The sequence below is a fragment of the Grimontia sp. SpTr1 genome (genome assembly GCF_947387585.1).
Classification (GTDB): Bacteria; Pseudomonadota; Gammaproteobacteria; order Enterobacterales; family Vibrionaceae; genus Enterovibrio; species Enterovibrio indicus.
Genome location: NZ_CANDOD010000015.1, coordinates 1 through 57,671, shown reverse-complemented (window position 1 = coordinate 57,671; position 57,671 = coordinate 1). Strand labels below are relative to the sequence as shown.

Annotated in this window: 35 protein-coding genes and 1 rRNA gene (1 of these 36 running past the window's edge); 27 read left to right on the top strand and 9 right to left on the bottom strand. The window is 50.3% G+C overall.

Translation table 11 applies throughout. The features are described 5' to 3' along the window. The 3 genes from arcB to QL223_RS18995 form a co-directional block, all read right to left on the bottom strand. On the bottom strand, nt 1-1,722 hold the 5' portion of the coding sequence (gene arcB / locus QL223_RS19005) for an aerobic respiration two-component sensor histidine kinase ArcB (protein WP_281545641.1). Its footprint begins 630 nt before the window's first position; 1,722 of the gene's 2,352 nt are visible here — the first part of the coding sequence; its start codon is at nt 1,720-1,722; the stop codon falls past the left edge of the window. 139 nt (nt 1,723-1,861) lie between these two features. Next, nucleotides 1,862-3,622: a GGDEF domain-containing protein gene (locus tag QL223_RS19000; RefSeq protein ID WP_281545640.1), complete on the bottom strand. Its 1,761-nt coding sequence runs from the start codon at nt 3,620-3,622 to the stop codon at nt 1,862-1,864. A gap of 131 nt (nt 3,623-3,753) precedes the next feature. Next, nucleotides 3,754-4,680, bottom strand: a complete 927-nt coding sequence (locus tag QL223_RS18995; protein WP_281545639.1) for a TIGR01212 family radical SAM protein — start codon at nt 4,678-4,680, stop codon at nt 3,754-3,756. Nucleotides 4,681-5,253: 573 nt separating this feature from the next. Here QL223_RS18995 and gltB (QL223_RS18990) point away from each other — a divergent pair. The 11 genes from gltB (QL223_RS18990) (at nt 5,254) to QL223_RS18940 (ending at nt 23,451) form a co-directional block, all read left to right on the top strand. Further along, nucleotides 5,254-9,801: a glutamate synthase large subunit gene (gene gltB / locus QL223_RS18990; RefSeq protein ID WP_281545638.1), complete on the top strand. Its 4,548-nt coding sequence runs from the start codon at nt 5,254-5,256 to the stop codon at nt 9,799-9,801. Continuing rightward, complete coding sequence (locus QL223_RS18985; RefSeq protein WP_281545637.1) at nt 9,794-11,263, top strand: glutamate synthase subunit beta; 1,470 nt, start codon at nt 9,794-9,796, stop codon at nt 11,261-11,263. The genes gltB (QL223_RS18990) and QL223_RS18985 overlap by 8 nt, the downstream gene beginning before the upstream one ends. Nucleotides 11,264-11,711: 448 nt before the next feature. After that, the gene (gene gltB / locus QL223_RS18980) at nt 11,712-16,178 is read left to right on the top strand and encodes a glutamate synthase large subunit (protein WP_281545636.1); all 4,467 of its coding nucleotides are present in this window, start codon (nt 11,712-11,714) and stop codon (nt 16,176-16,178) included. An 11-nt stretch (nt 16,179-16,189) separates the two neighbouring features. Continuing rightward, complete coding sequence (locus QL223_RS18975) at nt 16,190-17,605, top strand: FAD-dependent oxidoreductase (protein ID WP_281545635.1); 1,416 nt, start codon at nt 16,190-16,192, stop codon at nt 17,603-17,605. 108 nt (nt 17,606-17,713) lie between these two features. Further along, nucleotides 17,714-18,415: a 5'-methylthioadenosine/S-adenosylhomocysteine nucleosidase gene (gene mtnN / locus QL223_RS18970; RefSeq protein WP_281545634.1), complete on the top strand. Its 702-nt coding sequence runs from the start codon at nt 17,714-17,716 to the stop codon at nt 18,413-18,415. Next, nucleotides 18,415-19,380 (top strand): cobalamin biosynthesis family protein, encoded by a 966-nt coding sequence (locus QL223_RS18965; protein ID WP_281545633.1) that lies wholly within the window; start codon nt 18,415-18,417, stop codon nt 19,378-19,380. Before mtnN ends, QL223_RS18965 begins: the two co-directional genes overlap by 1 nt. After that, complete coding sequence (gene btuF, locus QL223_RS18960) at nt 19,380-20,201, top strand: vitamin B12 ABC transporter substrate-binding protein BtuF (protein WP_281545679.1); 822 nt, start codon at nt 19,380-19,382, stop codon at nt 20,199-20,201. Before QL223_RS18965 ends, btuF begins: the two co-directional genes overlap by 1 nt. Nucleotides 20,202-20,387: 186 nt before the next feature. After that, nucleotides 20,388-20,999, top strand: coding sequence for a TRIC cation channel family protein (locus tag QL223_RS18955; protein ID WP_039850273.1), 612 nt, complete (start codon nt 20,388-20,390; stop codon nt 20,997-20,999). A 218-nt stretch (nt 21,000-21,217) separates the two neighbouring features. Continuing rightward, nucleotides 21,218-21,634: a VOC family protein gene (locus QL223_RS18950; protein ID WP_281545632.1), complete on the top strand. Its 417-nt coding sequence runs from the start codon at nt 21,218-21,220 to the stop codon at nt 21,632-21,634. A 28-nt stretch (nt 21,635-21,662) separates the two neighbouring features. Further along, nucleotides 21,663-22,643 carry a questin oxidase family protein gene (locus tag QL223_RS18945; protein ID WP_281545631.1) on the top strand — a complete coding sequence of 327 codons (981 nt, stop codon included), beginning with the start codon at nt 21,663-21,665 and terminating at the stop codon, nt 22,641-22,643. A 256-nt stretch (nt 22,644-22,899) separates the two neighbouring features. Continuing rightward, on the top strand, nt 22,900-23,451 hold the full coding sequence (locus tag QL223_RS18940) for a flavodoxin family protein (protein ID WP_281545630.1): 552 nt from the start codon (nt 22,900-22,902) through the stop codon (nt 23,449-23,451). A gap of 49 nt (nt 23,452-23,500) precedes the next feature. Here QL223_RS18940 and tyrS read toward each other — a convergent pair whose 3' ends face one another. Next, a complete protein-coding gene (tyrS, locus tag QL223_RS18935) occupies nt 23,501-24,688 on the bottom strand; it encodes a tyrosine--tRNA ligase (RefSeq protein ID WP_281545629.1) in 1,188 nt (395 codons plus the stop codon). A 189-nt stretch (nt 24,689-24,877) separates the two neighbouring features. On the opposite strand from tyrS, the gene QL223_RS18930 reads away from it, so the two are divergent. After that, complete coding sequence (locus tag QL223_RS18930) at nt 24,878-26,197, top strand: peptidoglycan DD-metalloendopeptidase family protein (RefSeq protein ID WP_281545628.1); 1,320 nt, start codon at nt 24,878-24,880, stop codon at nt 26,195-26,197. A 77-nt stretch (nt 26,198-26,274) separates the two neighbouring features. Here QL223_RS18930 and QL223_RS18925 read toward each other — a convergent pair whose 3' ends face one another. From QL223_RS18925 to erpA, 3 genes are all read right to left on the bottom strand, one after another. Next, complete coding sequence (locus QL223_RS18925) at nt 26,275-29,445, bottom strand: efflux RND transporter permease subunit (RefSeq protein WP_281545627.1); 3,171 nt, start codon at nt 29,443-29,445, stop codon at nt 26,275-26,277. A gap of 12 nt (nt 29,446-29,457) precedes the next feature. Beyond that, nucleotides 29,458-30,549, bottom strand: a complete 1,092-nt coding sequence (locus QL223_RS18920) for an efflux RND transporter periplasmic adaptor subunit (RefSeq protein ID WP_281545626.1) — start codon at nt 30,547-30,549, stop codon at nt 29,458-29,460. Between the two features lie 123 nt (nt 30,550-30,672). Continuing rightward, nucleotides 30,673-31,014, bottom strand: a complete 342-nt coding sequence (erpA, locus tag QL223_RS18915) for an iron-sulfur cluster insertion protein ErpA (RefSeq protein ID WP_165017150.1) — start codon at nt 31,012-31,014, stop codon at nt 30,673-30,675. A 482-nt stretch (nt 31,015-31,496) separates the two neighbouring features. Here erpA and hemL point away from each other — a divergent pair, with 482 nt between their 5' ends. The 14 genes from hemL (at nt 31,497) to QL223_RS18845 (ending at nt 53,907) form a co-directional block, all read left to right on the top strand. Further along, a complete protein-coding gene (hemL, locus tag QL223_RS18910) occupies nt 31,497-32,786 on the top strand; it encodes a glutamate-1-semialdehyde 2,1-aminomutase (protein ID WP_281545625.1) in 1,290 nt (429 codons plus the stop codon). A gap of 243 nt (nt 32,787-33,029) precedes the next feature. Beyond that, nucleotides 33,030-34,112, top strand: coding sequence for an AI-2E family transporter (locus tag QL223_RS18905; RefSeq protein WP_281545624.1), 1,083 nt, complete (start codon nt 33,030-33,032; stop codon nt 34,110-34,112). Between the two features lie 93 nt (nt 34,113-34,205). Then, the gene (rsmC, locus tag QL223_RS18900; RefSeq protein WP_281545623.1) at nt 34,206-35,231 is read left to right on the top strand and encodes a 16S rRNA (guanine(1207)-N(2))-methyltransferase RsmC; all 1,026 of its coding nucleotides are present in this window, start codon (nt 34,206-34,208) and stop codon (nt 35,229-35,231) included. A gap of 237 nt (nt 35,232-35,468) precedes the next feature. Next, a complete protein-coding gene (locus QL223_RS18895) occupies nt 35,469-38,846 on the top strand; it encodes a response regulator (protein WP_281545622.1) in 3,378 nt (1,125 codons plus the stop codon). A gap of 821 nt (nt 38,847-39,667) precedes the next feature. After that, on the top strand, nt 39,668-41,350 hold the full coding sequence (locus QL223_RS18890; RefSeq protein WP_281545621.1) for an ABC transporter substrate-binding protein: 1,683 nt from the start codon (nt 39,668-39,670) through the stop codon (nt 41,348-41,350). A gap of 119 nt (nt 41,351-41,469) precedes the next feature. Then, a complete protein-coding gene (locus QL223_RS18885; RefSeq protein ID WP_002540447.1) occupies nt 41,470-42,456 on the top strand; it encodes an ABC transporter permease in 987 nt (328 codons plus the stop codon). A 2-nt stretch (nt 42,457-42,458) separates the two neighbouring features. Then, on the top strand, nt 42,459-43,484 hold the full coding sequence (locus QL223_RS18880; protein ID WP_002540448.1) for an ABC transporter permease: 1,026 nt from the start codon (nt 42,459-42,461) through the stop codon (nt 43,482-43,484). Then, nucleotides 43,484-44,449 (top strand): ABC transporter ATP-binding protein, encoded by a 966-nt coding sequence (locus QL223_RS18875; RefSeq protein ID WP_002540449.1) that lies wholly within the window; start codon nt 43,484-43,486, stop codon nt 44,447-44,449. The genes QL223_RS18880 and QL223_RS18875 overlap by 1 nt, the downstream gene beginning before the upstream one ends. A 29-nt stretch (nt 44,450-44,478) precedes the next feature. Then, a complete protein-coding gene (locus QL223_RS18870; RefSeq protein WP_002540450.1) occupies nt 44,479-45,468 on the top strand; it encodes an ABC transporter ATP-binding protein in 990 nt (329 codons plus the stop codon). 28 nt (nt 45,469-45,496) lie between these two features. After that, nucleotides 45,497-47,200, top strand: coding sequence for a glycoside hydrolase family 9 protein (locus tag QL223_RS18865; protein WP_281545620.1), 1,704 nt, complete (start codon nt 45,497-45,499; stop codon nt 47,198-47,200). Then, nucleotides 47,193-48,071, top strand: a complete 879-nt coding sequence (locus QL223_RS18860) for an N-acetylglucosamine kinase (RefSeq protein WP_281545619.1) — start codon at nt 47,193-47,195, stop codon at nt 48,069-48,071. Before QL223_RS18865 ends, QL223_RS18860 begins: the two co-directional genes overlap by 8 nt. 3 nt (nt 48,072-48,074) lie before the next feature. Then, entirely contained in the window at nt 48,075-49,991 is a 1,917-nt protein-coding gene (locus QL223_RS18855) for a beta-N-acetylhexosaminidase (protein WP_281545618.1), read from the top strand. A 39-nt stretch (nt 49,992-50,030) separates the two neighbouring features. After that, the gene (locus QL223_RS18850) at nt 50,031-52,436 is read left to right on the top strand and encodes a N,N'-diacetylchitobiose phosphorylase (RefSeq protein WP_281545617.1); all 2,406 of its coding nucleotides are present in this window, start codon (nt 50,031-50,033) and stop codon (nt 52,434-52,436) included. 58 nt (nt 52,437-52,494) lie between these two features. Then, entirely contained in the window at nt 52,495-53,907 is a 1,413-nt protein-coding gene (locus QL223_RS18845; protein ID WP_281545616.1) for a phosphoglucomutase/phosphomannomutase family protein, read from the top strand. Between the two features lie 102 nt (nt 53,908-54,009). Here QL223_RS18845 and QL223_RS18840 read toward each other — a convergent pair whose 3' ends face one another. Next, on the bottom strand, nt 54,010-54,303 hold the full coding sequence (locus tag QL223_RS18840; protein ID WP_231590966.1) for an MliC family protein: 294 nt from the start codon (nt 54,301-54,303) through the stop codon (nt 54,010-54,012). A 371-nt stretch (nt 54,304-54,674) separates the two neighbouring features. Between QL223_RS18840 and QL223_RS18835 the strand changes: the two genes are divergently transcribed. After that, nucleotides 54,675-57,248 carry a family 20 glycosylhydrolase gene (locus tag QL223_RS18835; protein ID WP_281545615.1) on the top strand — a complete coding sequence of 858 codons (2,574 nt, stop codon included), beginning with the start codon at nt 54,675-54,677 and terminating at the stop codon, nt 57,246-57,248. A 156-nt stretch (nt 57,249-57,404) separates the two neighbouring features. On the opposite strand, the gene rrf is transcribed toward QL223_RS18835, so the two are convergent. Beyond that, nucleotides 57,405-57,520 (bottom strand): 5S ribosomal RNA (gene rrf / locus QL223_RS18830). Nucleotides 57,521-57,671 lie beyond the last annotated feature (151 nt).

The following is a 57,671-nucleotide window of genomic DNA, read 5'->3' as shown; positions in this document are numbered from 1 at the left end:
CAGGAGATCGTACTCAGATTGCGGGTACATGTTCAGTGCTTCCTGCCCACTCCTTGCAACATCCACCGAATGGCCCAGACTTTCCAGCAGATTGGTGGCTACCGTGATATTAAGTTCAATGTCTTCCACCAACAGAATGTGCAATGGACTTTGCTCTGCGTTCACCTTCTCTTTATTCGACACCGGTGCGCACACAGGTACAGACAATGTCACGGTGAAGTTACTGCCTTCCCCAACCTCACTGTCGACAGTAATATCGCCATTCATCAGTCGGGCTAATTTACGGGAAACCGCCAAACCAATCCCGGTACCCACTGCATGAAGATTGTCTTCTCCTTGCTTCACCTGATAATACATGGCGAAGATCTTGTCTTGTTCTTCCTGCGGTATACCGACGCCGCTGTCTTCCACATCAAACTGCAAGTGCGCCATATCGTCTTCAATGTCGCAACTGACTGTGACATTCACAGCCCCCTGCTTGGTAAACTTCACCGCATTGCCGACAAGGTTCCAAAGGATCTGACGAAGACGTGTGGCATCCACTTTCACTGCAGGTGGTAAATCCGTCAGCCTGTCCAGTGTAAAGCGAAGGCCATTTTGCTGTGCCATCAGTGCACTGATGTTTTCAATCTCAGAGACAAAGTCTGGGAAGTCCAAAGGCTGTGGCATCAACTCAAGACGGCTTCGGTCAGACTTATCCATATCAATGATGTCGTTAAAGATATTGCCCAACGTAATCGCACTGACATGAATGGTTCTGAGGTACCCCAACTGCTCTTCAGACAAGCGGGTTTCAAGCAGCATTCGGCTGAGACCGACAATACCGTTCAGCGGCGTACGAAGTTCGTGACTGATGGTAGAGATAAACGCGGTCTTGTCCCGGCTCGCCTTTTCGAGCGCATCCTGATAACGCTTACGTTCAGTGATCTCACGACCAAAACCGACAAGACCAAGGCGTCTGCCATCGCGTGAGTAGAAAGGTAACTTGCGCAGTTCAAAGTAAGCCTTGCGGCCGTCTTTGTATTCCAGCCACTGCTCGTAAGTCAGAGACACATTGTTATCAAACACTTGTTGGTCAGTTTCCACCACCTTGCTGGCGATGTCTTCACGGTAAACATCCCAAGGTGTCAGACCCACCAGATCTTTTTCTTTCTTACCGGTTAAATCTTCCATCGCGCGGTTACAACCGGAGAACTGGCCTTTTTCATTACGGTAGTAAATCAAATCCGGTGAAGCATCAATAAACGAGCGCAGCAGCGCAGTTTGCTCTGCCAATTCCACCTGCGCCTTTTCGCGCTGATAGACCTCGTTTTCCAAATCTTGCATCGCTTCTTCGCGTGCTTCCTCTGCGCGTTTACGCTCCTCTATTTCCAAGTTTAGCTGGGTGATATTTTCGGTTAGCTGGCGGTTGAGCTCCATATCACGGGCGCGCATTTCTTCGAGCTTGGAAACCAGTTTGGATAATCGCTGCCGGGACTCTTCAAGCTGATCGACGACGACAGAAAGGAAATACACCGCCCAAGGAGTGATAAGCAAGCCAAAGAAAACGGAGCGAACGATATCGGTGTCATGCACCGTGCCGTTCAAAACAAGGGTAATACCGACTTGCACAATCACCGCGAGGGCAACAAGAGCCAGCGCCAGCAACATACTGAACCTGACCAGCCCAAGCTTGACCAGCAGATCCACGTAGTACTGTGCTAAGAGTTTAATTTGCTTCATTGAACATCCAGATCAACAGAAATAAGGAGTGGCTGAATCGGCCTTGAATCAGCTTGGGAAAATAATAACGCTGAGGACGGAGAAGCTAAAGAAAAAGGGACGGATTACTCCGCCCCTTCGACAAATTAAGTATCAAGAATTATGCATTGGCCGATAATGGCGCTTCTTGCAGTGACGGACTGGATGCCACTTGGTTTCTTCCGGCATTTTTCGCACTGTACAGTGCTCGGTCGGCCAAAGAGACTAAGTCGCCATAGTCCTGTCCGGTAACCGGGTATAGCGTCGCAATCCCCTGGCTGAGGGTGATCTTGTCGGCCACTTTGGAAAACTCGTGAGGAAGTCCTGCGGCTTTCAGTTCGTCGGCGATATTTTGAGCCACCACCAGCGCGCCATGCTCAGTGGTGTTGGGAAGAAGAATCGCGAATTCTTCCCCACCATACCTGGCCACCGCATCCAATGGACGACGGATAACACGCTGGAAAACATCAGCCACCCGTCGTAGCGCTTCATCCCCCTGCTGATGACCATAGTTATCGTTGTACGGCTTAAAGTAGTCGATATCACAGAGGATCAGCGAAAGCGGCTCTTGTTCACGGATGTGCGAGTGCCACATCTTCACCAGTTGCTCGTCAAAGCTGCGTCGGTTTGCCACCTTGGTCAGGCCATCGACAAAGCTCAGCTCTTCCAGCTCCATGATGGCGTCCGCAAGCTGTTGCTGAGTGGCTTTACGCTCAGTGACGTCACGGGCAATCACCAGCACACCAATGGTGTCATCTGTCGGGTCGCAGAACTGGGTTTTGGTGAGTTCATACCACACCATGGTGCCATCACGCTTCATCACCAAATCTTCGTATTTCACTGTGTCGCCATTTTCGAGCACAGGAGCGTCAATCTTACGGTGTTGCGCAAGCACTTCCGGTTCCATCAGATCTTCAGCATTCTCGCCTTCAAGATCATCATGCGGGGCGCTCATTGCTTCTGCAAAGGCTGCATTCCCCCCCAGAAACTCATAGTTTTTGTTGTAGATGCCAATCGGGTCAAGACTGGCCTTAAAGATGGAGGTCAGCACATTACTGTGTTTTTTGAGCTGCTGCTCAACTTCCTGACGAGCTTCAATCTCTTGCTCCAGCGACTGTCGCATCATGTGCCAGTTGGTCACATCGTGGCTGATGCTCAGCGTACCGAATATGCTGTTTTCGTCATCAAGCAGCACGGTCTGGTTAGATTCCAGCAGACAACTGTCACCATTAGGATTCGTCGTCCAGCTTTGCTGTGTGCGTCTTCCTCGGGTGCTGCCGTCAGCAGAGAAAATCAGGCCTTCCTGTTCCCGCCCTTTCCAGAACCTGTCGTAAGCCAGGTTTGAGCCAACAATCCTCCCTTCTTTATCCTGAAAACAGATCAATTCAGACAGAGAGTTAATGACACTTCGGAATATCTGGCTATCGTTTTCGGCAAACGGCTCGCTGTACACGGCTTCAGATTTAGGCTCAAGCGAAACAATCCAGATCCTCTGCCCGCCACACCAAACAGGTAGACCAGAGAAACGGGCATGACGCGGAGTACGATGATCAGAAACGGCGCGAAAATCTGCCGTCATTTCAACAAAAGGATGGGGCCAGCGGCGCGATGCCAATAGCGCGTTAATGGTTTCTTGTTCGCGCTCTCCACGAATGCGGAACTTGTATCCACGCAATTCGACATTAAACAGACGCACAAAGCTACGGTTCGCATACAAGATGCTTCCGTCTTTATGGTTGATGATTGCTTTTGGAGAATGGAGATTGGCTAGATAGAGTTGCCAGGTTTTCATCGACATCACGCGTCGATGGGAAACCCAGACCATTCCTAATAAAAAACCTACCAATAGCAATAACGAGGCTACCGGTAACCACTCAATCATCCTTCCACCTCTTGCCCGTCATCCCTGAAGAAGCATTTTTTGAATAAAAATCACGCTTCATCTTGCCACACGGTTATGAAAGAAAACGAATAGCCCTCATTGATTTTGCGAGGTATCAAACGTTGGTCACATTATTGAGGAAAATGAAATGGCTGACTCGTCAAGCTACCCTGAACGCCTTTCACATTCAGCGCTCGAGCAATACCTGTCATCGCGAGCCAGCGGTTTTCACACCATTCTGGCGCCAGCAAGGTAGGCTTGCGAGCATTAGCAGAAACGCGGTGATAAACCACCTCTGCCGGTGTGCGCAAAATCATTTCAGATGCACTCTCGACATAATCGTCAAGTGAAATTGCATCAAGTCGCCCTGCCCGCCAAGCCTTTGCCATCACCGCCCCCTCTACTATATGTAGTGGGTGAAGTTTAATACCATCGGTTCCCGTCTCTATCACCCTATCAATCGTATTGATGTGATCGGCTCTGGTATCTCCGGGCAAACCGACGATCAGATGCGTACAAACATTTAACCCTAATGCACGCGCCTTTCGGGTTACCCCATCGTAACAGGTAAAATCGTGACCTCTATTGATGCGTTTTAACGTGTTGTCGTTGGCTGTTTGCAGACCAAGTTCCAACCAAATCTCGAATCCCTGTTCTTTATAGTGGGCAAGAAGATCAAGCACGGCATCTGGCACACAGTCAGGTCGGGTTCCTACACAAAGGCCAACGATGTCTGCGCTTTTCAACGCCTCCTCATACATGGCTTTGAGCTTTTCCACTTCCGCATAAGTACTGGTGTAAGCCTGAAAGTAAGCCAGATAACGCTTAGCTCTGTTTACTTCCGTTGCTCGCTGAGCAAGCTGCGTGGTGACAGACAACTGTTGTGCCGTTTCATCGGCAAACGAGGCCACATTACAGAAGGTACATCCGCCCCTTCCTAACGTACCGTCCCGATTAGGACAACTGAAACCGCCATGCAGAGTGAGTTTGTGAACTTTTTCGCCATACCTGCGTTGTAAATCCTGACCAAAGGTATTCACCAGTTGATGAAGTTCCATCGTCGACCGCCCGAAAAGTTGGATAGAGGTAAAAAGCGCGCGATCCTAACATCCGACAAAAAGAGAAAACCTCGATCAAATCAATATTGGATTAAGTTTTCATCAACAAACTGAAAGTTTATTACATTTATTTTACACATTGAAAAGTCACACTTCTCACCCACTTCCTACATATTCATCGAATTACCCTTATGGCGAATTTTTATTCATTTGAAATAAAAATTCAGTCTAACGGAACCGTTTGCATAGCAATCAAAGTGCAACTTTTTATGGTAATTAATTTTCCGAAAATGTAGGATAGCTACAGCTGCGTCCAAATTGTGAGCAATAAAATTCGCCAAATAGCGCCATGTTTTAGTGTGTTATATGGGTAATTACAAAAAACGCAGCATTTCTGCATAGAATTGCAAAAGGAGATGGTTACTGCTTTTAGGCAGTGATCGGGCTTGGTTGCCGCGAATAAACACATTTTGTGGATTCAAACTTGGCGACCGCTCAGCTGTGCCCGCAACAGGTACAGCAAGGGAAGACAAATGCTCCCCCTGCATTTGTGTCAACTGGAAGGACGTAAACATGACTGATTCAGTGCTACGCACCGAGGGACTTTATGTGCCCGAAATGGAACACGACGCCTGTGGTATCGGCTTCGTTGCCCACCTGAAGAACAGAAAGTCTCATGCGATTGTTACTCAGGCACTTGATATGCTGGCGCGCATGGAACACCGTGGCGGCCAGGGCTGTGACCCATGTAGTGGTGACGGTGCAGGTATTCTTTTACAAAAACCCCATGAATTCTTACTCGAAGAAACCCGCAAGCTAGGTATTCAACTGCCTTCATCGGACAAATACGGTGTAGGTGTGATGCTGTTCCCGAAAGACGAGAACAAACGCCAGCAATGCCGTGAAATCTTCGAGCGTAATGCCAAACGTCTCGATCTCGAAGTGATTGGCTACCGTGTTCTGCCAACCGACAACTCAATGATCGGCGCAGACCCTCTGAGCACAGAACCTCAGTTTGAGCATGCTTTTGTTACAGGCGGTGTCGGCCTGTCTCTGGACGAGCTTGAGCGCAAATTGTTCGTATTGCGTAATTACACCGTGCGCGTGTGTCTGGAGAGCGTCTCAAACATTGGCGACGACTTCTATATCAACTCTTTCTCTGCGAAGACACTGGTTTACAAAGGCCAGCTGACCACCGAGCAGGTACCTCAGTACTTCCTCGATCTGCAGAACCCGTCAATGGTGACGGCGCTGGCACTGGTTCACTCGCGCTTCTCGACCAACACCTTCCCTCGCTGGCGTTTGGCACAGCCTTTCCGCTATATCGCACACAATGGTGAAATCAACACCGTTCGCGGTAACCTTAACTGGATGAAAGCGCGTGAAGCTCTGTTGGAATCAGAGCTGTTCACTGACCAAGAGCTGAAAATGCTGCTGCCAGTGTGTCAGGAAGGCGCATCGGATTCTGCAAACTTCGATATGGCGCTGGAACTGCTGGTTCTAAGTGGTCGAAGCCTGCCACACGTGCTGATGATGATGGTACCGGAAGCGTGGCAAGAGAATGCGAACCTGGATCCAAAGCTGCGTGCTTTCTATCAGTACCACGCAAACATCATGGAACCGTGGGATGGCCCGGCGTCTGTTTGTTTCACTGATGGTGTGAAAGTAGGTGCGACTCTCGACCGTAACGGTCTGCGTCCAAGCCGCTATACAGTCACTAAAGACGATTACCTCATCATGGCATCTGAGTCAGGTGTGGTAGAGATTGAGCCGGAAAACATTCACTTCCGTGGTCGCCTGCAGCCTGGCCGTATCTTCGTAGCGGACCTTGAGCAAGGCCGCATCATTTCTGATGAAGAAGTGAAGAACGAAATCGCTTCGGCACAGCCATATCAGGAGTGGGTTGAGAAGAACCTGCTGCACATTGATAAGCTGCCAGAAGCTGACACCAAACATCATCAGCCGTCTCCTGAGCGTCTTCTGCATCATCAACAAGCATTCGGTGTGACCTCTGAAGAAGTGAACGAAATCATCGTTCCTATGGCAAAAGACGGCAAAGAAGCACTAGGCGCTATGGGTGCTGACTGGCCACTGGCAGTACTGTCACACCAGTCACAGCATCTATCTAACTACTTCAAGCAGCTGTTTGCGCAGGTCACGAACCCGCCAATCGACCCAATTCGTGAGCGCATGGTGATGTCGCTGAAAACGTATCTGGGTAAAGATCAGAACCTGCTGACCGAATCGCCTATTCACTGCCGCAAAGTTGAGCTGGAATCGCCAGTACTGAGCAATGCTGAGTTGGAAAAACTGCGTGCGGTTGACAACGATCACCTGCAAGCAAAAACACTGGATATCGTATTCCGTGCCAGCGGTGAGCCAGGCAAGCTTGAGCGTGCGTTGAAGCGCATCTGTCAATACGCGGAAGATGCCGTGGTTGATGGCTACTCCATCATCCTGTTGACTGACCGTGCAGTGAACTCTAACCACGCTGCTATCCCAGCGATGCTGGCTGTCGGTGCGGTTCACCACCACCTGATCCGCAAAGGTCTGCGTGCGAAAGCCGACATCGTGATTGAAACCGGTGACGCGCGTGAAACCCATCACTTCGCCACACTCGTTGGCTACGGTGCGAATGCTGTTAACCCGTACCTCGTCTACGAAACGCTGGTGGATTTGCAGCGTAAGAAGAAGCTGGATCCGGAAGCGGATGTGGATGTGCTGTTTGAACAGTACCGCAAAGCGATCAACGCTGGCCTTTTGAAAATCTTCTCGAAGATGGGTATCTCAACCCTGCAGTCTTACCATGGTGCGCAAATTTTTGAAGCGCTGGGTATCAGCAAAGCAGTAGTCGACAAATACTTCACCGGCACCGTCTCCCGAATTCAGGGTCTGTCGATTGACGATATCGCGAAAGAAGTATTGGTTCGTCACCGTCTGGGCTACCCAACACGTGAAATCCCTGTCCAAATGCTGGACGTAGGTGGTGTTTATCAGTGGAAGCAACGTGGTGAGAAGCACCTGTTCAACCCTGAAACTATCCACTTGCTGCAAAACTCCACCCGTAACAAGGACAAAAAGCAGTTTAAAGAATACTGCCATGCAGTAGACAGCCAAGGCGATGATGCTGCAACTCTGCGTAGCCAGTTTGATTTCGTGAAGAACCCTGCTGGCAGCATTCCTCTGGACGAAGTTGAGCCAGTTGAGAACATCCTGAAGCGTTTCGCGACAGGTGCGATGAGCTTTGGTTCTATCTCTCATGAGGCGCACTCTACGCTGGCGATTGCCATGAACCGTATCGGCGCTAAGTCGAACTCCGGTGAAGGTGGTGAAGACCCAGTCCGTTTTGACAAGAAAGAAAACGGTGATTGGGAACGCTCTGCCATCAAGCAGGTGGCTTCTGGCCGCTTCGGTGTCACTTCTTACTACCTTGCCAATGCTGATGAAATTCAGATCAAGATGGCGCAAGGCGCGAAGCCAGGTGAAGGTGGTCAACTTCCAGGTCACAAAGTTGATGACTGGATTGGTCGCACCCGTCACTCCACCCCAGGGGTTGGTCTGATTTCGCCACCGCCACACCACGATATCTACTCTATCGAGGACTTGGCACAGCTGATTTACGACCTGAAGAATGCAAACCGTAAAGCACGTGTGAACGTGAAGCTGGTTTCTGAAGCGGGTGTCGGCACCATCGCTTCAGGCGTAGCGAAAGCAAAAGCAGACGTGGTTCTGATTGCTGGCTTCGACGGCGGTACCGGTGCATCGCCACTGTCTTCAATCAAGCACGCAGGTCTGCCATGGGAACTGGGTCTGGCTGAAACGCACCAGACACTGCTGAAAAATGGTCTGCGTAACCGCATCGTGGTGCAATCTGATGGTCAGATGAAAACCCCTCGTGACCTTGCTGTAGCTACCCTGTTGGGTGCTGAAGAGTGGGGTGTAGCAACCGCAGCGCTGGTTGTTGAAGGCTGTATCATGATGCGTAAGTGTCACCTCAACACCTGTCCAGTTGGTATCGCGACCCAGAACAAGACACTGCGTGAGCGCTTCGATGGCCGCGTAGAAGACATCGTCACCTTCTTCACCTATATGGCTGAAGGTCTGCGCGAAATCATGGCTGAGCTGGGTTACCGCTCTATCAACGAGATGGTGGGTCAGTCACAGCACCTGAAAGTCCGCTCTGATATCGGTCACTGGAAATACCAGAATCTGGACCTCAACGTTGTTCTTTACAAAGAAGAGCCACGTGAAGGCGACGCAATGTACTGCCAGCGCGAGCAAAACCATGGTCTGGAAACCGTGCTTGACCGCCGCCTGATTGAAGCCGCATCCAGCGCGCTGAAAGAAGGTCGTAAAGTTGATGCCGAGTTCGCGATTGTGAACACCGACCGCAGTGCCGGTACCATGCTGTCGAACGAAATTTCGAAAGTGTACAAAGATCAGGGACTGCCGGAAGCAATGAGCGTGAAGTTCAAAGGTTCTGCTGGTCAAAGCTTCGGTGCCTTCCTCGCGAAAGGCGTGAACTTCACCGTTGAAGGTGATGCGAACGACTACTGGGGTAAAGGTTTGTCTGGCGGTACGCTGGTACTTTACCCAGACGCGAAGAGCGACATCATTGCCGAAGACAACATCGTTGTCGGTAACGTCTGTTTCTACGGTGCAACCTCGGGCGAATCTTTCATCCGCGGTGTAGCCGGTGAGCGTTTCTGTGTACGTAACTCAGGCGCGAAAGTGGTTGTCGAAGGCATCGGTGACCACGGCTGTGAATACATGACCGGCGGTATTGCCATTATTCTGGGTCAAACTGGCCGTAACTTCGCTGCGGGTATGAGTGGTGGTGTAGCTTACGTTTGGGATCAGTTCAATGACTTCGAATCCAAACTCAACCCTGAGCTGGTGGATCTGGATCCGCTGGATGAAGAAGACATCGCACTGCTGAAAGAAATGATCAGCAAGCACCATGCGCTGACAGGCAGTACGGTTGCAGAAACATTCCTTGCGAATGTTGAAGAGAACCTTAAGTCTATCGTCAAAGTCATGCCACGCGACTACAAAGCTGTGTTGCAAAAACGCAAAGAAGAAGCCGCTAACAAGGAAGAAGTGGAGGCTGTAAATGGGTAAGCCAACCGGATTTCTAGAATTTGGCCGTGAACTGCCGGCCAAAAAAGACCCTGCCGTTCGTATTCAGGACAATAAGGAATTTGTACTGAACGACGAGTTTGGCGAAAAAATTAATGAGCAATCTTCCCGCTGTATGGACTGTGGTGTGCCTTTCTGTCACAACGGTTGTCCTATCGGGAACATTATTCCTGAGTTTAATGACGCGGTTTACCGCGACAGCTGGGAAGAAGCTTGGAACATTCTGAGCTCAACGAACAACTTCCCAGAGTTCACTGGCCGGGTTTGCCCGGCTCCATGTGAAAGCGCTTGTGTCCTGGGGATTAACCAGGACCCAATCACCATCTGTAACATTGAAAAAACCATCGTGGAAACCGCATACCGCGAAGGTTATGCCAAACCGAAAACCCCGACTGCCCGCACGGGCAAGAAAGTGGCGATCATCGGTTCAGGTCCTGCAGGTCTTGCAGCGGCTGAGCAGCTCAACAGTGCTGGTCACTCGGTGACTGTGTTTGAGCGTGATGAAAAAGTCGGTGGCCTACTGCGTTTTGGTATCCCAGACTTCAAGCTGGGTATGGACGTGATTGACCGTAAAATCAGCCTGATGGCAGAAGCGGGTATCGAGTTTAAAGTTAACGCTCATGTTGGCGTTGACGTTAATGCTCAGCAAATCCGTCAGGATTACGATGTCGTACTGCTGACTGGTGGTTCTACCGTGCCGCGCAACCTGCCAATCCCGGGCCGTGAGCTCAAAGGCGTGCACTTTGCAATGGAATTTCTGGGTCAGAACAACCGCCGTGCAAACGGCATGGATCTGAAAACCGAAGAAATCCACGCCAAAGGCAAACACGTTGTGGTTATCGGTGGTGGTGATACAGGCTCTGACTGTGTGGGCACATCAAACCGTCATGGTGCGGCAAGCATTACTCAGGTGGAAATCATGCCGATCCCACCAGAGAAGCGCCCTGCAAATATGCCTTGGCCTCAGTACCCGATGATCTTGCGCACGTCGACTTCTCACGAAGAAGGCTGTGAACGTCACTGGAATATTCTGACCAAAGAGTTTATCAGCGACGAAAACGGCAACGTGAAAGCACTGCGCATGGCTGACATCGTATGGAAAGACGCAGCACCTGGCGAACGTCCAACCTTCGAAGAAGTAGCAGGCTCTGAGCGTGAAATCCCATGTGATCTGGCATTCCTGGCGATGGGTTTCTTACACCCAGAACCACACGGTGTGCTGGCACAACTTGATGTGGCACTGGATGACCGCGGCAATGTTGCAACACAGGACTTCCAGACCAACCAGAAAGGTGTATTCGCTGCAGGCGATATGCGTACAGGCCAGTCATTGGTCGTACGTTGTATCAATGAAGGCCGTGAATGTGCCCGCTCTATCGATGCATATCTGATGGGCGGCACCAACCTCGAGGCCAAAGCGGACTCACTGATGCTCTCCGCATAAAAATAACGAGTGTTATCTTCCAGTTTTGCCAGCCCTCTGCGGCTGGCTTTTTTCGTTTTGAGCCCACATAAAAGCTTCACCGACCAAAAATTGAAAGCTTTTCATAAATAAGCCCCCAGATAGACCAAGTTAATCTCTGCGACAGACTTAAAAAAACCGCCATAAAATGCTGCATGTAGGCAGTGCTTTCGACATATATAGCTGTTAATCGCCAAAGTTAATGTAATGTGACGAAATTTGACCTCTTCATCATTAACGGATAAGTTGATTGGCTCGCATACCCATGTGACCTGACGCAACAAAGTTCAGGCCATATGGGTATACGTAAAATCGAAACTGATTTTTCGGTAAAACACACTCCCAGGAAGGGAGGCCACTGAAAATCAGATGCCAGGACGGCATGAAAAACTGCAGTCGCTGCGTAACGCAGTCGCAAGGGAGAATTGCAATGTCGCTGTATGACCCAATGCTGGAGAAAGACAACTGCGGCTTTGGCCTGATCGCTCATACCGAGGGTGAAGCCAGCCACAAACTTGTCCGAACCGCAATTTCCGCACTGGACCGGATGACCCACCGAGGCGCAATTAACGCTGATGGGAAAACCGGTGACGGTTGCGGCTTATTACTTCAAAAGCCCGATAACTTTTTCCGAATCATCGCTGAAGAGAACAACTGGACCCTCAGTAAGCTCTACGGTGTAGGCATGATTTTTCTGAGCAAAGATCCTGCTAAAGCGAAGCGCGCTAAAGAGATCTTTGAACAGGAAATTGCAGCCGAAACCCTTTCTATCGTGGGCTGGCGTGAAGTGCCAACCAACGAAGACGTGCTGGGTGAAATCGCCGCCAGTTCTGTACCGAACATCGAGCAAGTGTTCATCAATGGCCCAGCAGGTTGGCGTGCCCGCGATTTGGAGCGTCGTCTCTACATCGCCCGTCGTCGCGCTGAGAAAGCGCTCGCAGACGACCCGGATTTCTACATCACCAGTCTGTCTACGCGCACCATTGTTTACAAAGGTTTATGCATGCCAGCAGACCTGCCGAGATTCTATTTAGACTTGGCAGACTTACGTCTTGAGGCGTCTATCTGTCTGTTCCACCAGCGTTTTTCAACCAATACCACCCCGAAGTGGCCGCTGGCACAGCCTTTCCGTTATCTCGCCCACAACGGCGAAATCAATACCATTGAAGGTAACCGTCAATGGGCGCGCGCCCGTGCATACAAGTTCAATTCACCATTGCTGCCTGATCTGAAACAGGCCGCCCCATTTGTGAATGAAACCGGCTCTGACAGCTCCAGCCTCGACAACATGTTGGAAGTTTTCCTCGCCGGCGGTATGGATCTCTTCCGCGCGATGCGAATGCTGGTGCCACCTGCATGGCAGAACCACCCAGACATGGACCCGGATCTGCGCGCATTTTACGATTTTAATTCCATGCACATGGAGCCGTGGGATGGCCCTGCTGGCATCGTAATGTCCGACGGACGTTATGCCGCTTGTAACCTCGATCGTAATGGTCTTCGCCCTGCCCGCTATGTGGTGACAAAAGACAAACTCATTACGCTGGCATCCGAAGTCGGTATCTGGGATTACGCCCCGGATGAAGTAGCGGAAAAAGGTCGTGTTGGACCGGGCGAACTGCTGGTTATTGACACCTTCGAAGGTGAGATCTGGCATTCTGCCGATATCGATAACGATCTGAAAAGCCGCCACCCTTACAAAGAATGGCTGGACAAAAATGTTAAGCGCCTGACACCGTTTGAAGAACTGCAAGCAGAAGACTCTTCCGGCCAGCGCGGCATGGATGACGATGAGCTGCATGTATTCCAGAAACTGTTTGGCGTTTCGAGCGAGGAGCAGGATCAGGTACTTCGCGTACTAGGTGACATCGGTCAGGAAGCCACAGGCTCCATGGGTGACGATACCCCAATGGCAGTGCTTTCTTCGAAAGAACGCCATGTCGCTGATTACTTCCGTCAGAAGTTCGCTCAGGTCACCAACCCACCAATCGATCCACTACGCGAAAATCACGTGATGTCGCTGGCGACCTGTATCGGCCGTGAAATGAACGTGTTCTCAGAAACCGATGGCCACGCCCAACGTGTTGCGTTCAAGAGCCCGGTGCTTCTGTATTCCGATATGGTTCAGCTGTTGGAGCTGGATGATGAGCATTATCGCAACAGCATCATCGACATCAACTTCGACCCAAATGAGAAAGATCTCAAGCAAGCGATTGTCGATCTGTGCGATCAGGTTGAGCGCGTAGTACGCGACGGCACTGTACTTGTTGTTCTGTCCGACCGCGGTATTTCGAAAGACAAATTGCCGATTCCTGCGGCAATGGCAGTGGGCGCAGCTCAGAAACGTCTGGTGGACGCGCAGCTTCGCTGTGATGCCAACATCGTGATTGAAACCGCCTCTGCCCGCGACCCACACCAGTTTGCAGTGCTGCTTGGTTTCGGTGCGACAGCGGTATATCCGTACCTCGCTTACGAATCCATTGGCAAGATGGTCGAGAAAGGTGTCATCCAGAAATCCATGGGTGATGCGATGCTGAACTTCAGAAACGGCATCAACAAAGGCCTGTTCAAGATCATGTCGAAGATGGGTATTTCGACCATGGCCTCTTACCGCTGTGCACAGCTGTTTGAAGCTGTTGGCCTGAACAACAATGTGGTTGAGCTTTGCTTCAAAGGCGTCGCCAGCCGCATCCAAGGCGCAGATTTTTCTGACTTCCAGCAGGACTTACACAACCTTGCGCGCAGAGCATGGCTGAAACGTAAGCCCGTCGAGCACGGCGGTTTGCTGAAATATGTCCACGGCGGTGAATACCACGCCTACAACCCGGATGTGGTCAACACGCTTCAATCTGCGGTTCGCTCCGGCGAAGCGATGGATTACAAAACCTACGCGGAAACTGTCAACAGCCGTCCAGTCTCGTCACTGCGCGACTTGATGACGTTGAAACCTGCCGACAAACCAATTTCTCTTGAGAAAGTGGAAGCAGCAACAGAGCTCTTCAAACGTTTTGACTCGGCTGCCATGTCAATCGGTGCATTGAGTCCAGAAGCGCACGAAGCCCTGGCGATTGCGATGAACCGTCTGGGTGGTAATTCCAACTCCGGTGAAGGTGGTGAAGATCCACGTCGCTTCAACTCAGAGCGTAATTCACGCATCAAGCAAATCGCTTCAGGTCGTTTCGGTGTGACACCACACTACCTCACTAACGCTGATGTGCTGCAAATAAAAGTGGCACAAGGCGCAAAGCCGGGTGAAGGTGGACAACTACCTGGTCACAAAGTCACAGCTGAAATCGCACGTCTTCGCCACTCGGTGCAAGGTGTGACCCTGATTTCACCACCGCCGCACCATGATATCTATTCGATTGAAGACTTGGCGCAGCTGATTTTCGATTTGAAGCAGGTAAACCCTGACGCACTGGTTTCCGTGAAGCTGGTTTCTGAACCAGGCGTGGGCACCATCGCAGTGGGTGTCGCGAAAGCGTATGCGGACCTTATCACTATCTCAGGTTACGACGGTGGTACCGGCGCAAGCCCGCTGACTTCCGTGAAATACGCTGGTAGCCCTTGGGAACTTGGCCTTGCTGAAACCCAGCAGGCATTGGTCACCAATGGCCTTCGCCACAAGATCCGTCTTCAGGTTGATGGCGGCCTGAAAACCGGTCTGGATATCATCAAAGCGACTATTCTGGGGGCTGAAAGCTTCGGCTTTGGTACCGCGCCAATGGTTGCGCTGGGTTGTAAATACCTGCGTATCTGTCACCTCAACAACTGTGCGACCGGTGTAGCAACGCAGGACGATACCCTTCGCCGTGAATACTTCAAAGGCTTGCCAGAGCAGGTGATGAACTTCTTCAAAGGCCTCGGCGAAGAAGTGCGTGAACTGATGGCAGAGCTTGGCGTTGAGAAGCTCACTGACCTGATTGGCCGTACCGATTTGCTCGAAGCAGTCGATGGTTTCACCGCCAAACAGCTCAAACTGGATCTTTCAGACATTCTGGAAAGCCCGCAGCCTAAGCCGGGTAAATCCGTGTTCTGGAGTGAGCCAAACGCACCGTTTGATAAAGCGGAGCTTAACCAGAAGCTGCTGGAGACCTTTGAAAAGGCGATTGAGGAGCGCCGCTCAGCCAGCGCGTATCTCGACATCCGAAACACCGACCGCTCGGTGGGCGCATCACTCTCCGGTGCCATTGCTAAACGTTATGGCAACCAGGGCATGGCGGCATCACCACTTGAAATCAACCTTCAGGGTACAGCTGGTCAGTCCTTCGGTGTCTGGAACGCCGGTGGCGTTAACCTTACCCTGACCGGCGATGCCAACGACTATGTCGGCAAAGGTATGGCTGGCGGTAATATCGTGATCAAGCCGCCAGTTGGTTCAGCCTTCGATTGCCACGCATCTACCATCGTCGGCAACACCTGTCTTTACGGCGCAACGGGCGGCAAGCTCTTTGCAGCAGGTAAAGCCGGTGAGCGTTTTGCGGTGCGTAACTCTGGCGCCCAAGCCGTCGTTGAAGGTGCAGGCGATAACGCCTGTGAATACATGACAGGCGGTATTGTGGCGATTCTTGGCCATACCGGCGTGAACTTTGGCGCAGGCATGACAGGTGGTTTTGCTTATGTGCTTGATGAAGCTGGAGACTTTGCAGGTCGCGTTAACCCTGAACTGGTCGAAGCCTTGTCACTCGACAATTTGGCTATTCATCAGGAACACCTCCGTGGTCTGATTGATCAACACCTCGAACTGACCGGCTCCAGCCGCGCTCAGGAAATTATCGCGGACTTTGAACAATGGATCAGTAAATTCTATCTGGTGAAACCGAAATCAGCGGACGTGCGTTCCCTGCTGGGTCACCAAAGCCGAAGCGCAGCTGAGCTGCGTGTTCAGGCGCAGTAACGGAGGACCCTATGAGCCAGAACGTATACCAGTTTATAGACGTGCAACGTATCGACCCTCGAAAGAAGGCGATCAAAACACGTAAAACCCAGTTCGTTGAAATCTACGAACCTTTCACCCACAAGCAGGCTTCGGCGCAAGCCGACCGCTGTCTGGACTGTGGCAATCCTTACTGTGAGTGGAAGTGCCCGGTGCACAACTACATTCCGCAGTGGCTGAAGCTTGCCCAGGAAGGACGCATTATTGAAGCGGTTGAGCTATCGCACCAGACCAACAGTCTGCCGGAAGTCTGTGGTCGCGTGTGTCCACAGGACAGACTGTGTGAAGGCTCCTGTACCCTCAACGACGACTTTGGCGCCGTCACCATCGGTAATGTTGAAAAGTACATTACGGACAAAGCGTTCGAAATGGGCTGGAAACCAGACATGTCAGGCGTCACTTTGACTGACAAGAAAGTTGCCATTATAGGCGCGGGGCCTGCTGGCCTTGCCTGTGCGGATGTCTTGGTCCGTAACGGCGTTAAGCCTGTGGTATTTGACCGCTATCCGGAAATCGGTGGCCTGCTGACCTTCGGTATTCCGTCATTCAAACTCGAAAAAGACGTGATGCGAAACCGCCAGCGCGTCTTTACCGAAATGGGTGTCGAGTTCCGACTCAACACTGAAGTGGGTAAAGATGTCGAGCTGCAGTCTTTGGTTGATGAGTATGATGCCGTGTTCCTTGGCGTTGGCACCTACAAATCCATGCGTGCAGGTTTGGAAAACGAAGATGCGCCGGGTGTATTTGATGCCCTGCCGTTTTTGATTGCCAATACCTACCGCGTAATGGATTTAACGGAAAATCCGCCGGAATACATTGATATGGCTGGTAAGAAAGTCGTTGTTCTTGGTGGTGGTGATACCGCGATGGACTGTGTCCGTACTTCGATTCGCCAGAATGCCAAAAACGTTATCTGTGCTTACCGTCGTGATGAAGCCAATATGCCGGGTAGCCGCCGCGAAGTGAAAAACGCGCGCGAAGAAGGGGTGAACTTTATGTTCAACCTGCAACCGCTGGGTATTGAGCTCGACGCCAGTGGCAATGTGAGCGGCGTGAAAGTGGTGAAAACCGAGTTGGGCGAGCCAGATGAAGCGGGCCGTCGCCGTCCTCAACCTGTTGAAGGCAGCGAGCACGTGCTGGACGCGGATGCTGTGATCATGGCCTTTGGTTTCCAACCACACAAAATGGCATGGCTGGAACCGTTTGGTGTCGACCTCGACCAATGGGGACGCATCAAAGCACCCGAGCAATCTGATTACGCTTATCAAACGTCTAACAAGAAGATCTTCGCGGGTGGCGATGCCGTGCGTGGCTCTGATCTCGTGGTCACCGCTATCGATGAAGGCCGTAAAGCGGCAGAAGGCATTCTCGATTATCTCGAGGTATAAGCCGACTTCAAAACCGACAGAAAAGTGCCTGCAAAGGCACTTTTTTTTCGCCCCAATTTTCGCCCGTGATACACTCTCGCTATTCCCTGATTATCAAAGAGCAACAAGATGAAAATCGGTATTATTGGTGCCATGGAGCAGGAAGTAACCCTGCTAAAAAGCAAGATCAACAACTGCCAACTGCAAGAGATTGGTGGCAGCAAGTTTTATACGGGTGACTTGAATGGTGTAGACGTGGTGCTGCTGCAATCAGGCATTGGTAAAGTGGCGGCGGCAGTGGGTACATCCATCCTGCTTGAGCGTTTCAAACCAACAGCTGTGATCAACACAGGTTCTGCGGGCGGCTTCGATACCAGCCTGAATCTGGGTGACGTTGTGATTTCTACGGATGTGGCTTACCACGATGCTGACGTGACCGCATTTGGTTACACCATGGGTCAAATGGCTGGCCAGCCAGCGACTTTTACCTCTGACGCAAAGCTGATGGATGTGGCAGAGCAAGCACTGGCTGCGATGGAGCCAGCGCCACACGCAGTTCGCGGTCTGATTTGTACCGGTGATGCGTTTGTGTGTACCTCTGAGCGTCAAAACTACATCCGTGAACACTTCCCAACTGTGATTGCAGTAGAGATGGAAGCAGCTGCAATTGCTCAGGCGTGTCACCAATTCAAAGTCCCGTTTGTGGTAGTTCGCGCTATCTCTGACGTTGCTGATAAAGAGTCGCCAATGACGTTTGATGAATTCCTGCCGCTGGCAGCGAAAAGCTCAAGCGCCATGGTTGAAAAAATGGTCGAGTTGCTGAAAGCGTGATGACCGAGCTCTCCACACCGTTTGAAGCACTGTTAAACCACACCACATTGCTTGCGATGTGGGGAGCCCTTATTTTGCATTGGTTCTTCCCAGTGCCTGCCTATATCAGCCCTGTTACCATATGGCGTCGCGTTGCCGAAGCCATCTCCAACAAGGTCAATCACGAAGAAGACTCTCCGGAGCAGCAACGCCTTTCCGGCGGTTTAGCGCTCGCTGTGATGTGGCTGACCCTAGCAATGCTTTTAGTCGCCTTAAAGCAAATTGTCTGGATTGGCTGGTTATTCGACCTTCTGTTGCTTTGGCTGGCATTAAGTTGGAAGCCCCTGACTGAGCTCGCGATGCAGGTCGAGCAAGCGCTCATTCGTGACGACAAGCCTGCAGCTCGAACCCTGCTGTCACAAACATTGAACCGCGAAACCCATTCACTCTCTCCAGTTGGTATTGCCAAAGCCAGTTGTGAAACCCTGTTGGTTGGATATGCACGAGGTCTAGTCTGCGTGCTGTTCTGGTATGCCGTATTCGGTGGTATTGGCGCATTTCTTTACACGCTGGCAGCGCAGCTTGCCCGTGTCTGGCCTCCCCGCCGACAGGAGTTCTCCCAGTTTGGATTGGCAGCGTCTGGCTTTCTTGCTTTGCTCGATTGGATGCCATCACGCTTATTTGCGCTTTTAATTGCCGCAGGACATCGCTTTGAGCCTGCACTCACGGCAATCCGTGAACATGGACAAAGCTGGTCAGTGAACGGCGCGGGCTGGCTCCTTGCCGCCTCCGGCGCCAAACTGCAGCTTTCCCTGGGTGGACCCGCTATCTATGACAGTGAAAAGTGCACACGTCCCAGTATTGGTGGAAGCGTTGCTGCTTCTTCTATGCACCTAGCACTGCTGAATCAACAACTGAGGCAAAAGGCCTTGCTCTGGATCCTCATCCAAAGTTTCCTGATGTGGTTTGCCCACGGATTATTATGATGTTCCGTTTTTTACTGGTTTTACTTTTTCTTCCATCCTTCACCTTTGCCGAACCGCTGCGAGTTATCAGCCTTTCTCCCCATACCACAGAGCTCGCGTATGAAGCAGGGCTGGGAGATAACCTGATTGCAGTCAGTGCTCACAGCGATTACCCACCAGCAGCATTGGAACTTGAGCAGGTAGCCAACTACCGCGGGATCAATATTGAACGCGTGGTGACGCTTAAACCGGATTTGGTGCTGGCGTGGAAAGGCGGAAATCCAGATAAAGAGCTCGCCAAGCTCGAAAGGCTTGGCATTAAGGTGTTCTACTCAAATCCACACTCTCTTTACGACGCTGCCGATAACATTGAAAAGCTGGGTGAGTGGTCAGAAAACCCGACTTTAGCCAAAGCTCGCGCTGATGGCGTTCGTGAAGAGCTGGCAAGCATTGAAGCAGCGCAAGCGGGAAAGTCCAAGGTATCCTATTTTTACCAACTCAGTGAATCACCGTTGCTCACAAACAACGGCGATCATTGGCCACAGCCTCTGTTTTCTCTCTGTGGCGGCGAAAACATCTTCGCAGAAAGCGCCGCTCCTTATCCTCAGGTCAGCATGGAGCAGATTGTAGTGAGAAAACCACTAGCGATTTTTTACCCTGCGGATCGTGAGAAACCTATGGCTGGTTGGCAAAAATGGCAGGACTTTATCCCCGCAGTAAAAAACAGCGCTATCTTTGCAATAACCGGAGACTGGCTGAATCGTCCAACACCAAGAGCACTAAAAGCAGTAAGACAGATATGCCTCGCGATGGATAAGGTAAGAGGCGATCTCGATCACTAATTCAAATAGTGGCTTGCAGAAGCTCTGTCTGTTGGATTGCCCGCCACCAAGTTTCACGTAAAATCGCGCGCGCTCAACCAATCCGTGTTACTGGAACTCCGTGTCACAATAAAAAAACAAGACCCAGAGTAATACCAGTAGTAGGCGTCAGATTGGATGTTTGATTAAGGGATGAAATAGCGCTTTATGCTTCTGTATATTTTAGACATGTTTGGTACGGCAGTCTTCGCCATATCAGGCGTATTACTTGCCAGTAAGTTAAGAATGGATCCCTTTGGGATGATCGTTCTTGCTATGGTCACCGCAATCGGCGGCGGTACCATTCGTGATATGGCATTAGGCGCAACACCGGTCTTTTGGGTGAACCAGCCGGAGTACCTTTGGATGATCCTTGTCACCTGTATTCTTTCCATGTTGCTGATCCGTCAACCGCGTCGCCTGCCGTGGTACTTTTTGCCCGTGGCAGATGCCATCGGTCTGGCCGTTTTTGTTGCTATCGGTGTTGATAAAGCGCTGAGCTATGGTGCTTCCCCCATGGTGGCGGTGATCATGGGTGTGATTACTGGTTGTGGCGGTGGCATCATCCGCGACGTACTCGCTCGGGAAATCCCGATGCTTTTCAGAACCGAAGTCTACGCAACTGCCTGTATTGCAGGTGGAATCATCCATACAGTGGCTTTGGCAGCCAACGTGGATGTCGAAATAGCTTCCATTGCCGGCATGATCACTACCTTGCTGATCAGGCTTGCCGCGATACGCTGGCACCTTTCTCTACCTGTATTTGGCTCAGGAAAGTAACTGCAGTTTCAAGCATTTAGAACGCGCCTCTCGGGCGCGTTTTTTTCTGATCCAGCAACACCCTTCTCTCATTCTGTTTCATCGTTTCCGCGCAACAGATCCCGATCTGGTGATCATCTCATTCATCCAAAGCCATTAAATAAACTTTTTACTTTATTTAATGGCAATCCGATCTATTATGTAAACATATAGCTTTACTTAATAACGAGGAGCATCCCATGAGCAGCTATGTCGAACACGCCAATATCACTGTGACCAATCTAGATAACGCTATCCAGTTTTTGCAGACAGCCATGCCGGAGTTCTCCATTCGTGGCTCAGGCCAAAATGATGATTACGGCTGGTGCCATCTAGGTACTGACACCTCTTACATCGCCCTTCAGGAAGTGGTTATCGACAAAGCTGTCGAACGAGTCCCTTACCGCCAACTTGGCGTCAATCACATTGGCTTTGTGGTGGACGATGCGGAAGGTACGGCGGAACGTCTGCGTGAAGCGGGCTATCAAGAGGCCTCTTTTGACAAGAGCCATCCAGCCCGCAAACGTGCATATTTTTTCGATAGCGATGGTATGGAGTGGGAATTCATCGAATACCTGACCGATTCCATCGAAAGCCGGAACGATTACCTGCTTTAAGAACGAATAAAAATAGAGAGAAGCAGTCATGTTTAAACCAATAACGTCAGAAGCAATATCACTCATCAGGCATGGACATCGATATTCTCCAGTCTTTGGGCCAAGGCTTTCCAACCACTTGCCCATGGCGCTGATTGCCATGTCCCGGCTAGGTGCCTCATCAAAGGACTTACATGAGGAGTTCCAACGGGCAACCCCTCATCTGGAAGCAGAGCAAGCTCCTGTTGCCCCTCAAGCATTAAAGCTTGGGGAGAAAACACACAATGCGGATTTCGTGCTCTATTACAGCAAGGAGCTGGAAACCAAAGGCATTGAAGCAACATTAAATGAGGCTTTGCCAACCTTACTGCCCGGTATCGCGGCAGGTTCTTTCCATGCCTTGATTCGCCTCGCCTATGCGGTGGAAAGTGAAGACTTCACAGAGATCAGTCACGCACTTGCCTACTGGTCATCCGGGTTTACGCCATTAGGAAACCTGCAATATGCCACGGACAAAGACGCCGTTTCCCATCTCAATGAAGCACTTGGAGTCATGCGGGATCACACCTATCGAGAAGGGATCATCATCGATCATGTAGAAGAATTACGGGAACTTGCTAAGTACCGCGCTGTTTCCACACAGCCTGCTTCATTGACCAAAGAGTCCGTTGCCATTGTGGTGCTCTCGCAATATGCCGCCAGTAATGATTTCACCTTGCTCCATGGCGTAACCGGCTTTCAGGCTCTGCTATCACTCGCGCCGTTTATCGACAATTTTGATTTCGCTCTCGACTGTTTCTGGCAGGCCTATGTCGGTGCAGCATGCACTGCGGAATACCGAGATCCTGTTGCTCCTGAACGCAGAAATATCCGACCAGATTGGGGCCTTTGGTTCAAACAGGCACTGGCAACACAAGACGATCACACCATCAAACTTATCTACAGCTGCGCCCAGATTTATAACGAATTACAACTGGACGAAGCGCTATTCGCAATCAACGTCAGGCTAGGGTCTGTTGACCTTTGGTGATGATTTTTGCAGCTGTTTGTGGGGGCTTTATGCAAGGCGGAGGCTTCGATGTGTAGCTTGTCTACATGAGAAGCCGATAACGCAGGAGAAAGTCCCCACAAACGCTGCCCAGAGGGTTCTGCCATAAGCGTTTTATGCTTTGTTGAGGTGTATTTGCTTAGAGTGACTAGGCGGCACACACCTCGCCGCGCCTAAAACGCTTATGGCCAGAACAAAATTTAACCACCAAAGGTCAACAGACCCTGTGGGGATCTTTATGAAAAAAATCGCGATTGTTTATTTCTCACAAACCGGTACTACGGATGCACTGGCTAAAGCCGTGGCATGCGGCGCAGAAACGCAAGGGGCACAGGTTTTTGCTTACCGCATATTAGGTTCAGACATCGTTGAAGGACGCTTCAAAAACGACGCGTTGTTCGAAGAGCTCAGTGACATGGATGCCATCATCTTCGGCTCACCAACATACATGGGCGGTCCGACAGCACAGTTCAAAGCTTTTGCTGATGCGAGCAGTGAAAGTTGGTCCAAGCAGCGATGGAAGAACAAGCTCGCCGCTGGGTTTACCATTGGCGGCAGCCCTTGTGGCGAAGTACAAAGCACGGTGGAATATTTCAATGTACTGGCTACTCAGCACAGTATGCTTTGGGTGGGCATTGATGCGCCAGAAGGCGCACTCAGCAAAGACTTTAACCGCCTAAATGCTTCTCTTGGCGTAATTGCACTGGCTGATACAGAGAGTGGTCTTCATCCGGTGGATGCAAAAACGGCGGTGCGATTAGGTGAGCGGGTGGTGGAGCTGATTCGATAGTAGCTATCTAAAGTTAGCAAAAAGGCGCCATTTGGCGCCTTTTCCGTGATTATGCCAGCGTGATACGGGCAAATTTGCGTTTACCAACCTGGTAAACAGCAGTACCGGCTGCTGGTACCAGCTTGGTATCGTCCAACTTCTCGCCGTCGATTTTCACCGCGCCCTGGCGAATCATACGCATTGCGTCTGAGGTTGAACCAACCAGTGCTGCATCTTTCAGCAGGTTAGCGATAGCGACACCTTGCTCAAAAGAAAACTCTGGCATTTCGTCAGGCATTGCGCCCTTCTGGAAACGGTTGATGAACTCAGCCTCTGCCGCTTCTGCATCCGCTTCTGAGTGGAAACGAGCGATGATTTCTTTCGCCAGCAGGATCTTCACATCACGTGGGTTGCGGCCATTAGCAATTTCTTCTTTAAGGCCCGCAATCTCTTCCAATGGACGGAACGACAACAGTTCGTAGTAGTTCCACATCAGATCGTCAGAGATAGACATGATTTTGCCGAACATCTCAGTCGGTACATCGCTGATACCGATGTAGTTGTTCGCTGACTTCGACATTTTCTTCACGCCATCCAGACCCACCAGCAGAGGCATGGTGATCACGACTTGCTGTGATTGGCCGTTTTGCTTTTGCAGCTCACGCCCCATCAGCAGGTTGAACTTCTGGTCAGTACCACCCAGTTCAACATCAGCTTCCAGCGCCACAGAGTCATAACCTTGCAGGAGCGGATAAATGAACTCATGGATCGCGATTGGCTGGTTGTTGCTATAACGCTTTTTGAAATCGTCACGCTCAAGCATACGCGCAACGGTAGAACTCGCAGCCAGACGAATCATGCCATCCGTACCCAGCTCACTCAGCCAGCTTGAGTTGAACTCAATGCGGGTTTTCTCTGGATCCAGAATTTTGAAGATCTGCTCTTTGTAAGTCTCAGCATTGCTCAGAACCTGCTCACGCGTCAGCGGTGGACGCGTTGTGTTCTTACCGCTTGGGTCACCTACCATCGCGGTATAATCACCGATCAGGAAGATAACTTCATGGCCCAGCTCCTGGAAGGCACGCAATTTATTCATGATCACAGTGTGACCAAGGTGAATATCCGGTGCAGTTGGATCCGCGCCCAACTTGATACGAAGAGGACGGTTCTCTTTCAGTTTTGCAATGAGTCCCTCTTCAGGAATCAACTCCTCAACACCACGCTTAATTTCAGCTAGCGCGGCTTCAATGCTCGCCATATTTTATCGCTCCCACAGAATCGGCATTTTTTCGTAAGCCGACATACTACTTGAATAGCGATGGTTTTTGAAACCAGTTAGACTTGTTAGTAGAGAAAAGGAATGCTTAAGCCGATCGGTTTTTTCGAGAAAGTTGGCACAAACAAGCAGCTCCCTGTTTAATTCACTTTCCTTAACGACTGTTTTTTAATGCCTGTTAAACATATTGCTGCGCTACCTAGACTTCACCAAGTCTTGATCATGGCTCTCAGTGCCCTTGTTGTGGTGCTGATTTTGCTCCCCACCGAAACACCAGCTTCACATCCGGATGCCAAGTTCGAGGTGGGAAAACAATACCCAATTCCTCTCGATACCGTTTCCTTACTTCCACCTGAAAATGAGCAACAGCCCGTGCAGGCTTACGCCCCCTTGGAGTGGCATAAGTTCAAGGTGAAAGCCGGTGACAGTCTGGCGGTTATTTTTAACCGAGTAGGGATAAGCCCCACCACCCTTTACCGGCTGATCAACAGTGATAAAGGCACCAAATCGTTAGCCTCGTTGAAAGTGGGGGATGAAATTCACCTTGGCTTTGACGAAAACGGCTTATTCACTCAGCTCGTGCAGCCGAAAAATGCCAATGAGAAACTTGTCGTCACCCGCATTGGTGATGAGTTCTTCTCCAAAACAGAATCCAAGCAAATTGATACTCAGGTGAACTTTGCCTCGGCAACCATCACCTCCAGTTTCTGGAATGCTGGCGTCGCAGCAGGACTCAACGCCAATCAAATCATGGAGCTGGCGGGCATTTTCGGTTGGGACATCGACTTCGCTCTCGACATCCGTCAGGGCGACAAATTTTCGGTGCTGTTTGAAGAGCAGTTGGTTGAAGGTGAAATGATTGGCCGAGGTAATATTCTTGCCGCGACATTTACCAACCAGGGCGAAACCTTCACTGCAATCCGCTCTGAAACCGGTAAGTATTACGATGAGAAAGGCCGCGCAATGAGAAAAGCCTTCCTGCGCTCACCCGTTAACTTCCGGTACGTCAGTTCGAACTTCAACCCACGCCGACTGCACCCTGTGACGGGTCGCGTTAAAGCACACCGCGGCACAGATTATGTCGCACCTGTTGGTACACCGATTTGGGCGGCAGGCGATGGTGTCGTGATGAAGTCTGCCTACAACAAGTTCAATGGCCACTACGTTTTCATCCGTCATAGCTCAACCTACATCACCAAGTACCTCCACCTGACCAAGCGTAAAGTGAAAACAGGTCAGCGCGTCAAACAAGGACAAACCATTGGTACACTCGGTGGTACCGGCCGCGTGACAGGCCCTCACCTTCACTACGAATTTCTGGTAAACGGTGTTCATAAGAACCCAAGAACCGTCAAATTGCCGCAATCAAAGTCACTGGCGGGTAAGGAAAAGACCGCTTTTATCGAACTGGCTAAAGACCGCATGGCGCAGCTTAATAAGTTCGAGCAACTGTTAGCGTCCATCGGCACCCTTGAACGCGTTTCTTCATAGGGTCTGTTGACCTTTGGTTTGATACCAAATAAAAAGCAGCGCTTGTGCGCTGCTTTTTTGTGCATGGAAATTCCGCCTCAAAGCTGAGGCTCAGCTTCTCGTTGTGGCTTTGGGAGCGTCGACTCCTTCTCTTCGGTTTGCCAAATCATATTGGTTTCTTTCTTCACCCTTTTTGGCTCACGGGCCAGCATCAGAAGACATGGGGTGAGCACCAAAGTCAGTACTGTAGAGAACGCCAAACCACCGGCTACGGCTGTAGCAAGTTGAGACCACCACTGAGTACTCGGTGCGCCGAATTCAATACCGCGGTTCACCAAGTCAACGTTCATTTCCAGCACCATTGGCAGTAGACCCAGAATCGTCGTTACGGTAGTTAATAGTACTGGACGTAAACGCTGAGCACCGGTGCGTAAGATGGCATCAACTTTTTCAAGGCCACGGCGACGCATTACATTGTAGGTATCAATCAATACAATGTTGTTGTTCACCACAATCCCCGCAAGCGTAATCACACCAACGCCAGACATGATGACCCCAAACGGACGCTGGAATACCAGAAGGCCAAGGAAAACACCCACTGTCGAGAACAAGACTGCACTCAAAATCAGGAACGCCTGATAGAAGCTGTTGAATTGGGTAATGAGGATCAAAGCCATTGCCGCCAATGCTGCCAAAAAGGCTGTCATCAGGAAGGCTGAACTTTCATCCTGCTCTTCATTTTGTCCACGCAGTGTGACTTTGACTTCTGGAGATAGCCCCAAACGTTCGATATGCTCGTTCAATCCGGGCAACGCCAAGCTGAGGTTATATCCTTCCGTCATATCGGCCATGACCTTCACCACACGCTTGCCATCAACACGGTCGATATTGCCTTGTTTCGGCTCTGGCTTAATTTGGGCGAAGTTAGTGATGGGCACCAACCCATAAGGCGTCATCACCCGGAGTTCATCAAAGCGTCCAATATCGCGCTTCTCTTCAGGATAACGCACCAGAATATCCACTTCTTCACTGGCATCATCTGGCAAGTAATCACCAATCTTGAGGCCATTGGTGACGAACTGTACCGTGTTACCTACCAGCAGGGCGTCTGCACCAAAGCGGGCAGCATCTTCACGGTTGATATCAATCGACCAATCAATGCCTGGTTTGGTCAAGGTGTCGCTGTAGTTGGTGAATGCCGGGTCCTGTTCAAGCAGACTGCGAATTTGCTTGGCAGCAGGCGCGATCAGCGCAGGGTTTGCCGCACTGACCTCAATCGATAAATCGTGATCGCTCGGCGGGCCAGCATCAGGTTTTTTGAACTCCAGTTCCAAACCCGATAAATCCGCCGTTTTCTCGCGAAGCTCTTCGATGATCTCTTTTACCTTACGGCGCTCTTGCCAATCGACAGGCTTCATTTGGATCACGCCAATCTCATCCTGACCTCCGGTTTTGGTGTAAACGGATTCAATCTCGTCCATGCCCATGACACGCTCTTCAACTTCGGCCATCAAGGCGTCTTTTTCGAAGATAGAAAGATCACCATGCGAGCGCACTTTGATGTTGAAGAATGCCGGATCGACGTCAGGGAAGAATTCTGAGCCAAGGCCTGATTTCCCGTAAGCGAAGAACACACCACCAGCCACAATCAAAGCGGCAATCAAAATTTTAATCGGGTGCTTGATCGCAATGGAAAGCGTATTGATATAAGCAAGCGTGATACCGCGGGCTTGAGAGAAATCACCTTGCTCAAGCGCATGGGTTCGGGCCTGTTGCTCTGCTGTTAGAGGAAGCGGTTTACCGACCATGCTGCCCAGCACTGGCACAAACAACAGTGCCATCGCCAGAGAAGCAGCAAGCGTTGCTATCAGGGTTAATGGCATGTATCCCATGAACTCACCCGTGATACCCGGCCAGAACAGAAGCGGAGCAAAGGCCGCCAGAGTAGTGGCTGTCGACGCGATAATCGGCCATGCCATGCGGTGCGCAGCCTCCCGGAAGGCCATTTTACGATCCACACCTTCACGCATCCGGCGATCGGCATATTCCGTCACCACAATCGCACCATCAACCAACAAGCCAACCGCCATGATGAGAGAAAACAGCACGACGATATTGACCGTCAGTCCGGCTAATGACAGCACCACCAAGCCCGTTAAAAAGGAGCCAGGAATCGAAACGCCCACCAGCAGCGCAGTGCGCGCCCCCAGAATGGCGATAATGACAATCACCACCAGCAAGATAGCGGAGAGGATGTTGTTTTGAAGATCCGTCAGCATCGAACGTACATCTTCAGAGCCGTCCCAAGTGTATTTCACTTGAAGAGCTCCCGGCCAAAGCGGAGATTTCTGCGCTTCATTCATCACCGCCTTGGCTAGCTCGACGGTCTCGATGATGTTCTCGCCGGCGCGCTTTTTGACATCCAGCACGACCGCTGGCTTACCATCCAGACGGGCAAAGCTTTCCGGATCTTTAAACGCGCGGCGAACGGTTGCAACATCGCCAACTGTGACGACTTGATTGCCTTCAATCTTGATGGGCAAAGTCAGAACATCGTTTGCAGTTTCAAAGACTGAAGGCACTTTGACGGAAAAGCGGCCGTACCCGGTATCCACATACCCTGCCGCGACAACGCGGTTGTTACGGGAAACCAGATTAAAGATGTCTTGCTGATCCAGCCCATAGCTTTCCAACAACAAAGGTTCGACGATAATTTCCACCACGTCGTCACGATCGCCGGCAATATCCACTTCGAGGATTTGTTTAAAGCCTTCCAGTTCTTCCTGAAGCTGTCGGGCGATTTTTACAATCGCACGCTCAGAAACATCGCCATACAAAGCAATCGACAATACGGGCTGCATGTTGGCGAAAGTGACTTCGTTGACGGTTGGTTCGTCGCTGTCGTCCGGCAAACGCGGCTTCACCAGATCTACAGCTTCACGCACATCCGCCATGGCTTCATTGAGATCAACACCGACGTTAAACTCAAGCGTCACAGAAGCGTGGCCTTCCGTCGCCGTTGCCGTCATTTCTTTGATGCCTTCAATCGAGCGAAGTTCTTGCTCAACCGGACGCACCAAAAGACGCTCCGCATCTTCTGGGGAAATGCCTTCGTGGCTGACAGAGACATAAATCACCGGAATGGTGATGTCAGGATCAGATTCTTTTGGAATGGTTTGATAGGTGTAAAAGCCCGCGACCAAAAGCACCAATAACAGGGTAACCATGGTACGGGTGCGAGCCAGTGACGCATCAATCAATGTTCTCATGAGATGCTCCCCTTATTGTGCCGACGCTTGACGCACCGCCTCGACGGCATCACCGTCACGCACAAAGCCCTGTCCTTTGGTGATGACGTCCACCGTATCACCAAGGCCTGCCAGCCAAACGCCATTTTGCTCAGCTTTAACGACTTTGGCAGAGACAAAGGCAACCTTGTCACCTTTTAAGGTTTTCACTCCCAAGTTACCTTTTTCATCCAATGCCAACATTGAGGGGCTCAGCTTCACAGCGCTTTGCTGCTCAAGTGCCAGATCCACTTCCGCACTGATACCTGCAGGTAACTTTTGCTCTGGATTTGTGATTTCCAGCTCAATGGTGAAGGTATTGGTTGCCGGAGAGGAGATGCTGGATTGGTAGCGCAGACGCCCTTCTTTCATCGCGCCATTAACCAGCAAAATATTGGCTGGCAAATCCTCATCAATATCGCTGATGTGTTTTTCGCTTACATCAGCAGTCACGATTAGAGGATCGAGATCGATCAAAGTCGCCATAGGATCGCCGATGCCAAGATAGTCACCAACTTCCACATTTAGGTCATCAACAATGCCATCAAACGGTGCTTTTACCTCGGTGTGAGAAAGTGCCAGTTTGAGGTTCTTCACTGTCGCACGGGCTTCCACCAAATTGGCTTGGGCCAGCGAGAACGCCACCTCGCCTTGAAGCCCTTTTTTCTTCAATGATTGGGCTGCGTTATATTCTTTTTCACGCACCAAAAGTAGTGCCTCAGCGCGTTCGAGTTGCGCCTGACGGTCGGCTTTGTCGATATAAAGCAGTAAATCACCCTGCTTAACCGAAGCCCCTTTGCGGACAGACACTTTGGTGACCCGACCTGCTGCTTCCGCCGAAATGGTGGCTGAGCGATCAGGTGCCGTGCGTCCATATAACGAAATAGAGCGGGTAACCGGCTCTGCATGGAATGTTTCAACGCCGACTTTCGTTAATGGTGCTGCCGCTGGTTCTTTTTTGTCAGCGACAGACTGCTCATTGCTATGACCGCTGCCAACCCAAAAGACCAAACCACAAAGTAATACAAGAGAAATGACCCAGGGACGCTGGGAGAGGAAAGACGTTTTCGCGCCTGCATTCGTCATAATCGTTCCATCCTGACGTAGTTACTGCAGTGAAAGAAAATGGACGCTGATCCTGCTGGTCCATTGAAAAAACGCGGCAGCTCCGCTAAGAACTGCCGCGCCTTAAAAAGAGTGTCTCATAGTTTATACACTGAAAGAGGCACCACAACCACAGGTAGTCGTTGCGTTAGGGTTATTAACGAAGAAACGTGAGCCTTCTAACCCTTCTGTGTAATCGACGACACCGCCGATCAAATATTGCAGGCTCATTGGGTCAACAACCAAGGTGACACCACTTTTTTCGATGGTCATATCGCCATCGTTGACGCTTTCATCAAACGTGAAGCCGTACTGGAACCCACTACAGCCACCACCAGTGATATACACACGTAGCTTCAGGTTCGGATTTTCCTCTTCCTGAATCAGCGTTTTTACCTTATTCGCTGCGGTTTCAGAAAACTGCAGTGGCAAAGCGGCATCACTCATTGTTACCTCACATTAACTCTTTATATTCTGACCGCATTATCTAATACCTGACTAATTCGTTCAAGTATTGCTCTTCGCACGGAAACTTACTCAGCAATATACACCAAGTTTAAGCCGGATGTGATGCTTACCTCATCATCCATCTCGCACCCTTTCAACGTATCCCGTACAATACGCACCGACAGTGAATTAATGATCAAATAGTCCAGGGTCTGTTGACCTTTGGTGATGATTTTTGCGGCGCTTGTGGGGACTTTATACAAGGCAGAGGTTTCGACATGTAGCTGGCCTACTTGAGAAGCCGATAACGTGGTAGAAAGCCCCCACAAGCGCCGCCCGAAGGGTTCAGCTAAAAGCGCTTTATGCTTTGTTGAGCTGTATTTACTTAGAATGCTAAGCGTTATAAAGCTCGCCGCGCCTAAAACGCTTTTCGCAAGAACAAAATTTAACCACCAAAGGCCAACAGACCCTAGGAAAGAACCATGACAAAATCAGCCGAGCTATTTCAGCAAGCCCGCAAAACCATCCCTGGCGGTGTGAACTCTCCCGTTCGCGCTTTCGCAGGTGTAGGCGGCGATCCTATTTTTATCGAACGTGCTGATGGCGCGTACATTTATGATGCAGATGGAAAAGCCTACATCGACTACGTTGGTTCTTGGGGCCCTATGATCCTGGGTCACAACCACCCAAGCATTCGTGATGCAGTAATCACCGCAGCGCAAAATGGCCTGAGCTTCGGTGCACCAACTGCCCGCGAAATCACGCTGGCTGAGCTAGTTAGCAAGCTGGTTCCTTCCATGGAAATGGTACGTATGGTGAGCTCTGGTACCGAAGCGACTATGAGTGCTATTCGTCTGGCACGTGGTTTTACCCGCCGCGACAAATTCATTAAGTTTGAAGGCTGCTACCACGGCCATGCAGACTGCCTGCTGGTGAGGGCGGGTTCCGGTGCTTTGACACTGGGCGAGCCAACCTCTCCAGGTGTGCCTGCAGATTTTGCCAAACACACGCTCACTTGTACCTTCAACGATCTGGACTCAGTGCGTGCTGCTTTCGAGCAATACCCAGAAGAGATCTCCTGTATCATTGTTGAGCCGGTTGCAGGCAACATGAACTGTATTCCACCACAGGAAGGTTTCCTTGAAGGGCTTCGAGCACTGTGTGACGAATTCGGCGCACTGTTGATTTTCGATGAAGTAATGACAGGTTTCCGTGTTGCTCTAGGCGGCGCGCAGGCCCATTACAACATCAAGCCAGATATGACGACTCTGGGTAAAGTTATCGGTGGCGGCATGCCAGTAGGTGCATTCGGTGGCCGTCGTGACGTGATGGAATACATCGCACCAACAGGTCCTGTTTATCAAGCGGGTACGCTTTCCGGTAACCCTGTCGCCATGGCAGCCGGTGAAGCGGCGCTGACCGAGTTGTCAAAAGAAGGCAATGAAGCGCATCTTGCAGAGCTGACCAAGCGTTTGGCTGAAGGTTTCAAAACCGCTGCTGATAAACACGGCGTTGCTCTGGCGGTAAACCAAGTTGGCGGTATGTTCGGTTTCTTCTTTACCGACAAAGACACCATCAGCTGTTTTGCTGACGTTCAACAATGTGACATTGAGAAATTCAAACGCTTCTTCCATCTAATGCTCGAAGAAGGCGTGTATTTAGCGCCATCTGCATTTGAAGCGAGCTTCACCTCTCTCGCACACGGTGAGAAAGAACTTCAAGCCACACTGGCAGCCGCCGACCGCGCGTTTGCAAAGCTGGCCGCAGAGTAAACGTCTTTATGATAAAAAACGGAGCTTAGGCTCCGTTTTTATTGCCAGTTGATCACGACAAGTACCACAAGGGCGACAACACAAAGTAACGGCAGACTCAGTTTGCGTCGTTTTTTGGACTCGCAGTTGCCTTCGCAACACGCCATCATTTTTGTCCTTTCTCGTTGAATTATCACAACGTATCATAGCTTCCTTACTACACTCTTCTCCACAATTGGTGGAGAGAAACTAAGGAGCCATGCTGTGGCGTCATTCAAGGCCGAACCAAGACACTGGACATTGATAGGTGCACTGCTTCTCGCAGCGTATGCCTGTTACATGCTCATCGCCCCTTACATGGGGTCTATTGTGCTGGCATTTATTGTCTCCCTGCTTTTCTTTCCTCTGCACGAGAAAATCGAAAACAGGCTGCCATCCCACCCTAACGTTGCTGCCGCGCTTTCCTGCACGTTATTGACCGTGATGATTATCATCCCCCTGATTTTTGTCGCCGCCGCCATATTGAGTCAGGGCGTGACCTTCTTTACCGGTGCCTACGAGTGGCTTACCCAAGGAGGCGCAAAAGAAATATTGGCAGCACCTTTTGTCAAATCCGGCCTGGCTTTAGTGGATAAATGGTTACCTACCGACTCCATCAACCCTCAGGAATTGGTTGCCAAAGCCGCTTCGACACTGTCAGCAATGAGCTCTCAAATGCTGGGCATGAGTTCAAAAATCTTGGGTGATGTGACAGGCGTATTCGTGAACTTCCTGTTGATGCTGTTCGTGCTGTTCTTCCTGCTCCGCGATCACGACAAGATCATCAACATGCTGCGTCACGTCAGCCCCCTTTCCCGCAGTCAGGAAGATACTTTGTTGGATGAAGCAGAGAAAGTGGCCAAGTCAGCAGTGCTGGGTTCTTTCCTCACCGCACTCGCTCAAGGCATCGTGGGTGGTTTCGCCATGTGGCTTGCCGGGTTTGCGGGTCTATTCTGGGGCACAATGATGGCCTTTGCCTCGTTTATTCCGGTTGTTGGAACCGCACTTATCTGGCTACCAGCCGCAGCTTACCTGCTGTTGATTGGACAATGGGAATGGGCAGCCTTCCTCGCAGGTTGGGGCGTTATCGTGGTGGGCTCGGTCGATAACATCCTGCGTCCTCTGCTGATGCAAGGAAACTCAGGGATGAATACCCTGCTGATTTTCTTCTCACTGATTGGTGGTCTGCATGTGTATGGCCTGATGGGATTGATTTATGGCCCCATTATTTTCTCGCTCACACTGGTACTGTTCCGAATGTACGAAACTGAATTCCACAGCTTCCTTGAGAAGCAAGATAACTGCTGATACTAGGATCTGTACCTAAGGCGCGGCATATTCCCTCACAGGTAACTTTGTGGGAAAATCCGCGCCTCTTTGTTTGATAGCCCCGAGGTATCCATGTCCTACACTGCTCCTAGCCAAATTGCAGCTCGCCAGCTCGAGTATTTCGAAGGCAAACACGTTCTGCTTGCAGGTGAACTGGAAGATACCTTTGCATCCGAGCTCGAAGGCACTGCTGCAAGCGTCAGCATCTTCACAACCAACCTTGCTTACGCCAATCAAATGCGTCGTTATCAAAACATTGATGTGCAATTTGGTGAAAGCTATCAAGCCACACCTCAGGTCGATATGGTTCTGCTCTACTGGCCGAAGGCAAAAGCCGAAGCTGACTTTCTGCTTTCAATGCTCATGGCGGAGCTTGGCGCGGGAACAGAGATAGCCGTTGTAGGCGAAAACCGAAGCGGCGTAAAAAGCATTGAGAAAATGTTTGCGCCATATGGTCGTGTCACAAAATTTGACTCGGCCCGCCGCTGCAGCTTCTATTGGGGCCAATGTGATAACCAGCCAGCACCTTTCGTATTGGAAGACTGGTACAAAAGCTATCCACTCAATGTGGGTGAGCAATCACTGACTATCCGCTCTCTTCCTGGTGTATTCAGTCATGGAGAACTTGATGCAGGAACTCAACTGCTTCTGGATAACTTGCCGACACTGAAAGGCAAAGTGCTGGATTTTGGCTGTGGAGCAGGTGTGATAGGTACAGTGATTAAGCAACGTTATCCCAACACACAAATCACCATGGTCGACATCAGCGCGCTAGCCGTTGCTTCAGCACGTGAAACCTTGCGTTTTAACAATCTTGACGGAGAAGTTTTCGCTTCTGATGTTTATAGCGATATTGACGGGCATTTCGACCATATCGTGAGTAATCCTCCGTTTCATGCGGGTCTTAAAACGCATTACGCCGCCACAGAAACCTTACTCGAACGTGCGCCAGAATACCTAAACCGTGCGGGTGAATTGACGATTGTTGCCAACAGCTTCCTTCGCTATATGCCGTTTATTGAAAAGGCATTCGGGCATTGTGAAACACTGGCCAAGAGTAACAAGTTTGCGATATATCACGCTGCAAAACGCCAGTAACACCGAGGGAGCCCGATGGCTCCCATTTTGTTGTTGCGGGGTTTTATTTCCCGTCAAAAACGTTAATTTTGCGCACTATCACGGAGTTCATTGATAACTTACTTGCCAAGAAAAAATAAGTCCGTATAAGGGCTGGAGATGGATTAATTTCATATCCGCCTCTTTTAGCTACCGTCAAATTCGACAATATTCGGCTAAGCAAAGCGTTTTTTGATTTCCGATTTCTCAGGCAGAGACATGCAAAAAAAACAGAAATTCAAGCGACTTCAGCACACGCTGATGTTGGCTTTTCTGGTGCTGAGTATTACGCCTCTCACCCTGCTGGCTATTTTCTTCCTTGAATCGCACAGCAGCGATCTTGAACAACAAAGCACCACACACTTATCTTTCCTACGTGACAACAAAAAAGAGCAAATCATCAGCTACTTTGATGCGCGTCACTCGGAAGTAAAATCCTTTAGCCGCTCAGAACTTGCCACCGCCAGTGGCGGGCGCTTCTACGGTTTAATAGCCGCATTCCAACAGCTTGGCGACACAGAAGAAATTGCCCGCAACGTTGCCCGGGAGCGCTATGGTGCCGATTCAAACGCCACGTTACCACCCGGCGCTAACGACAGCAATTTCATTGGCAGCGAGCGGTACCGCCTACTGCATAAGCGCTATGACTGGGCCTATAAAGAACACCTGAAGCGTTCTGATTTTTCAGATATTTTACTGGTCGACATTCACGGAAACGTGGTTTATTCCGCGTTAAAAGATGACGCTTTTGGCTCAAACCTGCTTTCTGAAAAATGGCGTGAAACCGCAGTAGGTAAAACGTTCTCTGACATCAGGGAGACGGTCGATAGCCCTCTGACAGACAGTGATAATACGCCGATCGCTTTCACCGACTACACCCAGCAAACCAATGGTGAAATGGTGGCGTGGTTTGCTGCACCTATCATGCAGCAGGGCTACCTGCACAGCTACGTGCTGTTTAAATTGCCAAACAATGCGCTGGATAAAATGCTCAACTCAACCCCCCAGGAGAAGGGCTACATCAGCACCCTGTTGGTGGGCAATGATCTTATCCCTCGTAATCTGGTAACGACAGAAAAACTGGCACCAATTAACAGTACCGCGATTGAAGCCGCTCTCGCAGGTCTTCGTGATGTCGGTAGTTTCCTGAGTCCAGAGAATCACCGCGTATTGGGTGCCTATGCGCCAGTTGATATTCCGGGTACTTCCTGGGCGATCGTCCTCGAGTTACCGGAAGAAGAAGCATTCGCCCGCATCTACCAGTTGGAGAAAATCTTCATTGCGGTCATGGTCATTGCCATTTTGTTAGTGGTGATTGCTTCACACATGCTGTCTAACTCTATCACGGCGCCTTTGCTCAAACTGACCTGGGCCGCTGAGCAAGTTTCAGCGGGCGATCTGGACCAGAAAATTAACAACACAGACCGTGAAGATGAGATTGGTAGACTGGCTGTCAGTTTTGCCCGTATGCAGCGCTCAGTGCGCGATAAACTGGCTCTCATCCGCGAGCAAAATAAAGAGCTCGAACAAAATATTCAGGTCATCAAGCAAAAGAACGAAGAGCTTCAACAAGCTGACCGCATGAAAGATGACTTTCTAGCAACAACCTCCCATGAGCTGCGTACACCGCTCCATGGCATGGTGGGGATTGCCGAATCAATACTGGCAGGCGCAGAAGGTCCGCTGCCAGAACGCCAAAAGCATCAGCTTCAAATGATCATCAACAGTGGCGAACGTCTCTCGAACCTGGTGGATGATTTGCTTGATTACCACAAGATGCGTTACGGCGAACTTGAAATCTCTCCTCAAGCTGTCGATACCGCCAATGCAGTGAGGCTGGTTATTGAGCTTTCCAGCCATCTGCTGGGCGGAAAGCCGGTGCGTATCATCAATCAGGTACCTATTGACCTTCCGCTGGTTCGTGCCGATGAACAGCGTCTGGAGCAGGTGCTGTATAACCTTATTGGCAATGCCATCAAATACACCGACGAAGGCAAGATCATCATCTCTGCCACTGTGCTTGAAGGACAGTTGCGCATTCAGGTGGTAGACACTGGCCAAGGTATCCCGTCGGATCAGCTTGAGTATATTTTCGAGCCTCTCACACAAGCGAGCGGCAATGCCGCGCAGTATCGTCAGGGCGCCGGACTTGGTCTTTCCATCAGTCGTCAGCTTATCGACATCATGGGCGGTCAACTCTACGTATCCAGCCAGCCGATGGTGGGAACCACGTTTAGCTTTACCCTGCCCCTGGCAACCGAGGAAGACAAAGCAAAAACCCGTCTCGCCAATAATGCGCATTTCGCTGTGCCGCGGGTAGAGCTTGATCAGGCTGATTACACCCAATTACCGGAAAACCCAGACGGTCCATTGATCTTGGTAGTGGACGATGAACCGGTGAATCTGCAGGTTCTAAATAACTTCCTGCGTCTTGAAGGCTATCGGGTAAAAGCAGTGGAAAATGGCCGTCAGGCAATTGAATCCGTTACGATGGAAAAGCCATCGCTGATGCTGCTTGACGTCATGATGCCAGAATTAAGTGGCTATGAAGTCTGTAGCCATCTTCGGGAGCGTTACAGCCGGGCTGACCTGCCTATCATCATGCTTTCAGCCTTGGGGCAGGTTCAGGATAAGGTAAAAGGCTTTGATGCTGGAGCCAATGACTACCTGACAAAACCTTTCAACAAGGATGAACTAAGCGCCAGGATCCGCGCATACATCAATGCTTCGCTGACTGAACAGGAACGCGAACATAACCGTACCCTGCAAAAAGAAATCCACTTTAGGGAACAGGTAGAAGCAGGTCTGCGCGAAGTACAAAACAGACTGCTCGGCATGCTCGATAGCGCATCTGAAGGGATTATCTGTGTACAGGAAAGTGGCAAGATCACCTATGCCAACGATGCGTGTAGTGAAATCTTCCATTTAAGCGCAGAGCAGATTGAACGCCATCAGCTCGATGATTTTCTTGCCATGGCGTTGCCTGAACCGGAATCAAACCGAGGTCACTACAGCGGCCAGTTCAGGTTTAAAATCGATGGAGACATTGTCGATATTGACACTGACTTAATCACGCTACCGGAATCATCTGGCTTGCAAATGATGCTTATCCTCAACACGGGTAAGAAGGCCTCATCTCACCGGGTACAATTGTTGGAAAATGCCGTCTCGGCACTGGCAGATTATGCCTATGACGGCGACATGGACAAACTGCAACAACTCAGGGAGTTAGGTGGTGAGTTCACCCGCATGGCGGACCGTTTCTCTGGCAGCAAGCCGGATAAGGCCGATATCCTGCGCGACACTCTGGTCAAAGTCATGAGTGCTACCTTGAATTTCTGGCAGAATTCGACAGGAAAAACCAAATTTGATCTGGCGGAAGAAAGTGGGCTTTGGCGAGTCTATCTGGACAGGAGCACCCTGCAGACACGAACGCTGGATAAGTACCTCCACGTCGAAACCGTTCCAAAATCGCCGCGTTGGCGTACTGTCATCAGCACCATCGATTTTGTTCTTGAACGTTGCCCTGAAGAAAATAAAGAAAGAAGTGAGCTTGAAGTGCTCAGAGAAAGGCTTCAGGCTTTGATTTCAAGATAATCCCTTCATACTCATAAGCCCCGTACAGGGGCTTTTTTTCGACATAAATTCCCTCTCGCTTAATGTCACAAAAGACAAGCGCAGGCGTGCGTTTGCTTCACTCATGACGAAATGCATTCTTGCCTTAGTCCTTCTCTCTCGCGCTAGACGCTGCTCAGAGTTCTCTAATCTCAACCCTCGCCAGAGCGCTTGAAAGCCCCTTCATAAGAGCGCAGCCGGCGTTTGTATATCGCTGCGTAGAGCGACAACCAAACTTAATTCTCGTCGTAAAACACACCACTCAACACACCTTGCATAGGACGATTTTGCCGTAAAACACCCCGTTAAAAGTGTTCTATTTTTAACCTCAACATAAAAGCGTGAGACTATTTTTCCGTTTATGAGAAGAGAATCACAACAAAATCAGGCCCCAAATTTTCAGCAGAAAATTAACGACTCAAACAAACGGAGATCGAGATCACTCAATATTTCAATCTCGTTAACATCCATATTCAGAGAGGGATAAATGGTTAGTGGGCACTAACATAGGCGGGTAATGAAACCCGAATCAGGTCATTTTTTGACCTTAGTCAAATGTGGTAAAGCCTTGTCAAAATCGTCAATATTGACGGTTTTGACAAGAGGTCGGTTTCTTTTAACGTTTTTAACGGGCGACCCAATTGACCAAAAAACAGAACCGGAGTTTCCTTACATTGCACTGAGCCTGCACGGCCATGTGGATGACCAAGTTCACTTGAGTGGTTATCCATAGCGGGTTCCGGCCTGACCAAATTGATTACGGTCAGAACCAAGTGGAACAAAGCAACTAGTAAGGAACAGCTATGCTTGCCAATCTAAAGAAAACAAAACTTGCAGTAGCCGTCGTTGCGGCCGCAGCGTCGGTACTGACAGCTCCTGTTGTCAGCGCTGCCGATAGAGTAGAACTAACTATCGTACCTGACTTCTACCCACAACTTACTCGTAACTTCAACCCGTTCTTGCAGAACAACTTGAGAACAACTCTGGACTTCGTTTACGAGCCACTGGTTATCTTCAACCAGCTGGACGGTAACACTCCAGTAATGCGTCTCGCGAAGGATTACACTGTTTCAGATGATCTGAGAAAAGTAACTTTCGAAATCCGTGAAGGCGTTAAATGGTCTGACGGCACACCTTTCACTGCAGAGGACGTGGCATTTACTTACAACCTGATCCGTGAAAACGCAGCGCTTGACCTTGCAGGTAACGCAGCGCTGATCAGCGACGTTAAAGTGAAAGGCAACAGCGTTGAAATTTCGCTGAACGAAGCTAACTCTTCAGCACCTTTCAAACTGGTTCAAACGCATCCTGTTCCTAAGCACATCTGGAGCAAGGTCGATAAGCCAGAAGCTTTCGCGAACGAAACTCCAGTTGGTACTGGTCCGTTCACCGAAGTTGATACCTTCACCAGCAACCTGTATGTACAGTGTGAAAACCCTAACTACTGGGATGCTGACAGCGTAGCTATCGACTGTCTGCGTATGCCTCTGATCAACAACAACGACGGTCTGCTGTCTAAGATTGTTGCTTCTGAGCTGGACTGGACTTCTTCGTTCATCCCAGATATCGACGCAGTTTACGCATCAGTGAACAAGAACCACAAATACTGGCCAGCACCAGTAGGCTCTTCTGTTAACCTGCTGGTTAACTTCGAGCACCCAGAAGCAGCTAAGAACGAAGCACTGACTAACGTTGACTTCCGTCGCGCAATGTCTACTGCTATCGACCGTCAATCAATCATTGACATCGCGTTCTACGGTGCAGGTTCTCCAAACCACTCTGCAGCTGGTATCGCGGCGCTTTACCAAAGCTGGTCTAACCCTGCAACTTACGATGCAGCGAAGAAATTCAACTCATACAACGTTGAGTTTTCTAAAGAGCTGCTGAAGAAAGCAGGCTTCAAAGACATCAATGGTGACGGTTTCGTAGAAACTCCATCAGGCAAGAGCTTTGAACTGGCAATCCAGACTCCTTCTGGCTGGACTGACTGGAACAACACTTCACAGCTGGCAGCAGAAAACCTGGCAGATGTGGGCATCAAAGCGAAAGCTGTAACGCCTGACTTCTCTGTTTACAACGAAGCAATGGCTGGTGGTACGTTCGACGTAGCTCTGACTAACTACTTCACAGGTCCAGATCCACACCAGACTTGGGACACTGGCTTCCACTCTCGCTTCATGGCGAAAGAAGGTAACCCACGCTTCGCGATGCACCGCTTCAAGAGCGCGGAAGTAGACGAGCTGCTGGAGAAATTCTACTCAACAGCTGACCGTGAAGAGCAAGTGGAAATGGCTCACAAGATTGAGAAGATCCTTTCTGACAATCAAGTAGTGATTCCAGTTCTGTCTGCGGCTTCTACTTACCAGTTCAACGAATCACGCTTCACTGGCTGGTGGAGTGCGGACAATGCCAAAGGCCGTCCAATGATTTGGCAAGGTATCAATGAGCGTCTGCTGCACATTCTTGACCTTAAGCCAAAAGCTTAATCTCTAAATCTGGCGGCGCATCCGCGCCGCCTCTTTCCAAAGATAAACAATCGGTACTTTTGACCTTGGAGCTTTAATTCTTTGGTCACGGCTTCGTCGTGCCACTTAAGGTGTGAGTTATGGGATTTTTTCTTAATAGATTAATGTTTTATTTTGGCGCATTGCTTATCGCAATCACGCTGAATTTTATTTTACCACGTGCAATGCCCGGCGACCCGGTGACCATGATGTTTGCCAACGCGAGTGTACAGGTAACCCCTGAACGTATCGCGGCAATGAAAGCACTTTTGGGTTTCGTTGATGGCCCTATCCACGTTCAGTTCCTGACTTACGTGAAAAGTATTTTCACGTGGGAGCTTGGCGTATCAACCCAATTCTATCCAATGACTGTTAACGAGCTGATTGCTAAGTCTCTCGGTTGGACTCTGTTCCTTGCAGGTACTTCCGTAGTGATGGCGTTTTGTATCGGTTCAGTGGTTGGTATCTTCGCGGCATGGCGCCGTGGCAGTCGCTTCGACTCATTCGTATCTCCAGGTTTTATGGCCTTACAGGCAATTCCACCTGTTGTTATCGGTATGCTTATCCTTTTCATATTCGGTATCACACTCAAGTGGTTCCCGACATCTTACGGCATGCCAGAGGGCGCAATTCTCGACTTCACCAGCTGGGAGACTTACAGCGGCATTCTCTACCACGCTTTCCTCCCTCTGTTCTGTGCGACCATCGCACAAATCGGTGGCTTCCTTATCAACATGCGTAACAACATGATCAACTTGTTGGCGGAAGACTACATCACCATGGCTAAAGGTAAGGGCCTTTCCGAGAACCGCGTTGTCTTCAACTACGCCGCTCGTAACGCCCTGTTGCCAACCGTTACTGCGCTTTCTATGGCGCTGGGTATGGCAGTTGCTGGTCAGCTGGTTGTAGAAATGATTTTCCAATACCCAGGTTTGGGTACTGCGATGCTCAATGCCGTTAACGGCCGTGACTACCAAGTACTGCAAGGCCTGCTGATCATCCTGACCATCGTTATGCTGTGCTTCAACTTCATCGCTGATGTTCTCATCGTTTTGCTTGACCCACGTCTGCGTAAGGGAGGCAAATAATCATGAAAGATTTTCTTAATATTATTCGCGGTAATACAAAAGCTCTGGTAGGCGTCATCTTGATTCTGATGTTTATCATCGCCGCTGTTTTTGCACCGTTTCTTTCTCAGTACGACCCGCACAAGCGTACGGGTGCACCACATGAATACCCAGGTTTTGTCGTCAAAATGGCGCAAGCTAATCCAGATGGCTGGGTAGCCGAGAATCTGGCAGATAACCAACGTCGTCTGCGCATGTCAAAAGACGCTGAGCACGTTCTGGGTACTACCCGTCTTGGCCGCGACATCTGGTCTCAGGTGGTTCACGGTGCACGAACCTCACTGTTCGTTGGCTTCACTGCGGGTATCTTCGTGTGTGTGGTTGCCACCATCATGGGTATCTCAGCCGGTTACTTTGGCGGACGTGTAGACAACGTGCTGTCAGGGGCGATGAACGTCATGCTGGTTATGCCTCAGCTTCCAATCGTGATGGTAGTAGCAGCATTCGTCGGGCAGGCAGGTCCGCTCACCATCGCCTTGGTAATAGCCTTAACCTCCTGGGCATGGGGCGCCAGGGTAATCCGCTCCCAGACACTGGCAATTCGTGAGAAAGAGTTCGTTAAAGCCGCAGAAGTGCTTGGCGAATCCCGCACTCGCATCCTGTTTGTTGAAATCCTGCCAAACCTTATCCCTCTGGTAGGTGCAAGCTTCATCGGCTCTGTGATGTACGCCATCCTGACTGAGTCTGTGCTCTCGTTCATCGGTATGGGCGACCCGAGTGCCGTGAGCTGGGGTTCAATGCTGTACAACGTACGTACCTCTTCAGCAATGCAACTGGGTATCTGGTGGGAAGTACTGGCTCCGTGTTTGGCGCTGAGCTTGCTGTCTCTTGCACTGGCACTGGTTAACTTCGCAGTCGATGAAATCGCTAACCCGCAGTTGCGTGCACAAAAAGGCCTTAAGCGCTGGAAGAAGATGCAAGCAGCAGAAACTCAGTCACGTGCAGAAACTGAGCTGACTCCACAAGTAGCAATGAGCGGAGAGAAATAATGAGCGACGCACAACTACAAATCCGCAACCTATGTGTTGACTACATTACTGACGCGGGCGATGTCCGCGCAGTAAACAACGTAAGCTTTGATATTGGTAAAGGTGAAGTATTCGGTCTGGCCGGTGAGTCTGGCTGTGGTAAATCCACCGTTGCATTCTCACTGATGCGTCTTCATAAGCCGCCAGCATTCATCAGCGGCGGTGAAGTCCTCTTCAACGGTGAAGACATCATGAAATACAGCGATGAGCGCATGAGCCGCTTCCGCTGGAAAGAAATCTCCATGGTGTTCCAATCAGCGATGAACGCCCTGAACCCAGTTCTTACCATGGAAGAGCAGTTCTGTGACGTTATCATGCGCCACACCAACATGACCCGTGAACAGGCCAAGCGCCGCGCAGAAGGTCTGTTGGAAATCGTTGATATTCACCCAAGCCGTTTGACCGACTACCCGCACCAGTTCTCTGGTGGCATGCGTCAGCGTCTGGTTATTGCGATTGCACTGGCTCTGAACCCGAAAATGATCATCATGGACGAGCCGACAACGGCACTGGACGTGGTGGTTCAGCGCGAGATCCTGCAAAAGATCCACGCACTGAAAGAAGAGTTTGGTTTCTCGATTCTGTTCATCACCCACGACCTATCACTGATGGTCGAGTTCACTGACCGTATCGGCATCATGTATGCCGGCCAGTTGATTGAGGTGGCACCATCGAAAGAAATCCTCAAAAACCCTTATCACCCTTACACCGAAGGTCTGGCTAGCTCATTCCCTCCACTGACGGGTCCAAAAACACACCTTTCCGGTATTCCAGGCAACCCATTGAATCTGCTTGAAATCCCACAAGGCTGTCGTTTCCAGGCTCGTTGCGGAAAGACCAAAGACACCTGTTTCAAAGTGGCTAACACACTGACTCAGGTAGAGCCAAACCGTTTCACCAACTGCCACCTGTTTACAGGCAAGTAATTGGCTTTAGCGACTTGTAGGAGTGAGCAATGACTAAAGAATTAGGCCAACCAATTGTTGAAGGCAAAAATCTAGTAAAAGATTTCCCTATCAGCAGTAATGCGCTGAACAAGCCAATGATGCGCGCACTGAATGACGTGTCATTCAAACTGTATAAAAGCCGCGGTCTGTCGGTAGTAGGTGAATCTGGTTCAGGTAAATCTACCTCAGCAAAAATGATCGCCAAGATGTATGCACCAACCTCTGGCTCTATTGAGTACAAAGGCCGCGACATCGCGACTATCACCAAGAAAAACGATCTGATGACCTATCGCGAAGGTGTTCAGATGGTATGGCAAGACCCGTTCGGTTCCCTGAACCCAACACACACCATTTTCCACCACATCGCGCGTCCGCTGCACATTCATAAGAAAGCGAGCAGCAACCCGAAAGAACTGGAAGAACAAGTGTACGACCTGCTGAACCAGGTTGGTCTGACACCGCCAAAAGAAACCGCACAGAAGTACCCTCACCAGCTTTCTGGTGGTCAGCGCCAGCGCGTTAACTTAGCGCGCAACATCGCTGTGGGTGCTGAAGTTGTACTGGCTGACGAGCCAACCTCCATGCTCGACGTGTCTATCCGTGCAGGTGTATTGAACCTGATGGAAGAGATGAAGTTCGAGAAGGAAATGGCGCTGCTGTACATCACGCACGACATCGCAACTGCACGTTATATCGCAGAAGATCTGGCGGTAATGTACGTTGGCCACATGGTGGAATGGGGCGACTGTGAAGAAATCATTCACCGTCCACAGCACCCATACACACGCCTGCTGGTTTCCGCAGTACCGGATCCTTCGAAATCTATCCACACCGAGCTGGAAGGTAATAAAGGCGAAATTCCTCTATGGACGCCGGATTCTGTTGGCTGCCCATTTGCTGGCCGTTGTCTGCACGCGACAGAAAAATGTCGTCAGGCGTTACCTCCAGTGACCAAACTGGCGGATAACCACTTCGTTCGCTGCTATCTGTTCGAGTGAGCCTCGGGCTAGAGTTTTAGGAGGTAAAATGCAGCTGTTGATCAATCATATCGGCTATGAGCGCTTCGGCAATAAACAAGCGCTGATCCTTGCAAAGCAAGAAGTCACTGCAACACATGCCGATATTGTAGATTGCCATACTGGGCAATCAGTGATGCAGCTGCCTGTTTGTGCTTGTGGTTCTGTAGACCAATGGCATACCGGCGACGTTTACCGTATCGATTTCTCTGCACTCAATGAGTGCGGAGATTTCTTCGTCAAAGTGGGAGACGTTTCGTCTCCGGCTTTTTCTGTCGCAGAAGGTATCCTGTTTGATCGCACCTTTTCAGATGTGATCCACTACTTCAAATCCCAGCGTTGTACAGGCACGTTTGATCAGCGCGATCGCACTGCGCCCCTTCTTGGCACAGATCGTCACGTTGATGTTCATGGCGGTTGGTATGATGCGTCAGGCGACGTCAGCAAATACTTCAGCCACCTTTCATATGCTAACTATTTAAACCCTCAGCAAATTCCGATGGTTGTCTGGAATATGCTGAATACTCTGGAAACCCTTTCTTCAGAACTGGCTCCATTCTCTAAAACCCGTCTGCATGATGAAGCGCTGTTTGGTGCAGATTTTTTAGTTCGCATGCAGGACGCAGAAGGTTTCTTCTACCTGACCGTATTCGACAAGTGGAGCAAAGACCCGTCTCAACGCGATATCTGCGCGTATGAAACCCAGCAAGGTCACAAGACCAATGCATTCCAGGCTGGTTTCCGTCAGGGGGCTGGCGTAGCGATCGCAGCACTTGCCGCTGCCGCGCGCTTGGACGTTAACGGCGAATACGATGTTGAGACTTACCAAAAGACTGCAGAAACGGGCTACTGGCATCTAAAAGAAAACAATACGTCATACCTGGACGATGGTCAGGAAAACACCATCGACTTCTACTGCGCGCTGCTGGCAACAACAGAACTTTTCAAACTCACCGCCAGCGAGTCATACCTTGAAGAAGCGCGTTATTGGGCAACCCGCCTTACCGAGCAACAACAGAGTGATGAATGTATTAATCACTTCTGGTCCGCTAACGGTGATGGTTCTCGCCCTTATTTTCATGCTGCTGAAGCAGGCTTGCCTGCGATTTCGCTGATGCAATACCTTCAGGTAGAAGGCGATGACACACTCAAAGCGAAATATACGGAAACCCTTTTCAATGCGCTGAACTTTGAGCTCAGCATCTCCGCCGAAGTGAACAATCCGTTCGGTTATCCGCGTCAGTACATCAAGAATGTCGACGCAGAAAAACGCACCAGCTTCTTCGTGGCCCAGCGCAACGAGACTGGCTACTGGTGGCAAGGTGAAAATGCGCGTCTGGGTTCACTCGCTGCCATGGCATTTATGGCCACCAGCTATGTGTCTGACGAAGAGCAAAAAGCCAAGCTTCGTGAATACGGTCAACATGCCCTGAACTGGATTGTGGGACTCAACCCTTACGACATGTGCATGTTGGACGGCCATGGCCGCAACAACCCTGACTACCTGCCTGATCTTGGTTTTATCAATGCCAAAGGCGGCGTGTGCAACGGCATTACAGCTGGCTTTGAAAACGAGCATGACATCGCTTTCAAACCGGAAGGACAGAAAGATGACATGCTGCAGAACTGGCGTTGGGGTGAGCAATGGATCCCACATGCGGCTTGGTATCTGTTAGCGATTGCCATGCAAAAGAAGGATGTTGCCCATGGGTAATTTCTTCTGTGGCGTAGACGGTGGTGGCACTTCCTGCCGCGCGCGTATTGTTGATGAACAAGGTCAGTTTTTGGGTGAAGCCAAAACCGGCAGTGCCAACATCCTTTTGGGTGTAGAACTGGCGATGGAGAACATCCAAAGTGCTATTGCTCAAGCGGCTGAACAGGCTGGTATCACCGACCTTTCCACGCTTTCTGTCGGCCTGGCATTAGCAGCGGCTGAGCAACGCTCTGCCTGGCAGGCGTTTATGGCTCTACCGCACCCGTACAAACACATGACCCTGAACACTGACGGTTATGGTGCGTGTATGGGCGCATTCAACGGTGATAACGGTGCCATCGTTATCGCTGGCACAGGCTCTGTCGGTATCTATTTAGAAAACGGTCAACAGTATGTTGTCGGTGGCCGTGAATTCCCAATCTCCGATCAAGGCGGCGGCGCAGTTATGGGACTGCGCCTGATCCAACAAACGCTGCTGGCACACGATGGTCTTCGCACCAGTTCGGCTCTGTCAGATCACGTCCTTGCGCATTTCAACCACGACCTCGATGCCATTGTTGAATGGTCTAAAACCGCGAAACCTCGCGATTACGGCCAATTCAGTCCGAAAGTATTCGAACTGGCAATGGAACGAGATGAACTTGCCATGGAATTACTGCAAGGCTCTGCTGATGATGTGGAGCGTCTTATCCTCGGTTTGAACCGTAAAGGCGCAACGCAAATCGCGCTGATGGGCAGCATTGGTGAACGTATTGTTCGCTGGCTGTCTCCAGCGACCCAGTCTTTGCTGGTAAAACCCCAGGCGGATGCCATGGCCGGCGCTATTTTGATGGCGCGCGGTAACCACAATCTTTATCCGTTTTCGAGGTGAGCCATGAATTTTCGCCTAGACCTCAATGTTATTGAAGCGACGCCAAGTGAAAGCCGCTTTGCGTTAGTGCTTCATAACCTTTCTGAAACTAACATCCAGAACTGGCAGCTGACATTCAGCGCCAGCCGCTATGTGCTGCCAACGTCAGTGTCTCACGGCACCTTAAAACAGATTGGCAGTCTGTGTATTTTTGAAACGGGCGAACCTTTAAACGCAAACGATCATCTGTACCTTGAGTTCAGCCATCCTACCAAGCCTTTCTCTATGCATGATGAAGGCATTGGTGATGCATGCCTGTTGATCACAACAGAAGATGGCGTGAAGGCCGTGCCAGTTGAAACAACACCAATCAATCTCGGCACCCAAACACCAGAACGCCTTCCACTGACACTTACAGAGCCGAAAGCGATCAATCTGATTCCTCAGCCTAAAGCGCTGGTGGTAAAGCAAGGCCAGTTTGCGCTGACTGACGACGTCGCGATTCAATCTGACAGTGATATCAGCAAACCTGCAGCGCGTTGGCTGGCAGACGAGATGTCTCAACACCTTCGCCGTGATGTCACCATCAAGCAAGAAGCTCAAATCCGTCTGGTTCAGGATAAAAGCCTGAAACCAGAGCACTACCGGGTAAGCGTAACCCTTCAGGGAGTAACGATTTCAGCATCGAACGAGGCAGGCTTTGCCCATGGTGTAGCGACAGTACTTCAACTGCTGCCAACACAAGCATCGCATCGTCACTATTTCGATTACGCCCTGCCATGCGTTGAAGTTGAAGATCATCCTCGCTTTGGTTACCGCGGCATGATGCTGGACTGTGCACGTCACTTCCACCCTCTCAGCCGTGTTAAAAACCTGATCAACCAACTGGCTCGCTTTAAGTTCAACCATTTCCATTGGCACTTAACCGATGACGAAGGCTGGCGCATCCAGATTGATGCGTATCCGGAACTGACAGAAATCGGCGCCTGGCGTGGGCCATTTGAAAGCATTGAGCCTCAGTACACTTCGCTGTCCAAGATCCACGGTGGTTTTTACACCAAAGACGAGATCCGTGAAGTCATTGCCTATGCCGCAGAACGAGGCATCACTGTTGTACCGGAAATTGATATCCCAGGTCACTGCCGTGCTGCTATCAAATCCCTGCCACAACTGCTGGTTGAAGACGCGGATACCTCAGCGTATCGCAGTATCCAGAACTACAACGACAATGTGCTGAACCCTGGTCTCAAAGGCACTTACACCTTCTTGGAAACCGTTTTAAAAGAAGTGTGTGAGCTTTTCCCTGCGCCTTACGTTCACATTGGTGCTGACGAAGTACCAGAAGGCGTGTGGATAGACAGCCCTGCATGTCAGGCCTTGATGAAAACCCACGGCTATAAAGACTTCAAAGATCTTCAGGGTCACGTTCTGCGTCACTGTGAAGATTTCCTCAGCACCAAAGGCAAGCAAATGTTCGGCTGGGAAGAGGCGGTGTTTGGCAACAAAGTCAGCAAAGACACAGTGATCTTCTCTTGGCTCAACGAGCAATCCGGTCTCGACTGCATTCGCAACGGTTACAACGTTGTGCTTCAGCCAGGCCACGAAACTTACTTGGATATGGCACAAGACTACTCGGCTTGTGAGCCGGGCACAGACTGGGCCTGTAAGGTACCGCTTGAAAAAGCCTACCACTATGAGCCTTTCGCTAACTCAACCGTCACCACAGAAGAGTTTGGGAAAGTGAAAGGAATTCAATGCGCACTTTGGTGCGAGATGACCAATACCCAAAGCCGCTTCGAGTACATGATCTTCCCTCGCCTTCTGGCGATCGCAGAAGTGTGTTGGAGCGCCAAGGAACAGCGGGACTGGGCAGATTTCCAAGCCCGTCTCAGCGGACAACTGCAGTACCTGGATCGTCTGGGTATTAACTATCGTCGGTAATTACTTCAATTTTTTGAGATTTGTAGAAGGATACACGCCATGAAATACGGCTTCTTTGATAACGACAACCGGGAATATGTCATTACCCGCCCTGACGTACCGGCGCCATGGACCAACTATTTAGGTACAGAAAAGTTCTGTACCGTAATTTCACACAACGCAGGTGGCTACTCGTTCTACAACAGCCCTGAATACAACCGCGTGACCAAATTCCGTCCAAACGGTACCTTCGACCGCCCAGGACATTACGTATACCTGCGTGATGACGAGACTGGCGACTACTGGTCAATCTCTTGGCAGCCAGTGGCTAAAAGCCTGGAAGAAGCATCGTACGAAGTGCGTCACGGCCTGTCTTACTCTAAGTTCAAGTGTGAGTACAACGGCATCACCGCACAGAAAACCCTGTTCGTACCAAAAGGCGAAGACGCACAAATTTGGGATGTGAAGATTAAGAACGACGGTGACAAGCCACGTACGATCAGCGCATTCTCTTTCGTTGAGTTCTCATTCAGCCACATCCAGTCTGATAACCAGAACCACCAGATGAGCCTGTACTCTGCAGGTACTTCATATAACGAAGGCGTGATTGAGTACGATCTGTACTACAACACTAACGACCATGAAGGCTTCTACTACATGGCGTCCAGCTTCGACCCAGACAGCTTCGACGGTCAACGCGATAGCTTCCTGGGTATGTACCGCGACGAAGCAAACCCAATTGCTCTCGAAAATGGTCGTTGCTCTAACCACGTTCAAACCTGTTACAACCACTGTGGTTCTCTGCACAAGCAATTCGTTATTCAGCCAGGTGAAGAAGTTCGCTTCGTATTCCTGCTGGGTATCGGTAAAGGTGAAGGCCAACGTCTGCGCGCGAAATACCAGGATATGGCTAACGTTGATGCAGCATTTGCAGCCATCAAAGGCCACTGGGATGAGCGTTGTAACAAGTTCCAGGTAACTTCACCAAACGAAGGTCTGGACACCATGATCAACGCATGGACTCTGTACCAGGCGGAAACCTGTGTGGTTTGGTCTCGCTTTGCGTCATTCATCGAGGTAGGCGGCCGTACTGGTCTGGGCTACCGTGATACAGCTCAGGACGCAATCTCTGTTCCTCATTCTAACCCAGCAATGACCCGCAAGCGTCTGGTTGACTTACTGCGCGGTCAGGTGAAAGCGGGTTACGGTCTGCACCTGTTCGATCCAGACTGGTTCGATCCAGAGAAAGCCGACGTTAAACCATCTAAGTCACCAACCGTTGTTCCAACCCCAAGTGACGAAGATAAGATCCACGGCATCGAAGACACCTGTTCTGATGACCACCTGTGGATTGTCCCGACCATTATTAACTACGTTCAGGAAACCGGCGAAGAAAGCTTCCTAGACGAAGTGATCCCATACGCAGATGGCGGCGACGCGACCGTTTACGAGCACATGAAAGCTGCACTGGAATTCTCAGCAGAATACGTGGGCCAAACCGGTATCTGTAAAGGTCTGCGTGCAGACTGGAACGACTGTCTGAACCTGGGTGGCGGTGAGTCCGCAATGGTTTCTTTCCTGCACTTCTGGGCGCTTCAAGAGTTTGTAGCTCTGGCGAAGTACAAAGGTAAAGACGCAGATGTTGCTAAATACACCGAGATGGCAGCAAACGTGCGTGAAGCCTGTGAACTGCACCTGTGGGATAACGAAGGCGGCTGGTACATCCGTGGCCTGACAAAAGACGGCGACAAGATCGGTACTGCACAACAAGCAGAAGGTCGTGTTCACCTTGAGTCAAACACTCTGGCTGTTCTGTCTGGTCTGGCGTCTCAAGAGCGCGGTGAAAAGGCAATGGATGCAGTAGATGAGAACCTGTTCTCTGAGTATGGTCTGCACCTGAATTCACCATCGTTCGCAACACCAAACGATGACATCGGCTTCGTAACCCGCGTTTACCAAGGCGTGAAAGAAAATGGCGCAATCTTCTCGCATCCAAACCCATGGGCTTGGGTAGCAGAAACCAAACTGGGCCGCGGCGACCGTGCAATGAAGTTCTACGACGCACTGAACCCGTACAACCAGAATGACATGATCGAGAAGCGTGTGGCTGAACCTTACTCTTACGTTCAGTTCATCATGGGTCGCGACCACGAAAACCACGGCCGTGCAAACCACCCATGGCTGACCGGTACGTCTGGTTGGGCTTACTTCGCGGTAACCAACTTCATTCTGGGTGTACAAACTGGCTTCAGCGGCCTGATTGTTGACCCATGTATCCCAACTAGCTGGCCTGGTTTCGAAGTTCGTCGTGAATGGCGCGATGCGACTTACAACATCAAGGTTGAAAACCCGAACGGCGTTAGCAAAGGCGTGAAATCAATCACTCTGAACGGTGAAACTGTTGAAGGTGCAATTCCTGCACAAGCGGCAGGCTCTGTGAACGAAGTGGTTGTTGTTCTGGGCTAATCACAAAAACGGGGCTGAATCAGCCCCGTTATTTGTCTGTTTCTAAAGGAGTTCAACCATGATCCAATTTGGTACCGGTGGCTGGCGTGCACTGATTGGCGAAGAGTTTACCCGCGATAACGTGCGACTCGTTGCCCAGAGCCTTGCCAACATCATGATCAATGAAAACGCGATCGAGCCGGGCTTTGTTATCGGTTATGACCGCCGTTTCCTGTCTGACAAAGCTGCAGAATGGTTTGCGAGCGTGCTAGCTGCAAATGGCATCACCGTTAGCTTTATCGACAAATACGTTCCAACCCCTATCGTGATGTTCAAAGCGAAGGAGATGGAGACCCACTACTCGGCGTGTATCACCGCTTCGCACAACCCAGCGGATTACAACGGCGTCAAAGTCTTTATCAAAGGCGGTCGTGACGCAGACGAAATCATCACTGCGAAGATTGAAGAGCAAATCAGCCAACTTCAACTGAGCGATGTGAAAACCATCGACTTCGAAGATGCGGTTGAAGCGGGCTCGGTCAAGATCATCAACCCGATGAACGAATTCGTGGATTCGATCATCGATTTCATCGACATTGAAGCGATCAAAAAAGCCAACCTTCGCGTGCTGATAGATCCTATGTTCGGTGTGGCGAAAAACGCCCTGCAAACCGTTCTTATCTCTGGCCGCTGTGACGTTGACGTTATCAACGACGGTGCAAACCCAGGCTTCGGCGGATTGATGCCATCACCAAGTGCTGCAACGCTATACCGCCTGAAGCATCTGGTTGCTCATGAAGGTTACGACATCGGTATTGGTACCGATGGTGATGCAGACCGTCTTGGCATCATCGACGAGAAAGGTAACTTCATTCACCCGAACGAAGTCCTGCTGCTGCTGTACTACTACATGCTGAAGTACAAAGGCTGGAAAGGCTCTGTGGTACGTAACATCGCGACCACTCACCTGCTGGATAAAGTCGCCGCAGACCATGACGAGAAGAGCTTTGAAGTGCCTGTGGGCTTCAAACACATCAGCTCACAAATGGAAGCAGATGACTCTCTGATTGGCGGCGAAAGCTCTGGTGGCCTGACAATCCGCGGTCACATCAAAGGTAAAGATGGCGTATTCGCTTCGAGCTTATTGGTGGAAATGATCAGCGTAACGGGCAAGAAGCTATCTGAATTGCTTGATGAAATCTACAGCAAGTATGGCTACGCCTACACAGCTGAAGGTGATTGCACATTCAAAGCTTCTCAGCGCGAAGAGCTCTACAACAAGATTTATGTAGAAAAGGCACTGCCAGAATTTGCTTATGAGATTGAAAAAGTCAGCTATGCCGATGGCCTGAAAGTTTACTTCAAGAACGGCGGTTGGGCATTGGCGCGCTTCTCAGGCACCGAGCCACTACTGCGTATTTTCGTGGAGTGGGAAGACCAAGACACCGCGGAAGCTCTGGTTCAACAAATCAAAGAGTTCCTGTACGTTTGATGTCAAAAATGAACAGGTTAATCCACTAAATTGGCAACAATGCTGTTCATTCCTGCAAACCGAAAGGTTTTTGCAACAAGGGTAGCTTAGCTACCCTTTCTTTTATCTGCTGAGGGTGCATTCACGGAAAGAAAGGTCACCGACAACCAGCATAGCGTCGTCTCCTTTTGTATATAGCCCCACAGAGCCATCTTCCAGTTCATATTGCGCGCCGGAAGCAGATCGAATTCGAGGGAGTTCATACTCAGCATCATTGACATGAATCAACGCGTAGTCTGACATCACCATAGCACCGAACACCTGGCCATCCTCACACGCATATTGGTGAGGCAATGGGGAAGCACAAGCGGCCAACAGAGAGGCCGACATCGTAACGCCAAGTAATCTCTTCATCATTATTCTCCGTCACTGCGTTCTCATATATCTCATCATGAATGCAAAAATTAATATGAAAACCTAGTCACAACATTTCATTCTAGTTTGATCCAAGGCGAACCTTTGCTTCAAAACAAGATATTGAAAATATGAAATTTGAATAAATTAATGGGGAAAAATAAAGAGCGCATATTTAACGATATGTATAGCCATTTTTCTGTACATTGTGCGGTCAACGAAAACATTATATTGAAATGCCCTCCATTTCAGCGTCAATCGATGACCGAAATTGCAAAAGGAAAAGTCTTCCCTCGCAACTAATTACCCTGCCTTTTTTCATCGTTATGCTCTTCTATGATTTATTTCGCGTTAGAAATTAAAGGAGCAAACTGATGTTAAAACACGCTTTATTGGCGGCCGCTGTATCTGGAGCATTGGCGGCACCGAGTTATGCAGTCTCTTCGCAGGAGTTAACTCAGTTGGGCCAAGGTCTCGACCTGACGTACTCAGTCATCGATAACCAGCAAGATGAGTGGCGTACGTTCAAAGGTGTCATTTCTCTCACCAATGACAGCGCAACGGCGCTGCCATCGTCAGGATGGGCTATTTACTTCAGCCACATCCGCATGATCAAACCTTTAGCAACAGACACGCTTAAGGTTTCTCATGTTAACGGTGATATCTTCAAGATCGAACCTACTGCTTCTTTTTCTCCCCTCGCACCGGGACAGTCACTTGATATCGAATTCTTATCCGAGTTCTGGCAAGTCGCGAAAACCGACGTTATGCCAAACTGGTATCTGGTTTCCGACAGTGGTGATACTGCTCTGATTGCCAGCACAAGCAACACCATCAATGGTGAAGTGCCGACTAAGCCAGGTGAAGAGCTACCTTTCGTGTCTGATTTTGACACTGAGCTACAGTGGAAGCGCTATGGCGGCAGCATCACAGATTTCTACGACCCGTTCACAGCTGCCGATCGCTACGCGAAAAACAGCGATCTCAGCAAGATTGCTGACGCAAAGGGGGTTATCCCTACACCTGCTTCAATTAGCTTCGGGGAAGGTGAGCTCACTATCGATCCATCTTGGGTAGTGGTTTACGACAATGGTTACCAAACCCAGGCAGAGTTTATCGCTAAGCAGTTTGGCTTAACCGCAGCACCTTGGTCTCCAAATCAATCCAAAGTGATTCATGTTGGTTGGGGCCAAGTCACCATTGACGGAAAAGCTAAGTGGGAAGAAGCATACGAATTACGTGTTTCACCGACCGAGGAAAAGATTGAGATCAACGCTGTTGATGCCGCAGGTGCGTTGTATGCTGCACAATCCCTGATTCAATTAACCGATAACGGCGCAGTGCCTGAAGCGTCGATCGCCGATGCCCCGCGCTTTGCTTACCGTGGACTTTCCATTGATGCAGCACGTAACTTCCGCAGCAAGGAATCTGTACTGGAATTACTCGACCAGATGGCTGCGGTAAAACTGAATAAACTGCACCTTCGCCTGAGTGACGATGAAGCATGGCGTATTGAAATCCCAGAGCTGCCAGAACTTGCTGATGTTGGCTCAAAACGCTGTCATGACCTCACTGAAACCACGTGTGTATTGCCATTCCTTGGCGCTGGCCCTGATGGCACAGCCGAGTCCAATGGCTTCTATACCCAGGCTGATTACAAGGAAATCCTGGCCGCCGCTAAAGCGCTAAGCATTGAGGTGATCCCTGAAGTCGATATGCCAGGCCACGCGCACGCCGCTATCAAAGCGATGGACGCACGCTATGAGAAATTTGCCGCGCAAGGTGATTTGGTCAAAGCCAATGAGTTCCGCCTGAGCGATCCTGACGACACCACAGAATACCTGTCAGTACAGATGTTCACTGATAACGCCATGAACGTTTGTATGGAATCAACCTACAACTTCGTTGATACCGTTGTTGATTCATTGGTTGCCCTTCATCAGGATATTCAACCACTCAAAACCTTCCACTTCGGTGGTGATGAAATCGCTGGTGCATGGAAAGACTCTCCTGTCTGTCAGGCATTCCTTGCAGATAACAGCCATGGCATCTCTACCATTGACGAGCTAAGCCAATACTTCGTTGAACGTATCTCTGCCATTACGGCGAACCACAACCTTGATCTGGGTGGTTGGGAAGATGGCCTGATGCACAACAACAAAGTTTACCCACGCGGGGAAATGGTGAACGCGCAGGTGACGGGTAATGCATGGCAGAACATCTGGGAATGGGGCGTTGCAGACCGCGCTTACAACCTTGCCAACAATGGCTATGGCGTGATTTATAACCAAGCAACTCACTTCTACTTCGACCACCCGCATGAGCCAGATCCAGAAGAACGCGGTTATTACTGGGCTCCACGTTTCACTGACACCCGTAAGTCATTCGGCTTTATGCCAGATGACTTGTACGCGAATGCCGACTATACACGTGCTGGCGCGCCAATCACTAAAGAAGAAGTCCTCAACGCAGCTGGTGTGAAAACACTTGAGCGTCCAGAAAACGTTCTGGGTCTTCAGGGCTCTATCTGGAGTGAAACGATCCGTACAGAAGCGCAGTTCGAAGGCATGACCTTTCCTCGCGCAATCGCGTTGGCAGAGCGTGCTTGGCATTCGGCATCATGGGAAGCTCACGATGCAGACGGCAAGTTGGTTGATGAAGCGGCACGTAATGCTGGCTACAATCAGTTCGCAAACCTTGTTGCGAAAAACATCATGCCTAGCTTGGAAGACGGTGGTATCGCTTTTAACCTGCCAGTACCTGGCGGCATCATCGAAGCTGGCGTATTGAAAGCGAACAGTGCTTTCCCTGGCCTTTCGATTGAATACTCCGTTGACAATGGTCAAAGCTGGCAAGCCTATGATGCGAATCAAGCGCCTGCAGTGACTAGTGCACTTATCCGCACCGTATCAGGAGATCGCTCAAGCCGAGTTGCTGAAGTGAAGTAGTTCTTCATCTAGCTATATACGTCAAAAGGCCATTCTTACGGATGGCCTTTTTGTTGCGTGTCGAACAGCTGTTTTGTCAGTAGCTATGATGAATATGGAAAGATGCAGATGCAAAAAAGCCCTGACCGTCAGGTCAGGGCTTTTTCTAAATTGGAAGCCTGGCGATGTCCTACTCTCACATGGGGAGACCCCACACTACCATCGGCGCTGTTACGTTTCACTACTGAGTTCGGCATGGAGTCAGGTGGGTCCATAACGCTATGGTCGCCAAGCAAATTCTGCTAAGTCTTCACCTTTAAAAAAGGTAAAAACCAAAATCTTGGAAAGTGACTTTGTTTGTTCTCGTTCTACACATTCAATGTTCTATCTGAGTCCGTCAAAACCCCTTGGGTGTTGTATGGTTAAGCCTCACGGGCAATTAGT

Bases quoted from the DNA above. Each gene is read 5' to 3' on its own strand.
- QL223_RS19000 (WP_281545640.1), bottom strand. From the start codon at position 3,622: ATGATTGAGTGGTTACCGGTAGCCTCGTTATTGCTATTGGTAGGTTTT.
- QL223_RS18995 (WP_281545639.1), bottom strand. From the start codon at position 4,680: ATGGAACTTCATCAACTGGTGAATACCTTTGGTCAGGATTTACAACGC.
- gltB (WP_281545638.1), top strand. From the start codon at position 5,254: ATGACTGATTCAGTGCTACGCACCGAGGGACTTTATGTGCCCGAAATG.
- QL223_RS18985 (WP_281545637.1), top strand. From the start codon at position 9,794: ATGGGTAAGCCAACCGGATTTCTAGAATTTGGCCGTGAACTGCCGGCC.
- gltB (WP_281545636.1), top strand. From the start codon at position 11,712: ATGTCGCTGTATGACCCAATGCTGGAGAAAGACAACTGCGGCTTTGGC.
- QL223_RS18975 (WP_281545635.1), top strand. From the start codon at position 16,190: ATGAGCCAGAACGTATACCAGTTTATAGACGTGCAACGTATCGACCCT.
- mtnN (WP_281545634.1), top strand. From the start codon at position 17,714: ATGAAAATCGGTATTATTGGTGCCATGGAGCAGGAAGTAACCCTGCTA.
- QL223_RS18965 (WP_281545633.1), top strand. From the start codon at position 18,415: ATGACCGAGCTCTCCACACCGTTTGAAGCACTGTTAAACCACACCACA.
- btuF (WP_281545679.1), top strand. From the start codon at position 19,380: ATGTTCCGTTTTTTACTGGTTTTACTTTTTCTTCCATCCTTCACCTTT.
- QL223_RS18955 (WP_039850273.1), top strand. From the start codon at position 20,388: ATGCTTCTGTATATTTTAGACATGTTTGGTACGGCAGTCTTCGCCATA.
- QL223_RS18950 (WP_281545632.1), top strand. From the start codon at position 21,218: ATGAGCAGCTATGTCGAACACGCCAATATCACTGTGACCAATCTAGAT.
- QL223_RS18945 (WP_281545631.1), top strand. From the start codon at position 21,663: ATGTTTAAACCAATAACGTCAGAAGCAATATCACTCATCAGGCATGGA.
- QL223_RS18940 (WP_281545630.1), top strand. From the start codon at position 22,900: ATGAAAAAAATCGCGATTGTTTATTTCTCACAAACCGGTACTACGGAT.
- tyrS (WP_281545629.1), bottom strand. From the start codon at position 24,688: ATGGCGAGCATTGAAGCCGCGCTAGCTGAAATTAAGCGTGGTGTTGAG.
- QL223_RS18930 (WP_281545628.1), top strand. From the start codon at position 24,878: ATGCCTGTTAAACATATTGCTGCGCTACCTAGACTTCACCAAGTCTTG.
- QL223_RS18925 (WP_281545627.1), bottom strand. From the start codon at position 29,445: ATGAGAACATTGATTGATGCGTCACTGGCTCGCACCCGTACCATGGTT.
- QL223_RS18920 (WP_281545626.1), bottom strand. From the start codon at position 30,549: ATGACGAATGCAGGCGCGAAAACGTCTTTCCTCTCCCAGCGTCCCTGG.
- erpA (WP_165017150.1), bottom strand. From the start codon at position 31,014: ATGAGTGATGCCGCTTTGCCACTGCAGTTTTCTGAAACCGCAGCGAAT.
- hemL (WP_281545625.1), top strand. From the start codon at position 31,497: ATGACAAAATCAGCCGAGCTATTTCAGCAAGCCCGCAAAACCATCCCT.
- rsmC (WP_281545623.1), top strand. From the start codon at position 34,206: ATGTCCTACACTGCTCCTAGCCAAATTGCAGCTCGCCAGCTCGAGTAT.
- QL223_RS18895 (WP_281545622.1), top strand. From the start codon at position 35,469: ATGCAAAAAAAACAGAAATTCAAGCGACTTCAGCACACGCTGATGTTG.
- QL223_RS18890 (WP_281545621.1), top strand. From the start codon at position 39,668: ATGCTTGCCAATCTAAAGAAAACAAAACTTGCAGTAGCCGTCGTTGCG.
- QL223_RS18885 (WP_002540447.1), top strand. From the start codon at position 41,470: ATGGGATTTTTTCTTAATAGATTAATGTTTTATTTTGGCGCATTGCTT.
- QL223_RS18880 (WP_002540448.1), top strand. From the start codon at position 42,459: ATGAAAGATTTTCTTAATATTATTCGCGGTAATACAAAAGCTCTGGTA.
- QL223_RS18875 (WP_002540449.1), top strand. From the start codon at position 43,484: ATGAGCGACGCACAACTACAAATCCGCAACCTATGTGTTGACTACATT.
- QL223_RS18870 (WP_002540450.1), top strand. From the start codon at position 44,479: ATGACTAAAGAATTAGGCCAACCAATTGTTGAAGGCAAAAATCTAGTA.
- QL223_RS18865 (WP_281545620.1), top strand. From the start codon at position 45,497: ATGCAGCTGTTGATCAATCATATCGGCTATGAGCGCTTCGGCAATAAA.
- QL223_RS18860 (WP_281545619.1), top strand. From the start codon at position 47,193: ATGGGTAATTTCTTCTGTGGCGTAGACGGTGGTGGCACTTCCTGCCGC.
- QL223_RS18855 (WP_281545618.1), top strand. From the start codon at position 48,075: ATGAATTTTCGCCTAGACCTCAATGTTATTGAAGCGACGCCAAGTGAA.
- QL223_RS18850 (WP_281545617.1), top strand. From the start codon at position 50,031: ATGAAATACGGCTTCTTTGATAACGACAACCGGGAATATGTCATTACC.
- QL223_RS18845 (WP_281545616.1), top strand. From the start codon at position 52,495: ATGATCCAATTTGGTACCGGTGGCTGGCGTGCACTGATTGGCGAAGAG.
- QL223_RS18840 (WP_231590966.1), bottom strand. From the start codon at position 54,303: ATGATGAAGAGATTACTTGGCGTTACGATGTCGGCCTCTCTGTTGGCC.
- QL223_RS18835 (WP_281545615.1), top strand. From the start codon at position 54,675: ATGTTAAAACACGCTTTATTGGCGGCCGCTGTATCTGGAGCATTGGCG.